This window comes from Streptomyces sp. NPDC050085 (genome assembly GCF_044460595.1).
GTDB lineage: Bacteria > Actinomycetota > Actinomycetes > Streptomycetales > Streptomycetaceae > Streptomyces.
In genome coordinates this window covers 173,479-229,644 of the sequence record NZ_JBITJZ010000008.1, presented here as the reverse complement: position 1 = coordinate 229,644, position 56,166 = coordinate 173,479, and the positions used below count along the sequence as shown (strand labels likewise).

The window sequence follows — 56,166 nt, the reverse complement described above, 5'->3', positions numbered from 1 at the left end:
GGCGCCCAGTGCTCCATGTCGGCGTGCGCGAAGTCGATGCGGCCGCCGCCGGCGGTGGGCCCGGCGTACTCCTCGGCCTTGGTGAGCATCTCCGGCGAATTGTCGTACCCCGTGATGTGCGCGGCGGGCCAGCGCTCGGCGAGCAGCGTCGTCACGTTGCCCGGGCCGCAGCCCTGGTCGGCGATGCGGGCACCCTCGCGGGGCAGGGCGGGGACGCGGGCGAGCAGTTCCACGTACGGGCGGCCGCGGTGGTCGGCGTGGCGGAGGTACTGCTGCGGGTCCCAGGTGGGAGAGGTCGTCGTCATGCCTCTCAGGGTCCCCTTCCATGTATCTCGATGTCAAGAGACTCGACATCAAGAGACTTCACATCGACACACCCCCTACACTGATCGCCATGGAGGACGAGGTCGACCGACTGGTCGCAGCGTGGCGCCGGGAGCGCCCCGACCTCGACGTGGAGCCCCTCGAGGTGCTCAGTCGGGTCAGCAGACTCGCGCGCCATCTCGACCGCGCCCGGCGTCTCGCGTTCTCCGAGCATCAGCTGGAGCCGTGGGAGTTCGACGTCCTGACGTCGCTGCGGCGTGCCGGTGCGCCCTACCAGCTCTCCCCCGGGCAGCTGCTCACCCAGACCCTGGTCACGTCCGGCACGATGACCAACCGCATCGACCGCCTCACGAAGAAGGGCCTGGTCGAGCGCCTCCCGGACCCCAGCGATCGCCGCGGTGTCCTTGTCCGCCTGACCGAGGAGGGCCGGGATCGTGCGGATCAGGCCCTGGCGGGTCTGCTCGCGCAGGAGCGGGCGATCCTGGCGGAGCTCTCCCGAGGGGACCGGGCCGAACTCGCCTCCCTGCTCCGACAGTTGACGGCGCCGTTCGACAACATCCCCGGCTGAGGCTGATCGCCGTAGGGGTTCTGCACGCGTCCGGCTGACGGCCGGTGGGGGCTGGTCGCGCAGTTCCCCGCACCCCTGAAATGCAGGCGCTGCGCGACCAGCCACGACGGCGCGGCAGTCGCACACGATCCGATCCCGGCAGGATCAGCTGGCGGCCTCGAGGTCCACAGGCCCGACGCCCGCCCGGCGCGCGAGCGCTACCGCAGCCAGGGTCGAGTGGACTCCCAGTTTCCCCAGCACGTTCTGCATGTGTGTCCGGACCGTGTGCGGCGACAGGAACAGGCGCTCGGCCACGGCCTTGCGGCCGAGCCCCGCGACCATGCACCGCAGCACCTCACGCTCACGCGGGGTCAGGGACTCCACGAGCCGCTCCGACTCCGTACGGTGCTTGCGTGCCGCGGTCAGCTCCCGCAGCACACCCGTGAGCAGCGCCGGAGGCAGATGCGTCTCGTCGCGCAGCACACCCCGGATGACGGTCAACAGGCGCGACAGGGAACAGTCCTTGGCGACCCAGCCGGACGCGCCGGCCTGCAGCGCGAGGGCCGCGCGGCGCGGATCGTCCCGCTCGGCGAGGACCACCGTACGGACCGCGGGCTGGCCCGAGCGGACGCCCGCGACCAGGGAGATCCCGTCGACGAGGCCGTCCTGGGAGGCCGTGTCGGGCACGACCGTCGGCGGGCGCATGCCGCCGAGCGATGCCGCGCCCAGGTCCGCGTCGACCAGCAGCACATCGAATCTGCGCCCCTCGGCGGCCGCCCGGTCGAGGCAGCGCAGGGCGGCGGGGCCGCTGCCCGCGGCCGACACGTCGACGTCCGGCTCGGCGGCGAGTGCCGCGGCGAGGGACTCGGCGAAGATGCGATGGTCGTCGACGACAAGTACGCGTATGCGAACCACTGAAAACCCCCACTGGTCGGAGGACGACCAACCCAGGTACGGCGCCCGGAGTATCAGGTCGCCGCAGCCCTCACGGCCGCCGCCGTGCCGGAACTGCTACCCCCACTCCGGGCGTCGTACCCGGCTGTCTCGCCCCCTGATCAACACCGGCCCCCACCGGTGCTGTCCTCAGAGTAGGGCCGACGGCCAGGAGGGGAAGGCAATTCACAGAACTGGTTGCTCGTTGACCGGCGGACGACTGTCCAGCGCGTTTATGGTGAGGCACATGTTTCGCATTGAGACAGAAGTCGACAAAGAGCGCCGCCTTCTGCTTCGGTCGCTGCTGAAGGACACCAACACGGCGGCGTCCCCGGCGCTGCGCGAGCTGCGCGGCACCCCCGGGGAGCGCGAAACTCCGCTGCAGGTCTGGGCGTTGGAGGCGGACGGCACGCTGGCCGCCGGCCTGGACGGGCACACGTGGGCGACCTGGCTGCACGTGAACCTGCTGTGGGTCGCCGACCGCCACCGCGGCGCGGGCCTCGGCTCCCGCCTCCTCGCGGAGGCGGAGCGCATCGCCGTCACGGACCGCGGCTGCGCCAACTCCCGCGTAGAGACGTGGGACTTCCAAGCCCCCGGCTTCTATCGGCAGCACGGCTACGACGTCGTCGCCGTCGTCCCCGACTACCCACCCGGGGTCAAGGAATTCACCCTCACCAAGCGGCTCGGCTGAGTCAGTTCTCGCGGCGGGCGCCTGCCGACGGGACCGCGGGGAAGACTCGCGGCGCCGTGTACCCGGCCTCCTCGAAGGCCGCGAGCACCGCCTTCGTGACCGCGTCCGCGTCGCCGGACTCCACGAGCACAATCGCCGAGCCGCCGAAGCCGCCGCCGGTCATCCGGGCACCGATCGCGCCCGACGCGTTGGCCGTGGCCACCACCAGGTCCAGCTCCGGGCAGGAGATCCGCAGGTCGTCGCGGAGCGAGAGGTGGCCCTCGGTGAGGACCGGGCCGATCGCACGGACCCGACCGGCGTCGAGGAGGTCGATGACCTGCTCCACGCGGTGGTCGTCGGTGACGATGTGACGGACGTAGCGGACCACCTTCTCGTCCGCGCCCGAGGCTTCCAACTTCCCGAGCGCGTCGGCCAGTTCGGCGTACGCGACATCGCGAAGGTGCGAGACGCCGAGGATGCGGGCGCCCTCTTCGCAGCCCGCGCGCCGCTCCGCGTACGCCCCGTCGCCCAGCTCGTGCTTGACGCGGGTGTCGACGACGAGGAGCTGCAGCCCCTGGGTGGCGAGGTCGAAGGGGACCTGACGGGTCGACAGGTCGCGGCAGTCCAGGTAGAGGGCGTGGCCCTCGGTGGCGCAGGCGGAGGCCATCTGGTCCATGACGCCGCACGGGACGCCGACGAAGACGTTCTCGGCGCGCTGTGCGAGGACCGCCAACTCCGGGTTCGACAGGCCGAGTTCGAACAGCTCGTTGAGCGCGGCCGCCGTGACGACCTCCAGGGCCGCCGAGGAGGACAGGCCCGCGCCCGTCGGGACCGTGGACGCCAGGTGGATGTCCGCGCCGGTGATCGCGTGGCCCGCGTCCCGCAGCGCCCAGACGACGCCCGCGGGGTACGCGGCCCAGCCGCCCTGCCCGTACTTGCTGAGCGGGGTCAGCTCGTCGACGCGCAGCTCGGCGACCGGGGCGTCGATGTCGGCGGAGTGCAGCCGCAGCACCCCGTCCGACCGCTTGGCCGCGGCCGCGACCGCGGTGTGCGGCAGCGCGAGCGGCATGACGAAGCCCTCGTTGAAGTCGGTGTACTCACCGATGAGGTTGACGCGGCCGGGGGCGGCCCACACTCCGGCGGGCTCGTACCCGTACAACTCACTGAACTGCGCGGCGACAGACATCAGTTGACAGCCCCTACTTCTCCTGGCGGGCCTGGGCGAAGCGCCAGGCGTCGGCGACGATTCCCGCGAGGTCCGCGCGGGACGGGTTCCAGCCGAGGCGCTCGCGCGCGGTGGCGGCGGAGGCCACGAGGACCGCCGGGTCGCCGCCGCGGCGCGGGGCGACGACCTCGGGGATCGGGTGCCCGGTGACCTGGCGGACGGTTTCGACGACCTCGCGGACGGAGAAGCCGTTGCCGTTGCCGAGGTTGCAGATCAGGTGCTCGGCCGGGCGGGCCGCGTCGACCGCCAGCAGGTGGGCCTCGGCGAGGTCGGCGACGTGAATGTAGTCGCGGATGCAGGTGCCGTCGGGCGTCGGGTAGTCGTCGCCGTAGACCGAGATGGCGTCGCGCTGGCCGGCCGCGACCTGGAGGACGAGCGGGATGAGGTGCGACTCGGGGTCGTGGCGCTCGCCGCAACTGCCGTACGCGCCCGCGACGTTGAAGTAGCGCAGCGAGACGGCGGCCAGGCCGTGCGCGTGCGCCTCACCGGTGATCATGTGGTCGACGGCGAGCTTCGAGGCGCCGTACGGAGACGTGGGCGCCGTCGGGTCGGTCTCGGTGATCGGGGTGCTGACCGGCTCGCCGTACGTGGCCGCGGTGGAGGAGAAGACGAGCTTCCTGACGCCCGCCGAGCGCATCGCGGCGAGCAGGGCCATCGTGCCGCCGACGTTGTTGTCCCAGTACTTCTCGGGCTTCACGACGGACTCGCCGACCTGCGAGAAGGCGGCGAAGTGCAGGACGGCGTCGTACGAGGAGTCGAGCCACTTGGCGGCGTCGCGGATGTCGCCCTCGACGAAGGTGGCGCCGGAGGGGACGCCCTCGCGGAAGCCGGTGGAGAGGTTGTCGAGGACGGTGACGTCGTGGCCGGCTTCCAGCAGGTGCTGCGCGACGACACTGCCGACGTAACCGGCACCGCCGGTCACCAGGTACTTACCCATTACTTGCTCGCTACCTCTCGCAGTCGCTCGGCCGCGGTCTCCGGCGGCACGTCGTTGATGAACACGCTCATGCCTGACTCGGAGCCCGCGAGGAACTTCAGCTTGCCGGACGTGCGGCGGATGGTGAAAAGCTCGAGGTGCAGCGCGAAGTCGTCCCGGTTGACGCCCTCGAACTCGTCCAGCGAGCCGAACGGGGCCTGGTGCCAGGCCGCGATGTACGGCGTCACCGGCTGGTCCGCACCGAAGATCCGGTCGAAGCGCCTCAAGAGTTCCAGATAAACCTTGGGGAACTCTGTGCGTGCCGCGTCGTCGAGCCCGAGCAGGTCCGGGACCTGGCGCTTGGGGTAGAGGTGCACCTCGTACGGCCAGTGCGCGGCGTACGGGACGAAGGCGACCCAGTGCTCACCCTCGAGGACGACGCGGCTGCCGTCCTCGATCTCCTGCTCCACCACGTCGGCGAAGAGGTTGCGGCCGCCGGTCTGCTCCTTGTGCTGCGCGAGCGAGCGGAGCATGAGGGCGGTGCGCGGGGTGGTGAAGGGGTAGCCGTAGATCTGGCCGTGCGGGTGGCCGAGGGTGACGCCGATCTCGGCGCCGCGGTTCTCGAAGCAGAAGACCTGCTCGACCGAGTCGAGGTGGGACAGCTCGGCGGTCCGGTCGGTCCAGGCCTCGAGCACGAGCCCGGCCTGCTCCTCGCTCAGATCGGCGAAGGACTTGTCGTGGTCGGAGGTGAAGCAGACCACCTCGCACCGCCCCGAATCCCCGGCGAGCGAGGGGAAGCGGTTCTCGAAGACGACCACGTCGTACGAGGAGTCGGGGATCTCGCTCAGCCGCTCCCCCTCGGACGGGCACAGGGGGCACTCGTCGGCCGGCGGGTGGTACGTCCGTCCCTGCCGGTGCGAGGCGATGGCCACCGAGTCCCCGAGCAGCGGGTCGCGGCGGACCTCGGAGGTGGTGACGGTGCGGTCGAGGGGGCGGTGGTCCACCGCGTCCCGCACGACGTCGTCGCGCGAGTCGTAGTAGATGAGCTCACGACCGTCGGCAAGCCGGGTCGACGTCTTCTTCACGTCCGATGCTCCTCATCGCACCAAGCCAAGCAACAACCAAACAGAACCGAACACAACAAAGCATAAGCCAACAGCAGCGTCAAGGGTTCGGGGTGTGCACCTTCCGCGGCTCGTGATCATTTCCCGACGAGGTCTCGATCACAATCAAACAAAGAACATCATGAGAACTGTTCACTTATTGAAGATGGAGGCGTAGGTTCCGGACTGTTTCAGTTCGCGCAACGAAGCGAGTACTCATGCAGTCCCCCACAATCACGCTGGCGGCAGGGCTTCGACTGCCCACCAACGGCCTCGACTACGCGATCCTCGCGATCTACTTCGTCGTCGTCCTCGGCATCGGCTTCATGGCCCGCCGCTCGGTGAAGACGAGCCTCGACTTCTTCCTGTCCGGGCGCTCGCTGCCCGCGTGGGTCACGGGTCTCGCGTTCGTCGCCGCCAACCTGGGCGCCACCGAGATCCTCGGCATGGCCGCGACCGGCGCGCAGTACGGCGTCGCCGTCGTCCACTGGTACTGGATCGGCGCCATCCCGGCCATGGTCTTCCTCGGCCTGGTCATGATGCCGTTCTACTACCGCTCGAAGGTGCGCTCGGTGCCGGAGTTCCTGCTCCAGCGCTTCGACAAGTCCGCACACCTGCTCAGCTCGATCCTGTTCGCCTTCGCGGCGATACTGATCGCGGGCGTGAACCTCTACGCCCTGTCGATCGTCGTCGAGGCGCTGCTCGGCTGGCCGCAGTGGGTGGCCATCGTGGTCGCGGGCGCCTTCGTCCTCGCGTACATCACGATCGGCGGCCTCTCCTCGGCCATCTACAACGAGGTCCTGCAGTTCTTCGTGATCCTCGCGGCCCTCATCCCGATCTGCATCATCGGCCTCAAGCGCGTCGGCGGCTGGGGCGGCATGACGGACTCCCTCAAGGCCCAGCACGGCGACAACTTCCTGTCGGCCTGGGGCGGCACCGGCATCGGTGACGCCAACCCGCTCGGCGCGAACTGGCTCACGATCATCCTCGGCCTCGGCTTCGTGCTCTCCTTCGGCTACTGGACGACGAACTTCGCGGAGGTCCAGCGCGCCCTGTCGGCCAAGAACCTCTCCGCCGCCCAGCGCACGCCGCTGATCGCCGCCTTCCCGAAGATCTTCATCGTGTTCCTGGTGATGATCCCGGGCATGGTCGCCGCGGTCCTGGTCCCGCAGATCGGCATGAAGGGGTCGGACCTCACGTACAACGACGCGATCCCGTACCTGATGCAGGAGTTGCTGCCGAACGGTGTCCTCGGCATCGCGGTGACCGGCCTGCTCGCCGCCTTCATGGCGGGCATGGCGGCGAACGTGTCGTCCTTCAACACCGTGTTCACGTACGACATCTGGGCCAAGTACGTGAAGACCGACAAGCCCGACGGCTACTACCTGAAGTTCGGCCGGGCGATCACGGCGATCGGCGTGGTCCTCTCGATCGGCACGGCGTTCATCGCCTCGTCGTTCTCGAACATCATGGGCTACCTGCAGACCCTGTTCTCCTTCTTCAACGTCCCGATGTTCGTCGTCTTCATCATCGGCATGTTCTGGAAGCGCGCGTCGATGAAGTCCGGCGTGTGGGGCCTGGTCGCGGGCACGTCCGCGGCGATGCTCAACTACTTCTGGATCTACAAGCAGGGCGTCATCGACATCCCGACCGACCAGGGCGCCAACTTCGTCTCGGCGATCGTCGGCTTCGTGGCCGGCGCGGTGGTCATGGTGGTCGTCACCCTCTTCACGGCACCCAAGCCGGAGGCGGAGCTGGCAGGGTTGGTGTACGGCACGACGGCCCCGGGCCTGGAGGAGCCGCCCGCCGAGGGCGACGACGCCTGGTACCGCAAGCCGGCGCTGCTCGGCTGGGGCGCCATCGTCCTCGCCGCGCTCTGCTACCTCCCCTACTCCCTCTGATCGGAGGTCACTTCCCTCATGTCTGAACTCCAGAACGAAGTCTCCGAGTTGGAGCGCAAGTCCGCCACGGCGGCCCGTCTCTTCGACATCCGGCGCATCATCGGCGGCCTGTTCGTGCTCTACGGCGTCATCGTGACGATCGCCGGGATCACGGCCTCCGACGCCGACCTGAAGAAGGCCGAGAACATCAACATCAACCTGTGGACGGGCCTCGGCATGCTCGCCCTCGGGCTGTTCTTCCTGGTCTGGCTGAAGCTGCGTCCGACGGCTCCGCCTACGCCGGACGAGTCGGAGTAGCCCGCAACTCCCCTGCTGGGGGCCGGAGTTCCCTGCCTGAGGGCATCGAACTCCGGCCCCTTTCCGTTTACCTCACCCGCGCCTGACGGTGACCCCGCCGAGCAGCCCCCAGGCGTCGATCCGCACGGTCGGGCCCCCGGGCTCGCTCGGCCCGCTGTCGTTCACGCCGCCGAGGCGGATGCCGTGCACCTCCACCCGCACGTCCGGACGGACCTTGAGGCTGACGCCGCCGATCAGACTCAGCTTGGTGATGCGGAGTTCGGCGCCGTCGGGGATGTCGATGTCGGTCAGGTCGACGTCGGCGCCGCCGATGAGCGACGCGGTGAGCGTGCGCTCGTGCAGCGTCTCGCCCTTGAGCCGGTGACCACCGATCAGGCTCACCTTGACGTCGGTCTTCTGCGGCTGGGTCCCACCCGTTTTCGTCATGGCAGGAAGGTAAGGGCGGAGGGGTTCGTTCCCCCAGTGACAGGCGGACGTCACTCTTGAATGACAGGTGTCACGCCCTACGCCTCCGGAGGGACCGGGGCGTCCTGGCGATCTGCGGGCATCACCTCGACGGGGCCGTGCTCTACAAGGACGACGCAGGAAACGGGCACCTCGCCCGCTGGACCGCCGGCCATCGTCTCTCTCCCGGCCTTGTCACCTGGCCGCTGAGCACCACCGCCGTCGGCTGGACGGCCGACAAGCCCGTACCGGCGCTGCGTCCCCACACGCGCTACGGCCTGGGCGGCGGGACCAAGGACAACTCGTGGTCCTCGAGCAACGTCACCTTCACCCTCGCCGACACCGAGCGGCTCACCCCCGGGCAGGTCGCCTACGACAAGGTCACGGACAGCGGTGAAGAGAGCCTCACCACCGTGTCCGTGACCGAGTTCGAGAAGGCCGCCTGCGACGACTAGGGCCGGTCAGCTCAGGCTGGTGAAGCCCTTCATCCCGGTGCTGGCCAGCTTCTTGCGGACGTAGAAGCCGCCCTTGTGGTTGGCGTTGTAGACGTAGAGCGCCCCCGCCGGCGTACGGCCGACGATGTCCTGGCGGCCGTCACGGTCGAAGTCGCCGCTGCCGACGATCGCGTTGTACGTGTTCCAACCGCCGCCAATCTTGGTGCGTGCGGAGAAGGCGCCCTTGCCGTTGCCGCGGTACAGCCAGAGCACGCCGGCCTTGTCCCGCGCGACCAGGTCGGGGATGCCGTCGCCCGACACATCGCCCCGGCCCGCCAGGGCGGTGTAGATCTGCCAGCCGCCGCCGATCTTGGTGCGGGCGGCGAAAGCGCCCTTGCCGGTGCCGCGGTACAGCCAGAGCAGTCCGTACTTGTCCCGGCCGAGCAGATCGGGCAGGCCGTCGCCGGTGATGTCGCGGACCGCGACGATCCGGTTGTAGGTGTTCCAGCCGCCGCCGATGCGGGACCGGTAGTAGAAGTCGGGCCCCGTGTCGCTGGCCGGTACCCGGTAGAGGGTGCCGTCGGACTTGCGGGCCAGCAGATCGCCGAAGCCGTCCCCGTTCAGGTCACCGGCCTGCACCACGAAGTTGTAGCCCCGCACGTCGAAGGAGCCGGCGTCGTCGGCCGCGCAACCGACGTGGGAGGTCGAGTCGAGCTCACACTTGTCGACCAGGTCGTTCGACTGCCGCCCGAGGAAACTGCCCGTGTCGTCGTACCGGATGTCGGTGTCCGTGGTCCAGTCGCCGATCAGGGCACGGTACGAGGAGACGCGCGTGTAGAGGCGTACGCCGGAGTGCACACAGCCGGTGGGCCGGGTCGCCGAGAAGCCGATGAGCTTGCCGCCCGCGACGAGCGCGCCGCCCGAGTCCCCCAGGCACTGGTCGGCGTCGGCGACCGGAGGCGCTCCGGGCGCGGGCGCGGTGCACAGCGTGCCCGTCGGCAGCGGGGCGCCGAGCAGCGCGGCACAGTCCGCCGACGACTTGATCACGACCTGCTCGCTGTGCCGGTAGCGCTGGTCCACCCCAAGACCGGTCCAGGAGGAGAAGACCGCCTTGGCCCCGGTGGCGTACAGGGCGCTGTCCGAGGAGGAGGCGAGCACCGGCTTGCCGGAGTTGTTCGGGGTGCGCCGGTTGGTCACCGCGAGCGCGCCCCGGCGGGTGGTCGCGTCGTAGGACGGGTGGATGCGATAGGTGGGGAAGTTCGTGCCGCCGTCCCGCCTGCCGCCGCTGTCGTACGTCCACTCGAAGTCCGGCTCGTTCATACCGGTGAAACAGGCGGGCGTGGCAAGGGTCTTCGTCTTGGACAGCACGATCCCGGTGCACACGCGGACCGCTCCGGTGCCCTCGTCCTCGTAGTAGAGCGGGATCACCCAGGACGGGACGGACACCGCGGCCTGCGCCTCGGGGGCGCTGCCGAGCGCGCCGTTCGACAGGCCGGTGAAGACGATCGCGGAGGCGAGGACCGCCGCCAGGCGACGCGCGAGGCGTGCCGAACGAATGGTGTGCCGCATCAGAACATCCCCTTGTACGCCTGCCAGCCGGTGGCCAGCTTCACTCGGGCCCCGAAGCCGCCCTTGCCGTTGCCGTCGTTGCGGTAGAGCTCGCCGTAGCTGTTGCGCACGACGATGTCGGGGCGGCCGTCGCCGGAGAGGTCCCCGACGCCGACGAGCGCGTTGTACGCGCGCCCCCAGTCCTTGAACACCTGTTGGCGCGCCGCGAACGTGCCGTTGCCCAGGCCGTCGTAGCGCCACAGGCCGCCGTTGCGGTCGTGGCCGATGAGGTCCGCCTTGCCGTCGCCGGTGATGTCCCCGACGCCGGTGATCCGGCCGTACGTCTTCCAGTCGGTGCCGATCCTGACGCGGGCGGCGAGCTTGCCGGCGGACGTGCCGGCGTAGAAGTACATGTCGCCGGTGGTGGTCTGGCGGGCCACCAGGTCGGCCCGGCCGTCGCCGTTCAGGTCGCCGGGCGAGGTCAGCACGTCGTACTGGCTCCAGCCGCTGCCGATGACGGCATGGCTGCTGCCCGGCTGGTAGGCGCCGCCGCACTTGCCGGTGTAGCGGCGCAGTTCGCCGTTCGGCATCCGGGCCAGGAGTTCGGCGCAGCGGTCGCTGCCGGTGTCGCCGAACGGGACGGCGAGCGTGCCGGCCGGCCAGCCACCGCCGGAGGTCTTGTAGGCGAAGCCGCCGGTGCCGTTGGCGATGTGGGTGGTCAGCGTGCCGCTGGAGTTGAGGGTGACCAGGTCGCCGTGCGCGCTGCCGCCCTGGTCGTGGAAGCCCTGCTGGGCGCCGTCCACCCCGAGGTCGTCGCTCGTCGTGTACGTGCCACTGCCGTCGGCGGCCGTCGCGGTGAGGGTCCAGTGGTGCGTGCCGCTGCTGACCCACTGCCCGGCGTCCGTCTTGCCGTCCCACTCGACGACGGGCTCGGTGCCGGGGCGCTCGCTCCTGATCGTACGAACCGTGCGGCCGGCCGCGTCCTTCACCGTGAAGGCCCAGTCCGCGGGCTTGCTCAGCTGCCACGTGCTGGACCACACCTGGCTGCCGGTCGTGGACTTGACGTCGAAGGAGTCCTCGGCGAGATCGGAGTCGATCTTGAAGAGACCCTGTGCGGGGACCCCGCTCTGCACCACGTGGATCGCCTTGTCCTGGCCGACGTACGCGATGTCGCCGCCGAACTTGTCGACGCTCCAGGTCAGCCGCCGCTGGTCCGCGGTGTTCCCGGCCGGCAGGTCCGCGATCTCGCGGGGAGCCGCGGCCGTGTTGGTGTGGAAGTCGGTGAGCAGCAGCTTGCCCGCGGTGCGGTCGTGCCGGACGAGATAGCCGTCGCCGACCAGGGCGGGTCCTGACGGCACGGTGAACTTCTTCTTCGTCGTCCGGTCGTAGACACCCGCGGCGCCGGTGGGCCCGCAGTTCCAGTACACCCAGCGCCCCACGACCTGAAGCTCCTTGACGGAGCAGGGTGCGCCGACCGAGACGGTCTCGACGACCTGCTTCTTCTTCAGGTCGATCGCGCTGACGGAGCCCGCGGCCGAGTTGGCCGTCCACAGCCTGGCGCCCCAGACCGAGGCGGCGGTGATGGGCCGGGTCATGCGCAGGTCCGTGTACCGGTAGGGCGAGGAGTAGTCGACGTACTGCTTGCCGGTCGAGGTCGCGTTGTAGACGTAGAAGTTGCCGGTGGCGTCGACGAAGCGGCCGCCCTTGACGCTGGGCTCCTCGTTCCAGTGAAGGGCGGAAGGGCCGATCCGGATCTCCGCCCGCTCGGCGCCGGTGCTGCTGACGAAGAAGCTCAGCATGTGGCCGTTGCCGGTGTTGCGCATCGGTACGCAGGTGCCTGCGTCGCAGGGCACGTACTCCAGATGGGAACCGTCCGCGAACGGATCGGCGTAGCCGTACCCGACCCGCTCGCTCGCGCTCGTACCGTCCGCCGAGACGGCGCGGGAGACGACGAACCGGTCGCCGTTGGCCCCGCGCTCCACGGTGTGCAGCGTGCCACCGGCGAAGTCGATGCCCCAGACGCCGCTGGTCGCGATGGGGGTCGGCGTGTCCGCCGCCGCCCCTGACGCGGTGAGTCCCGTGAAACTGACGGATGTTGCGGCGGCCAGGACGACGGACATGCGGATCCGCCGGACCGCCCGAGAGCGCATGCGCGCATGCCGGGCCAAGAGGTTCCCTCCCCGAAAACACTGAGATCAGTGAGCACACTGAGAACACTGAGAACGCATCGAGGTCCGGGCCGAGCCCCCCTGGCCACACCCACCTCGCATACGGAGGCCGGATCGTAACAGGCGGGACTTATGTGAGGGAAGAGAAACGAAGAGCGGGCCTACTTGTGAAGATGCCCTCAGGCGGCCGCCCCGAGTTCGCACCAGACCAGCTTGCCCCGGTCTCCGCTGTCGGCCAGCGGATGCCAGCCCCAGCCGTCGGCGCATGCCCGTACGAGGTCGAGGCCGCGACCCGCCTCCGCGTCGGGCGGGGCGAGGAACGGTGGGGTCGGTGGTCGCGGGTCGCCGTCCCAGACGCCGATCCGCAGGACCCCGTCGGTCCAGCGCAGGCGCATCGCCGCCGGGCCCTTGGTGTGGCGTACGGCGTTGGAGACCAGTTCCGTGGCCAACAGTTCGCCCACGTCGGTCAGTTGGGGCTGGCCGTGGAGGGTGAGGATCAGGCGCAGGGTGTGGCGGCTCACCGTGACCGCGCGCGGGTCGTTGGGGATGTACAGCGTGTATTCCCAGGGGGCAGCTGCTTTGAGTTGCGGCATGCGTGAACTCCGTTGGGTCAGCGGGGAGTTGGGCGGTGGCTGTGTCGCCGATGTCATGGCGTGACGGGGCGGTGCGCTTCCGGCCCTGGTGTCGCTGGGCGTTCGCTTCGTCACCGACGGTAGGGCTAAAATTAATGACGGCGCAAGTCGTACGCGTAACCTGACACCCGAACGAGGCGCTCCGCCATGGGTGTTGAAGCGAGGAGTGGTTGATGCCGCCGAGGAAACAGGTCACCGCACGACAGGCTCGCTTGGGCGCCGAGCTGCGCAGGATGCGAGACGCGGCGGGCCTCAAAGCCACCGAAGCGGCAACGCTGATCGGCGCGAGTTCAGCGCAGATGAGCCAGATCGAATTCGGGATCGCCGGCGTCAGCGAAGAGCGGGTGCGCCTGATGGCCGCGCACTACGCCTGTACGGACGAGGCATGGATCGACGGCCTGGTGGCCATGGCGAAGGACCGGACTCGCGGCTGGTGGGAGGCGTACCGAGGGCTGCTGCCCGCCTCGTTCCTCGACCTGTCCGAGCTGGAGTACCACTCCGCCTACCGTTGGGACGTCGACTTCCTGCACGTTCCGGGTCTGCTCCAGACGGAAGGCTACGCGCGGGCGATTCTCGGCTACCGGATCCCCGAACTCCCGGGCCAGGAACTGGATTTGCGGGTCCAGCACCGGCTGGCACGGCGGGTCGTACTGGAGGGCGACAGGCCGACTCCGTACGAGGCCGTGATCCACGAGGCGGCCCTGCGTATCCGCGTCGGCGACCGCTCCGACGCACGGGCCCAGCTCCATCACATCCTGGAATCGACGGAGAGCGGCCGAGCGACCGTGCGCGTCATCCCGTTCGACCTGGACGGTTTCGCCGGAGCGGACAGCGTCATGATGTACGCGGGTGGCCCGGTGCCCAAGCTGGACACGGTCGTGCGCGACGCCCCCCAGGGCAGCGGCTTCATCGATTCCGAGGCTCAACTCGGCGCCTTTCGAACGCGCTTCCATAGGATGGTCGCAGCAGCGCTGGAACCCAGCGCCTCGCGCGAATTCATCCATAGGCTGGCGAAGGAACTGTGAGGCCCACCATGACCCCCGAAGCCGACTGGCAGAAGTCGTCCTTCTCCGGCAGCGGTGACGGCAACAACTGCGTAGAACTGGCCCTCGCCCCGGACAACCACATCCGCCTCCGCGAAAGCGACGACCCCACCACCGAACTCGCCACCGGCGCCGCCCCGTTGGCCCACCTGATCCGCACCCTCAAGGGCTGACCGCGCCCGTCGAGGGCGGCACGCACGACGTCCCGCCCCGCAGCAGCGGGACGGGACGTCGTGAACGAAGAGCGCCGGGCAGGCCTTGCACCTGCATTTCCCCGCAGGAAGCGGGGCGTCTTTCCTTGGACCACCAACGCGTGCCTGCCCACTGCCAGTTGGAGTGGGCGGTGCTTGATCAACTATAGCGGGTGGCGCGGGCCGGTGCACGTCGGGCCGGGAACAGGGACGAGGGCTGCAGGATCTGGCAGCCGAATTCGTCGGCCATGGCGGAGACCAGGGTGTCCGGCACCGAGGACTCCCCCTTCAGGCCGAGGCCCGACGTCGTGACGTGGCCGCTCCGGGCGGAGAAGACGGCGTAGTTGTGGCGCCGGGCGCTGTGGTCGCGCAGCGAGAGCCAGCGCACTCCGGCCATGTCCTCCTTGACCGCCCAGGACGCGAACGCCCGGGACAGGGGGTAGCCCTCGGCCGTCTCGTGGATCAGGCGGGCGTCCACGCCCAGGGCACCGAACACCGCGTTCCTGGTCAGGTCCACCAGGGTCTTGCCGTCGTCCGTGACGGTCAGTTCCGCGAGGGCCCGCTTGTCGACCTCGGCCTGCGGGATGCCGATGCCCGCCACCCGCAGGAACACCTCGATGAACGCCCCCTCGTCGGTCGAGGCCGCGTAGCAGGTGCCCCGGCCCTCGTCGAGGTCGAAGCGGCAGACCTGGCGGCTGCCGTCGCAGAACCACAGGCTCTGTGCGCGACGCCGGAAGATGCGGAACAGGCGGCTGCCGCGGGCCAGTTGGAACGTCACGCTCTCCTCGATCATGACACCAGCCCCGTTACCGTCGCCCGCGCGGAGCCCAGCAGTTCCTCCACGGTGACCTCCGTCAGCACTGTCCTCGGTTCACGGTTGTCCAACTCCGGCTGCCGGGTCGCGGCCCACAGCAGCACGAGCTCCGGCGAGAAGTCCTGGCCAAGGCCGGTGCGGAAGACCTCCAGGACCCGTACGAGCTTGTCGTCGAGGCCGTCCTGCGGGCGCCGGTTGGCGAACTGCCACAGCGGCAGGAACACCTCGTACTTGCCGGACAGGCCCACCAGGCGGCCGCTCTCGACGCCCCGCACCACGTCCTCCCGCGACCGGTCGAGGCCGCTCGCCGCGGTGTCCGCGTCCGCGCACTCGCCGAGCGCCAGATGCCAGGACACGTTGCTCAGGGCGAGCGCCGCCGCGTCGGCGCCGATCACGTGGACCGCCTCCTCGTCCAACTCCCCATCGGATGAGCCGAGTTGACCGTTGTGGCGCCAGCGCCGCTCCAGTTCTTCGCGGAACGCTTCGGTCAGGCTCTCGACCGGGGCCGGTGTCCGCCTCGGCGGGCCGCCGGCCGGAAGCCGCGCCGGGCGGGGCCGCGGCACCGACCTCCGACCACCGCCCGGGCCGCCCGAACCTCCCGAGCCGTCGGCGCGTACCCCGACCTGCTCCCACGCCTTGCGCACCGCCTCCAGTTCGTCGCCGTCGCCGTAACGGCTGCGGGCGCTGGACAACGTCAGCCCGGCGAAGTCGTAGAAGAGGGCACGGCTCCCGAGGCGGCCGCCGGTCAGCGCGTCGAACCAGACCTGTCCCGCCCGCTCCCAGGCGAAGCCGCCGAGGGCCGAGGCGAAGAGGTAGAAGGCGTGGTTGAGGATGCCGGAGTTGATGTGCACGCCGCCGTTGTCACGGCTGGTGCGGACGTAGTCGTCCATGGTCGCGGGCTGCGGGTCCCTGCCGAGCCGGTCGTCGTCGTAGGCCGTGCCGGGGGCCTTGAGGGAGCGCAGGCTATGACCCGTCACCTGCGGCCGCAGCAGCCCCGCGCCGATCAGCCAGTCCGCCTCGTCCGCCGTCTGGCCGAGCGCGTACTGCTTGACGAGGGAGCCGAAGACGTCCGCGAGCGACTCGTGGATCGCGCCGGGCTGGCCGAAGTAGGAGAGTCCGGCGGTGAACTGGACGATGCCGTGGGCCAGTTCGTGCCCGATGACGTCGAGGGGGACGGTGAAGTCGCCGAAGATCTCGCCGTCCCCGTCCCCGAAGAGCAGCCGCTCGCCGTTCCAAAAGGCGTTGCTGTAGCCCTCGTTGACATGGACCGTGGCCTCCAGCGGCAGGCCCGCGCCGTCGAGGGAGTCCCAGCCGTACACCCCGTGGATCAGGTCGAAGGTGGCGCCGAGCCCCGCGTAGGCGCGGTTGGCGGCGGCGTCCCTGCCGGGGGCGCCGCCCTCCGTGCGCACCACCGCCGCGTTCTCCCCTGGACCGCGCCCGGCGTCACGGACCGTGCGATACGGGACCCCCGGGTCGCCCGCGGGCCGCGCGTCGCCGACGTGCGCTTCGGTCTCCGAGATCAACTGCCGCCTCGCCCGCTGGAAGGCATCGGTCTCCAGGGCGCGCCAGGCGGGCCCGGACACGGCGGGATCCTCGCTGCGGGCCAGTACCTCAAGCACGTGCGGCCCCACGACGGAACAGAAGACCGGCGGTTGCTCGTCCGGGTGCCCGTCCGGCTGCTCGTCCGATGGTCCGTCCACGACGCCTCCCTCGCCCGGGCTCATCGCCCGCCGCTCACTCCCAGGTCCATCCGCATCTGCTCCCGCATCCCGCGCAGCGCCGCCCAGTGCGCCTCCACCCGCTCGCGCGCGGTCTCCAGGGATTCGCCGGGTTCGGGGCGCCCCTCCTCCAGGCGTCTGACCATGCCGTACGTGTCACCGAGTTCGTTGTTGACGGCTCCGGCGAGAGCGAGCACCGGCTCGGGCACGATCAACTGGGCTTCCGCATAGCGGTCCCGGTGCACGGTGCGGGCCTGCTCCAGTTGCTGCGCCGCCTCGGTGAGCGGCTCGCCGCGCCGCATCGCGTGCACCATGTCGACGAGCGACGCCAGGTACTGGCGTGACGCCATGTTCAGGGACACGTAGACGCCGCGCCGCAGGTTCCAACTGGTCTGTTCCCGCTGGAGTTTCAGGTCGGCGGCGTGCCGCCGCTCCGCGGCGTCGAGGTCCCGTCGCTTCGCCCGGTCGGCCGCCCCCTGGGTCAGCAGCGCGGACAGCAGCGTGCCGACGACACCGATCACGCCGACCACCAGGGCCACCGTCGTCGCGCTCATCGCGCCTCCCCCCGCCACCTCCTGGGCGCCCAGAACCCGGGACAGTCGCATGGTGACACCGCACCGCCCCGCCGCACAGGGGCTATTCGTCCCCTTCCGGGGCGGGTGAGGGCGTGGGCAGTGGTCCTGCCCGGTCGAGCAGGCCCGTGCGCGCGGCGAGCGCCGCCGCTTCGAGGCGCGAGCCCACCCCCAGTTTCATCAACACCCGCTGCACGTGCGTACGGGCGGTGCTCGGCGCTATGCCCATCCCCGCCGCGATCAGCCGCGTGTCCTCCCCGTCGGCGACCCGGACCAGGACCTCGATCTCGCGTGGCGTCAGCATCTGGAGCAGGCGCTGGCCCTCGTCGTCGGGCTGGGCCGCGGGGTTGAGCAGTTCGCTGAACGCGCCCTGCAGCAGCGCCGGAGCCACCGCCGCCTCGCCCGCCCGCGCCTTCATCAGGGCCCGCTCGACTCCTTCGATGCGCTCGTCATGACGTACGTATCCGGAGGCGCCGGCCGCGAAGGCCGCCGCGATGCCGCGCGGGGACGGGACCGGGCCGAGGACCACGACCGCCACCTGGGGCCGCTCGCGCTTGATGCGGACCACCGGATCGAACGTGCCCGGTTCGGCCGGGGTCGCCGTGCCGATGAGACAGACCTCGGGCGCCCGGGAGATGACCAGTTCGGCGGCGCCCGCGGCGGGCGCGGCCGCGGCGAGCACCCGGTGCCCGCGCAGTTTCAGGGCCGAGGCGAGTGCCTCGGCGAGCAATCGGTGGTCGTCGACCACCATGAGCCGCACACCCATTGAGCCAACCCCCCAGTTCGCCCCGGGAGTCGCAGTGGTCTCCCGGGCCCCCCATGGACAGACGAGCCCCCCGACCCTCCGTCCTCCTTCATCCCCCGGAAGCTACACGCTTGTTCGACGTTGCGCGCCCCCTACCGGTGAGAAGCGGCCCTGAATGCTGAAATCCCCGCCTTTCAGGCGTGATGGGCGGTACAAGAGCGCATACGACGACGGCCCCGCTCCCTCGTGGAGGGAGCGGGGCCGCGGCAAGTCACGTACGGGTACGGCTACTTCGAGACGAAGCCGATCGCCGTGTAGTCCTTCTCGTCCGCCGAGTACGGCTTGCTGATCAGTTCCTTGCCGAGGTAGAGGCGGCCGCCCGAGTAGCGGATCTCGGAGCTCGAACTGCCGGGCACCATGCTGCTGATGGCGTTCTTGACGGTCTCCGTCGCCGGGGTCTCCAGGAGCGTCGTCTGCTTCATCGACTTGCCGTCGACGGTGACGATCTGGCTGCCCTTGTCGTACGGGCCGTCCTTGTAGGCCAGGATGTTCCCGCCGTCCATGCGGAGCGGGAAGATCTCGTACTCCCCGCCGTCCACGCGGTCGCTGGTCGACTTCCCGGTCTTCAGGTCGTACGAGACGAGCTCGTTGGTCATGCCGATGTCGCCGCCCGCGTCGTGCTGGCGGGTCGCGAGGTAGACGCGGCCGTTGCCGACGACGACCTTCGAGCAGCCCTCGGTCATGCCGACCTCGCAGTCGAAGTCGTACTTCTCGTCGTCGATGGAGATCTTCGTGACGAGCTTGCCGGAGGCGTCGAGGGAGAAGATGTCGGTGATGGTGCCCGCGGCGTTGTCACCGGTGCCGACGCCGAAGACGACCGGGTTGGTGGACAGCACCTTGGCGTTGTCGAGGCCGGTGGCGAGCTTGTACGACCACTTCGGGCTGCCGGTCTTCGGGTCCAGGAGCTGGACCTCGTACTTCTCGTTGTCGTAGTCGCCGCACTTGCGGACCGCGACCAGCTGCTCGCCGCCGCTGTAGCCGACGTCCTCGCAGGTGCCCTGCTGCGGCTTCCACAGGATGTTGCCCGCCAGGTCGAACGCGGCGCCGCCGCGCAGACCGCCGCCGACAGCGAGGGTGTCGCCGGTGAAGGAGAGCTCCTCGAAGGTCAGTGCCGAGGCGCCGGTGCCGACGGACTTCGTCCACTTCTTCTGGCCGGTGTTCACGTCGAAGAGCGTGATCTGGCTGCACGTCTGGTGGTCGCCGCCCTTGGGGCGCTTGGCGTCCTCGGAGACGACGGCGGCCAGGCCGTCCTTGGTGACGTCGGTGGACGAGCCACAGGTCTCGCCGGGCAGCGGCAGCGTCCACTTCTTCGCGCCGGTCGCCGGGTCGTAGCCGACGATCTCGTTGACGCCCGCCTTGGCGTACACCGTGTCGGTCAGCCAGGAGCCCTTGACGCTGTCGACCGTGTCCTTGGCGACCTGCGGCGCGGGCAGCTGGAAGGCGATGCTCGCCGCCGTGTTGGCGGGCACCTTCTCCTGGCCGGCGCCGCCGAAGCCGGTGCCGTCCTTGCCCTTGCCGCCGCCGGTGTCGCCGCCCTTGTCCTTGCCGTCGGCGGTGTTCTTCTTGTCGCCCTTGCCGTCGTCGGACGAACCGGCGTACCAGATGCCGCCGCCGACGATCAGGGCGATCACCACGACGGCCGCGGTGACGATCCACACGACGGGCGAGACGCCCTTCTTGCCACCGCCGTCACCGCTGCCGCCGCCGGTCGCGGCCAGCGGCGTGGTGGGCGGCTGCGGGTAGCCGTACTGCTGCTGCCCGTACTGCTGCTGCCCGTACGCCTGCTGCTGGCCGAACTGCGGCTGCCCGTAAGGCTGTTGGCCGTACGCAGGGGTGGGCGGCTGCTGCGGCTGCGGGGCCGGGTAGCCGTACCCCGGCGGGGTCGCCGGGGCCTGCGGGGGCGCGACCGGCGGGGCGGCCGGGGCGGGCGGAGTGGGGGCGCCGAAGCCGCCGGGCGGGGGCGTCGTGGGCGCACCGAAACCGCCGGCGGGCGGGGCGGGCGGAGCTGCCGGGGGCTGAGGGGCCTCGGGCTGCTTCTGGAACGCGTCCTGCGGCGGCTCGTTCGGCGGCTGCTGCGGCGGCTGGGGCGGCTGGGTCATGACGTGGGTACCTCGGGGTGCCTGGGGACGGGGAAGGGAAGAAGGGCGGGCCGGGTGAACTCGGCGCGCACGGACGTCAGTTGCCGTACGCCAGCATCAGCTTCTGCTGGCCCTTGGCGCTGCCGGAGAGCGAGGTGGCGGACAGGTAGAACCGCCCGTCGGCCCAGGCGACGTCCTTCGAGTAGAAGCCGCCCTCGACCGCGGCGGGACCCGCCGGGTTCTGCAGCAGCGTCTTCGGCGTGTGCGCGCCGGTGACCGGGATGGACAGGACGCGTCCCGGAGTGTCTCCGTACGACGCGGCCTCCATGTACGTGACGACGGCGCCGCCCTCGGCCTTCATCGGCAGCAGCGCCTGGTCCGCGGGCGACTTGACGCGCCAGCGCTCCTTGCCGCTGGTCAGGCTGATCGCCACGACCTCGTTCTGGCCGCCGGTCTTGCCCTTGGTCGGCATGTAGAGCGTGGAGGCGTCGGCGACGGCGCCCTGGCAGCCGTCCAGGTTCCGCGACAGGAACGAGAAGGACGCGCCGCAGTTGGTGTCGAGTCCGTCGACGCGCAGGCTCAGCGCGGAGTTGCTGTTGGCCTTGTACGAGGAGATGTCGTACACCTTCTTGTCGTCGTTCTGCGCGTAGACGACGAGCGGGCTGACGGAGTAGACGTTGGTGATCTGCCAGTCCTTGGGGTACTTCTTCGTCCACAGGGCCTTGCCGGTGTCCGGGTTCAACTGGCGCAGTTCCTCGTGGGCGTTGTTGCCGCCCGCGCCGCAGGACGCCACCGACAGGAGCTTGTCCTTGTTGCCGGTGTACGCCTTGGGGAAGCAGTCGTCGCCGTACTCCTCGACGACGAACTTCTTCTTCTGGCCGGTCGTGGCGTCCAGGGCGAGGCCCGACATGGAGCGGCCGACGATCAGGGTGTCGCTGCCGACGTAGGACAGGGAGATGCCGGTGCCGGTGCCGTCGAAGAAGTCGTCCTTGTTCTCCCGCTCGGGGATCTTCGCCGTCCAGCCCTTCTTGCCGGTGGCGAGGTCGATCTCCTGCACCTGGTTGCAGTTGGCGCGCGAGCTGGTGCCGCTCATGTAGGCGACGACGATCTTGCCGCTGTCGGACGCCTTCTTCGTGACGGAGCAGATCTTCTGCGGCAGCGTGATCGCGGGCCAACTGACCTTGCCGTCCGCCACGTTGTACCCGAGGACCTCCTTGTACGCGGCCTTCACCGCGACCTTGTCGGTGATCCACATGCCGGGGGCGTCGGCGCCGTCGCTGGAGACCTTGGGGGCCGTCTTGTACCAGAGGACCTTGGCCTCGCCGTTCGCGCGGCCCTTGTTCAGGTCGTCCTCGCCCGCGTGCCCGTCGCCCTGGCCGTCGCCCGGATTGACCGGGGTCGAGGCGGAGGCGGACACCTTGGGGTCCTTGTTCTTGTCTGCGGTGTCCTTCTTGCCGTCGCCGTCGTCGCCGCCGGTCACGGCGAACACGACACCGCCCGCGACGAGCAGCAGGGCGAGGGCGCCGCCGGCGATCGCCCAGGTCCTGCCCTTGATGCCGCCGCCACCGCCACCACCGGGGGGCGGCGTCTGAGGTGCTTGCGGGGGCATGCCGTAGGGCGGCTGCTGCTGCGTCTGTCCGTAGGGGCCCGGCTGCTGGGCGTACGGGCCCGGCTGCTGGGGGTAGCCGTAAGGGCCGGGCTGCTGGGGAGCCTGCCCGTAGGGGCCGGGCTGCTGCGCGTACGGGCCGGGCTGCTGCTGGGGGTAGCCGTAGCCGGGCTGCGGCGCGGCGGCGGGCGGCGGTGCCGTCTGCGGTGCCTGGCCCTGCGGCGCCTGGCCCTGTGGGGCCGGATCCTGTGGTGCTCCGAAGCCGCCGGACGGCGGCTGGTTGGGCGGCTGAGTCATCAGCGCTCCCCCCTCTTTCATGCTGATGTACAGGCACCCGGCAGCCTGGGTGATTTCCGGACGCTCATCGGTCGGTCACGGGGTGCGCTCAGGCCGCCCCCAGCGGCCCTTTCTATCACTCGGTGCACTAGCACAGCGGGCCGGTCCTTCCCCTGTGCCCAAGGGAGGACCGGCCCGTGATGCGTCCGTTACGCGCCTACACGAGGCCTTCACGCACCGCGCTACGCGTCATCGGCGAGTTCCAGCCAGCGCATCTCCAACTCCTCGCGCTCGGCGATCAGTTCCCGCAGCTCCGCGTCGAGCTTGGCCACCTTCTCGAAGTCCGTGGCGTTGTCCGCGATCTGGGTGTGCAGCTTGGCCTCCTTCTGGGAGACCTTGTCCAACTGCCGCTCGATCTTCTGCAGTTCCTTCTTCGCGGCGCGGGTGTCCGCGGCGGACGGTCCGGACTTGACCTCGGCCGCCGCCTGTACGGGTGCCGGGGCGGCGGCCTCGATCATCCGCTCGCGGCGCTCCAGGTACTCCTCGATGCCGCGCGGCAGCATCCGCAGGGTCGCGTCGCCGAGCAGCGCGAACGTGTTGTCCGTGGTCCGCTCGATGAAGAACCGGTCGTGGGAGATGACGATCATCGATCCCGGCCAGCCGTCGAGCAGGTCCTCGAGCTGGGTGAGGGTCTCGATGTCGAGGTCGTTCGTCGGCTCGTCGAGGAAGAGGACGTTCGGCTCGTCCATCAGCAGGCGAAGCAGCTGGAGCCGCCGCCGCTCACCACCGGACAGGTCGCCGACGGGCGTCCACTGCTTCTCCTTCGAGAACCCGAACTGCTCGCACAGCTGGCCCGCGGTCATCTCGCGACCCTTGCCGAGGTCGACGCGGTCGCGGATCTGCTGGACGGCCTCCAACACCCGCAGGGACGCGGGCAGTTCGGTCACGTCCTGCGAGAGGTACGCGAGCCGCACGGTCTTGCCGACGACGACCCGGCCGGCGACGGGCTGGATGTCGCCCTGGCTGGTGGCGGCATCCGCGAGGGCGCGCAGCAGGGACGTCTTGCCCGCGCCGTTGACCCCGACCAGGCCGATGCGGTCGCCGGGGCCGAGCTGCCAGGTCAGGTGCTTGAGCAGCACCTTGGGACCGGCCTGGACGGTCACGTCCTCGAGGTCGAAGACGGTCTTGCCGAGCCGGGCGTTCGCGAACTTCATCAGCTCGCTCTTGTCACGCGGCTCGGGCACGTCGGCGATCAGCTCGTTGGCTGCCTCGATGCGGTAGCGCGGCTTGGACGTACGGGCGGGGGCACCGCGCCGCAGCCAGGCCAGCTCCTTGCGCATCAGGTTCTGCCGCTTGGCCTCCTCGGTCGCGGCGATGCGCTCGCGCTCGGCGCGCGCGAACACGTAGTCCGAGTAGCCGCCCTCGTACTCGTACACGTCACCGCGCTGCACGTCCCACATCCGCGTACAGACCTGGTCGAGGAACCAGCGGTCGTGGGTGACGCAGACGAGCGCGGAGCGGCGGGCCTGGAGGTGCCGGGCGAGCCAGGCGATGCCCTCGACGTCGAGGTGGTTCGTCGGCTCGTCGAGGACCAGCAGGTCCGGGTCGTCGATGAGCAGCTTGGCGAGGGCGATGCGGCGCCGCTCGCCACCGGACAGCGGCCCGATGACGGTGTCGAGGCCCTGCGGGAAGCCCGGCAGGTCGAGGCCGCCGAACAGGCCGGTCAGCACGTCGCGGATCTTGGCGTTGCCCGCCCACTCGTGATCGGCGAGATCACCGATGACCTCGTGCCGGACGGTCGCCTCGGGGTCGAGGGAGTCGTGCTGCGTCAGCACGCCGAGCCGCAGCCCGCCGCTGTGCGTGACGCGCCCGCTGTCGGCCTCCTCCAGCTTGGCGAGCATCCGGATCAGGGTCGTCTTCCCGTCCCCGTTGCGCCCCACGACGCCGATCCGGTCGCCTTCCTGCACGCCGAGGGAGACGCCGTCGAGCAGGGCACGGGTGCCGTACACCTTCGAGACGTTCTCGACGTTGACCAGATTGACTGCCATTTCGCTCCGCTCCGGGGGGTGGGCCGCGGGGGTGGGCCCGACTTTCAAGCGTAGTCGGGGTCGGGGGTGGGCTTCGCGCCGCGGGGGCGAGCACCGGCGCCGGGCGCCCGCCGGCGGGACTCCCGAGCCGCTTACCGGGCGCGACGGTCAACGCCGGCCGACCGGAATCCCCCCGATCTGCTCCAGCGCATCCCAGTCGCCGGGACGCCCCAGATCGTCGATCCCGGACTCGGCACCGCAGCACGGGCAGCGAACCTCCGCCGGGACCCCGTCGCGCCAGAAGACGCGCCCCTTGAAGCCGCGTTCCGCCCGGTCAACAGGGAGGGGGCAGGAGCGGGTTCCTCCACCCGGGAGGGACGTTCTGCAGTTGCCGCACGAGGTCCCGGCCGGCGGGCCGGGACCGGGCGGACCGCCATCCGGCGCTCAGCCCTTCGCCTCCCGCCCCGCGCCAGTACCGCCACCTCACGCGGACGAGCAAGACGGCCTCCCGTACCCAGCGCCGGCGGCGGCAGCGGATGGCCCCGGAGAGCCATCGCCGCGTGGACCGACAGGAGCGCGGCCGTGCTCAGCGGGAGTGCCGCACGGCCCAGGTGGCGGCGACGGGGGCCGCGAGGGCGTCCAGTGGTGTTCATGGACGCAGCGTCCCGCGCGACCCGGGCCCCGCGGCAGCGGCCACGTACTCACGTCACCGCTGAGTACTACCGAGTACTGCCCAGCTCGAGATCGACCGCCCCCCGCAACAGCTCCCGCACCCGCTCCAGCGGAGCGGACCCGCTGAGCCACCGTTCGCTCAGGCCCTCGACCAGGGCGGTCAGCCGCTCCGCCGCGGCCTGCGCGTCCACCCCGGGCGCGGCCCGGCGGATCAGCCCGGCGGCGTCCTGCGTCCAGGCCCCGCTCGCCGCGGCCAGCTGTTCGCGCAGGTCGGGGTCGAAGACGGCCGTGGCCCGCAGTTCGCCCCAGGCCGCGCTGGTCTCCCGTACCTCCGGGTCGTCCCGCAGCTCGAGGAGCAGCATCTCGGTGAGCCGGGTGCGCGGGTCCGCGGAGGTCTCCAGGGCCGCGTCGGTGTAGCGGACGGCCCGCTGGTTGATGAACCCCAGAGTGGCGCGCAGCAGGCCGCCGCGGTCCTTGAAGTGGTAGTAGATCAGCGCGGTCGAGACGCCGGCCTCGGCGGCGACCTCCTCGACGCGCAGTCCGCGTACGCCGCGGTGGGCGATCAGGCGGGCGGCGGCCTGGAGTATCCGGGTCTGCCGGGCGGGCCGGTCGGGCACTGCGCGCTCCTGAAGCTCCTGGGGATCGGCCGGTGGCCGGGTTCCATGATGCCTTACGCTCGAAACTGACCGAATTTTCAGTCAGGGAGTCGGAGAGCCAGGGAGTCAGGCGATCACCATGGGCGGCATGTCACGGCGGCGGACCCTGCGGGCGGCGCTCGCGACCGGCCTCGGCGGGGCGCTCACCGCCTGTGCGGGCAAGGACGGCCCGCGCACGGACAGCCCGGGCAGGGGCGCTCTGCGCATGCCCGACGAGGCCCACCCGCACGAACTGACCTACATGTCGTGGCCGACGCGGAGGATCTGGGGCGCGGACACGGCCGGGGTGCACAGCGACATCGCGGGGATCGCGCGGGCGATCGCCGCGTTCGAGCCGGTGGCGCTGCTGGCGAACGAGCAGGACGCCGAGGCCGCCCGCAAGGCGTGCGGCTCCGGGGTGGAGGTCGTGCCGATCCCGGTCGACGACCTGTGGATGCGCGACACCGGGCCGAACTTCGTGCTCGGCGGCGACGGGGGCATCGCCGGGGTCGACCTGAACTTCAACGGCTGGGGCCGCAAGCAGGCCCACGGCCGCGACGGCAGGGTCGCGCGGGAGATCCTCGCCGACGAGAAGATCGAGCGGATCCAGGCCCCGGTCACCGGCGAGGGCGGCTCGATCGAGGTCGACGGCCGGGGCACGCTCATGGCGACCGAGAGTTCGCTGGTCAACGGCAATCGCAACCCCGGCAAGTCCCGGGACGACATCGAGCGGGCACTGAAGGAGTTGTACGGCGTCACCACCGTCATCTGGGTGGACGGCGTCCGCGGGCACGACATCACGGACTTCCACATCGACGCCCTGGCCCGGTTCTCCGAACCCGGGGTCGTGGTCATGAGCACCCCGGACGCCGAGGCCCCGCAGGACGTGTGGACCCGCGCCCACGACCAGGCCCGCGGCGTCCTCGACCGGGCAACGGACGCCCGGGGCAAGGGACTTGAGATCGTCGAGCTGCCCGAGCCGGTCGACATCGGCCGCCGCGGGGACGGTTTCCTCGCGAGCTACGTCAACTACTACGTGGTCAACGGCGGGGTCGTCCTGCCCCGCTTCGGCGACCGCAGGGCGGACCGGGACGCCGCGTCGATCGTGCGCGAGCTGTATCCCGGCCGGGAGGTGGTGCAGGTCTCCGTCGACACCCTCGGGGAGGGCGGGGGCGGCATCCACTGTTCGACCCAGCAGTTGCCCAAGTCGGCCTGACCCGGGTCCCGTTCAGCGCGCTCAGATAAGAGTCGCTCCCGGCGCGGGCGACGACGCGACCCGGGCCGTGCGGCACGTGCCCGACGCGATCAGCGCCTGCGCCACCCGCCGCGCACCCGCCTCGTCCGCCGCGAGGAACGCCGTCGTCGGCCCGGACCCGGACACGAGCGCGGCGAGCGCACCGGCCGAAGTCCCCGCGTCGAGCGTGGACTTGAGGGACGGGAAGAGGGAGAGGGCCGCGGGCTGCAGGTCGTTCGTGACGGTGGCCGCGAGCGCGTGCACGTCACCGGTGCGCAGCGCGTCGAGCAGCGCGGGCGAGGCGACGGGCTCCGGCGGCGCGTCCGGGCTCAGCCGGTCGAACTCCCCGTACACGGCCGGGGTGGAGAGCCCGCCGTCCGCGACGGCGAACACCCACCAGAACTCCCCGCCCACGTCCAGGAGTTGGAGCTTCTCGCCGCGCCCGGTGCCGAGCGCGGCGCCGCCGACCAGGCTGAACGGCACGTCGCTGCCCAACTCGGCGCAGATGTCGAGGAGTTCGGCCCGGGAGGCGCCCGTACCCCACAGCGCGTCGCAGGCGACCAGCGCGCCCGCCGCGTCCGCGGAGCCGCCCGCCATGCCGCCCGCGACGGGGATGTCCTTGGCGATGTGGATACGGACCTTCGGCTCGCCCAGGCCGTGCCGCTCGGCCAGGGCGATCGCCGCCCGCGCCGCCAGGTTCGTACGGTCCAGGGGAACTTCGGGAACGAGGGCGCCGCCCGGGCCCGTGCACGTGAGGGAGAGCGAGTCCGCGGGGGACACGGTCACCTCGTCGTACAGGCCGACGGCGAGGAAGACGTTGGCCAGGTCGTGGAAGCCGTCGGGGCGGGCGCCGCCCACCGCGAGCTGCACGTTGACCTTGGCGGGGACGCGTACGGTCACCGGGGCCGGAGAGGTCACGCCTTCGCCTCCGCGATCCGGGCGAACTCGTGCACCGTCAGCGCCTCACCGCGCGCCTGCGGCGAGACCCCGGCCGCGACCAGGGCGGCCTCCGCGGCCGCCGCGGACCCGGCCCAGCCGGCGAGCGCCGCGCGCAGCGTCTTGCGGCGCTGGGCGAACGCGGCGTCGACGACCGCGAAGACCTCTTCCTTCGTCGCGGTCGTGTCGATCGGCTCGCTGCGGCGGACCAGGGAGACGAGGCCGCTGTCGACGTTCGGCGCGGGCCAGAACACGTTGCGCCCGATGGATCCTGCGCGCTTGACCTCGGCGTACCAGTTCGCCTTCACGGACGGCACGCCGTACACGCGGGAGCCGGGGCCCGCGGCGAGCCGGTCGGCGACCTCCGCCTGGACCATGACGAGGGTGCGCTCGACGGTCGGGAAGGTGTCGAGCATGTGGAGCAGGACGGGGACCGCCACGTTGTACGGGAGGTTCGCGACGAGGGCGGTCGGTGCAGGGCCCGGGAGCTCCCTCACCTGCATCGCGTCGATGTTGACGAGGTCGAACGCGTCCTTCTTCGCGGGGACGCGGGCGGCGATCGTGGCGGGCAGCGCGGCGGCGAGCACGTCGTCGATCTCCACGGCCGTCACGTGCCGGGCCACCTCGAGCAGCGCGAGGGTGAGCGAGCCGAGGCCCGGGCCGACCTCGACGACCACGTCGTCCGCGGTGACCTCCGCGGTGCGCACGATGCGGCGGACCGTGTTGGCGTCGATGACGAAGTTCTGGCCGCGCTGCTTGGTGGGGCGCACGCCGAGGACGGCGGCCAGTTCACGGATGTCTGCGGCGCCGAGGAGGGGGCCCTGGGGGTCAGTGGTGCTCACCGTTCAAGGGTACGGGGCGCCCGCACCCCCCAGTCACCCGTGCAGCCGCGGCCCGCAGTGCGGCCACGGGCTGGCGCCGCGGCGTACGTACAGCTTCTTCGCCCGGTAGGTCTGCTCGGAGGCGGACGCGTCCTGGGGGCGGCCCGAGCCGCCGAGGCTCTGCCAGGTCTGGGTGTCGAACTGGTAGAGGCCGCCGTAGGTGCCGGTGGCGTCCGTCGCGCCCGGACGGCCGCCCGACTCGCAGGAGGCGAGCGAGGACCAGTTCAGGGAGTCGGCCCCGGCCACGGACGTGGGCAGCGCCTTCGTGCCGACGCGGACCAGCTGCGTGCGCGGCTCGCGCACGACCTCCGCCTTCACGCGGCGCGGCTTCTGCTTGACCCCGTTGACCGTGCGCAGCTCGTACGTGACGCGCTTCGTGCCGGGCTCCCCGGCGCGCGTGACGACCTCGGTGCCCCGGAAGAGGTCCGGGTCCTGGGTGCGTTCGGTCGCGTACGGGATCGGCTCCTCGCGGACCTCCTTGGTGCCCGTCACGCGCATCACCGTGATCGTCTGCCCGTCGCGCGGGAAGCCGTCGAGCGGCACGGACGTGGTGTCCTGGCCGCGCAGCGAGATGCCGGCCTCGTCGACGGCCTCGCGCACGGTCGCCGCGTTCGTGCGGATGGTGCGGCGCCGCCCGTCGGCCATGATCGTGACGCTGCGCTCGGTGCGGACGTCGAGGTCGAGGCCGTGCCGCTCGATGCGCTGGGAGCGGGACGTGGACACGTACGCGCCCTCGGCCCGCACGCCGAGCTGGCGCAGCGCCCCTTCGACGGTGGGGGCGGTCGTCCACACCTGGCGGCGCCGGCCGTCGAGGGTGAGCTGGACGGGCCGGCCGTAGCGGACGGCGACCTCGTCGCCGCTGGCCAGGGCCGCGTGCCGGCCGGGCGCCACGAGGTCGTGCTCGCCGATGTCGACGCCCTCGTCGGCGAGGAGTTCGGTGACGTCGTCGGCGAAGGTGTGCAGGGTGCGCTCCTTGCCGTCGACGGTGAGCTGGATCGCCTTGTCGTTGGCGACGAACGCGGAGGTGCCGCCCGCGAGGAACGCGACGACGAGCGCCTGCGGCAGCAGCCTGCGCAGCGCCTCGGGCCGCCCCTCGGACTTCTTGCGCCGTGCGGCACGGCGGGCGGCGGCCCGGCCGCCGGGTGCGGCGGGCGCCGAGTGGCGGGCCGCGGAGGCCGGGGACTGGCGCGGCAGCCGGGGCTCGGTGGGGGCCGCAGCCTGCCGCTCGTAGGCGTTCCCGTACGCGTTCGGGTTCTCGTTCTCGTACGCGGTCTCGTACGCGTTCTCGTAGGCGGGCCGGTAGGTGTCGTACGCGGCGGCCGTGCCCTGCGGGTACGGCTCGTACGGCGCGTCGGTCTCGTACGGCTGCTGCGGCCGGTACGTCTCCTCGTACGTCTCGTACGGCGAACTGCTCACGACGACGCTCCAGGCGCTCCAGGGGTCCGGCCCCCGGGCGGGGGTGGATCGGGCGAGCAGAACCTAGCGGAGCGGCCGTCACTCTCCCAAGCAACGCGACTACTCAGTGTCGCGACTCTGCCCGAAGGTGAGCGGGTCCGGGCGAGGCCGGTCGTTATCGGTCAGTAACCAAAAGCGCGGGCGGTGTTGGCGGAGACCGACGTCGCGAGGGCTTCCTCGGTGACGCCCTTGACCGCGGCCATGGCCCGCAGCGTGACCGGAATGAGATACGGGGCGTTAGGCCGACCGCGGTACGGGGCGGGCGTCAGGAAGGGCGCGTCGGTCTCGACGAGGACCAGTTCCTGCGGGGCGACGGCCAGCGCGTCGCGCAGCGGCTGCGCGTTCTTGAACGTCATGTTGCCCGCGAACGACATGAAGTAGCCGCTCCGTGCGCAGACTTGAGCCATCTCGGCGTCGCCGGAGTAGCAGTGGAAGACGGTGCGCTCGGGGGCGCCCTCCTCCTTCAGGACGCGTAGCACATCGTCGTGGGCGTCGCGGTCGTGGATGACCAGCGCCTTGCCGTGCCGCTTGGCGATCTCGATGTGCGCGCGGAAGGACTTCTCCTGGGCGGCCTTGCCCTCGGGCCCGGTGCGGAAGTAGTCGAGGCCGGTCTCGCCGACGCCCTTGACCTGCGGCAGAGCGGCGAGCCGGTCGATCTCGGCGAGGGCCTCGTCGAGCCCGGCGTCACCGAGGGCCTGCCTGGCGCCCTGCCTCGACCAGCCGTCCGGGTCGCCGTGCACGATGCGCGGCGCCTCGTTCGGGTGCAGGGCGACGGTCGCGTGGACGCTCGCGTGCTGCTCGGCGACCGCGGCCGCCCACTGCGAGCCCTTGATGTCGCAGCCCACCTGCACCACGGTCGTCACGCCCACCGACGCCGCCTTGGCGAGGCCCTCCTCGACGGTGCCCGCCTGCATGTCCAGGTGGGTGTGCGAGTCGGCGACCTCCACCGCGAGGGGCGCGGGCAGCGGCGGCGGGGTGACGTCCTTCTTGTCCTTGGAACGCTCGGGGCTCATGACCCCGATCCTACGAAGCCGCTACGGAAGCGCGCTCACGCCTCCTTCTTGTGGTGGCTGAAGGGGTGCAGCAGGTCGGACAGGTGCCAGTGGTGGCGCTCCCGCTGCTCGGGCACCTCCGCCGCTCCGTCGCCCGTCACCGGGGCCGGCCGGCGGGTGTGGAAGGCGGCGAGCGCCGAGGAGACCGACGAGACCTGACCCGCGCGCATGATCCGTACGACGTGACCGCCGCAGTTCAGGCAGGTGGGCCGGGTCAGCGGCGACGGCACGTGCTCGCCGTCCGCCACGTACATCACGAACTCCGCGCCGTCGCCGTCGACGTGGTGCTCTATCTCGTACGACTGCTCCCAGCCGTGCCCGCATCGCATACAGGCGAACGCGTAGGCCTCGTGGGCAATGGATATCGCCGCGCTGCGCTGGGGGACGGGGTGTGATTCAGCCGTATCGGCGCCGGTGGCCGCAGGGGCCGTCCTGGAGACCGCGAACTCGCTCATGCCAGCTCCTCTTGTCCGCTGGACAAGCGCTGCCCGGGGGCAGCGTGGGGACGGGTGCGTCCCCTTCAACCAGTGGACGCCTCCGCCGGGCGGAGCGCAAAAGACCTGTCGACTATTGGAGTCGATTTGGCATTTCCCTGTCGAAATGGCCGCGGCACCCGGTCTTCGCTTTGCTTTTCGGGTGGGTCCTTTACGCGCCTATGGGGCGGTCCGATCCGCATTCTTTGCCGCGACCACAGCATCGAAGACGTCCCTCTTGGGTAGGCCGACTTCAGCGGCGACGGCGGCGATCGCCTCCTTGCGCCGCTCCCCCGCCTCCTCCCTCACGCGCACCCTGCGCACCAGCTCGTCGGGGGTGAGGTCGTCGGCCGACTTCGCCGGGGCGCCCTCCACGACGACGGTGATCTCCCCGCGCACGCCCTCGGCGGCCCACGCGGCGAGCTCCTTGAGGGGGCCGCGCTTCACTTCCTCGTACGTCTTGGTCAGCTCGCGGCAGACGGCGGCCCTGCGGTCCTGGCCGAACGCCTCGACCATCGCCGCGAGGGTGTCGTCGAGCCGGTGCGGAGCCTCGAAGTAGACGAGGGTGCGCCGCTCGTCCGCGACGTCCTTGAGCCGGGTCAGCCGCTCGCCCGCCTTGCGCGGCAGGAACCCCTCGAAGCAGAACCGGTCGACGGGCAGCCCCGACAGCGCGAGCGCGGTGAGCACGGCGGACGGGCCCGGCACCGCGGTGACCCGGATGTCCCGCTCGACGGCGGCCGCGACGAGCCGGTACCCGGGGTCGGACACCGACGGCATCCCCGCGTCGGTCACGAGCAGCACGCGCGCGCCGCCCGCGAGGGCCTCGACGAGCTCGGGCGTACGGGCCGCCTCGTTGCCCTCGAAGTACGACACGACGCGCCCGCCGACCTGCACGCCGAGCGCCTGCGCGAGCCGCTTCATGCGCCGGGTGTCCTCGGCGGCGACGACATCGGCGACGGCCAGCTCCTGGGCGAGCCGCGGCGGCGCGTCGGAGATGGCGCCGATGGGGGTGCCGGCCAGCACCAGCGTTCCGGGCGCGTCGGCGGAGTCGGGGGATTTCGCGGTTCCTGTCACGGATCCATCCTCGCAGGGCGGGGGCCGACCGAGTCGGCCAGGCCGGATCAGGGAGCGGCGTCTGGTGCGGTGCATCGCAAGGCGGAGGAGGGCGCCAACGCGGAGCGTTGGTAACCGACGACAACGCGGCGAGGCGCCGTGCCAGACGCCGCGAGCCCGGCCTGGCCGACTCGGTCGGGCCCGCACACGGGACTCGCACAGCACGGTTCCCTACGATGGCGCGGTGACCCATACCGCGTCGTCGTCCCAGCCGACCCCGACCCCGACCAGCGCTTCGCCCGAGCAGGACCCCGCCACGGCGCGGCAGTCTCGGCAGTCATCGGCATGGCTGCGCGGCCTGCGCCGGTTCGGGTACCGGCCGCCGCAGGACGCGGGCGAGGACGTGGGCACCCGGCTCGTGCCGCGCTACCCCGCGCCGAGCGGCCGCCTCTGGGCGTCGTTCGGGCTGAGCCGGTTCACGGCGGCGGGCGCGGACCGGATCGTCGGCTGGGCGGCACCGCTGCTCGTCACGCTCGTCGCCGGGCTGCTGCGCTTCTGGAATCTCGGCAGTCCGAAGGCCGTGATATTCGACGAGACGTATTACGCCAAGGACGCGTGGGCGATCATCCACCGCGGTTTCGAGGTGAATTGGGCCAAGAACGCCAATGACCTGATCCTGCAGAAGAACGGCGACGTCCCGATTCCGCACGACGCTTCGTACGTCGTGCATCCACCGGTCGGCAAGTACGTCATCGGGGTCGGCGAGTGGCTGTTCGGGTTCAACCCGTTCGGCTGGCGGTTCATGACGGCGCTGCTCGGCACCCTCTGTGTCCTCATGGTCTGCCGCATCGGGCGCCGCCTGTTCCGCTCGACGTTCCTCGGCTGTCTGGCCGGTGTGCTGCTGATGGTGGACGGGCTTGCCTTCGTCATGAGCCGGACGGCGCTGCTCGACTCGGTGCTCGTCTTCTTCGTCGTCGCCGCGTTCGGCTGCCTGGTCGTGGACCGCGACAGGACCCGCGAACGCCTCGCGGCGGCGCTGCCGGTCGACGAACACGGCCTGGTCCGCCCCGACGCGCACATCGCGGAGACACTGCGCCTCGGGTGGCGCCCCTGGCGCCTCCTGGCGGGCCTCTGCCTGGGTCTCGCGGCGGGCACGAAGTGGAACGGCTTCATCTACCTGGCCGCGTTCGCGCTCATGTCGGTCCTGTGGGACGTCGGTTCGCGCCGCATGGCCGGAGCCCGCCGCCCGTACGTCACGACCCTCAAGCGGGACGTGTTCCCGGCGTTCGTCTCCACCGTCCCCGTCGCGGTCGCCACGTACGTGCTGTCCTGGCTGGGCTGGATCCTCTCCCCCACCGACGGCACCGGCGGCTACTTCCGCAACTGGGCGGCGACCGCGGGCAAGGGCGGCAGCTTCACGTGGCTGCCGGACTGGCTGCGCAGCCTGTGGCACTACGAGCACGAGGTCTGGGTCTTCAACACCAACCTCAGCTCCCCGCACACCTACCAGTCCAACCCCTGGAGCTGGATCGTCGACGGCCGCCCGGTCTCGTACTTCTACGAGTCCCCGTCGGCCGGCAGTCAGGGCTGCCCCGCCGACGCCACCGACAAGTGCGCCCGCGAGGTCCTCGCGCTCGGCACGCCGCTGCTGTGGTGGGCGGCCGGTTTCGCGATCCTGTACGTCCTGTGGCGCTGGTTCTTCAAGCGCGACTGGCGGGCGGGCGCGATCGCCTGCGCCATCGCGGCGGGCTATCTGCCCTGGTTCAACTACCAGGAGCGGACGATCTTCTACTTCTACGCGGTCGTCTTCGCCCCGTTCCTGTGCCTGGCGCTCGCGATGACACTGGGCGCGATCATCGGCCGCCCCGGCTCGACCGAACGCCGCCGAGTGATCGGCACGGCCTCGGCCGGTGTCCTCGTCCTCCTGATCGCCTGGAACTTCATCTACTTCTGGCCGATCTACACGGGCACCGCGATCCCGATGGACTCGTGGCGGTCGCGGATGTGGCTGGACACGTGGGTCTAGGCCGGCGGCCCTTCGGCAGCGGCGCGCGAGTGAACGAACTCCGTTCAGGGACCTGACCAACGGCCCGTGACAGGGCCGTTTTCGGCCGCATTTGTGATCTCTCTTCGGACACTCTTCGGACACCTTCGGACACCATCTGGAAAACACCCCGCTCTCGCGGCACCCGGCATGCCTAGAGTCCCTTCCGTCAACCTGGGGAGGGGGCGCGCATGCGCAAGGGGGTCAAGGTCGCCATCGTCGGCGGGGTGTTCACCGTCATGGTGGGCGGCGCCGGGTACGGGGCCTACAACATCGTCAGCGCGGTCAGCGGGGACGGCGGCTCGTCGTCGGCCGGGGCGCAGGCCCGTCGGACCGGGCCGCCGACCGCGGACGAGGTCAAGGAGACGTCGCAGAAGTTCCTCGCGGCGTGGGCCAAGGGCGACGCCGCGAGCGCGGCCTCGTACACGAACTTCGCGGAGAACGCGGGCCCCGCCCTCACCGGCTGGCGCGACGACGCGCACGTCACGCACACCGTCCTGACGGCGGGCACCCCGACGGGCACGAAGGTCCCGTTCAAGGTCAGGGCCACCGTCCGGTTCGGGGAGGACTCCAGGACGATGGCGTACGACTCGTCGCTGACGATCGTGCGCGGCGAGACCACCGGGCGGGCCCTGGTGCGCTGGCAGCCGTCCGTGCTGCACCCCGGCATGCAGGACGGCGACACCCTCGTCACGGGCTCCTCCGCGGCCCCGCCCATCGAGGCCCTCGACCGCACCGGCGGCGTGCTCACCGCGAAGAAGTACCCCTCGCTCGGCCCGGTCCTCGACCAACTGCGCAGCCGCTACGGGGATTCGGCGGGCGGTTCGCCGGGCGTCGAGACGTACATCAAGCACCAGGGCACCGACGGGACCGAGACCAGCAAGACGCTGCTCACGCTCGCCAAGGGCAAGCCGGGCACGCTGCAGACCACGATCAGCGCGAGCGCCCAGGCCGCCGCCGAGCGGGCGGTGACCAAGTTCCCCAAGGCGGCCGTGGTCTCCGTACAGCCGTCCACCGGCGCCGTCCTCGCGGTCGCCAACCACGGTTACGGCGACTGGAACGCGGCGTTCGAGGCCAAGTTGGCCCCCGGCTCCACGATGAAGATCGTCACCGCGGCCGCACTGATCGACAACGGTGTCACCACGATGAGCGGCCCGGCGCCCTGCCCGCCCTCGGCCGTCGCCCTCAGCCAGACCTTCCACAACCTCGCCGGGATGCAGCCCAACGAGGGCGCCTCGCTGTCCAACAGCTTCCAGCGGTCCTGCAACACCGCCTTCATCAAGCTCTCCGACGACCTCAAGCCGGAAAGGTTCGCCGCCGAGGCGCAGAACCGGTTCGGGCTCGGCAAGGACTGGAAGACCGGGATCACCTCGTTCGACGGTTCCGTGCCGGTCAACGGGAACTCGGACGACCCGGCCGGGATGATCGGCCAGGGCAAGGTCACGATGAACCCGCTGAACATGGCGTCGGTGACGGCGACCGCGATCACCGGTACGTTCCGCCAGCCGATCCTCGTCTCCCCCGAGCTCGGCGACCGCCAACTGGCCACCGCACAGGGCCTGCCGTCCTCGACCGCGGCCCAGCTGAGGCAGATGCTGCGGCTGACCGCGACCTCCGCGATCGGCACCGCCACGCACGCCATGTCGGGGCTCGCCGGGGACTACGGGGCCAAGACCGGTTCCGCGGAGATCGACGGGCAGGCCGTGTCCAACTCCTGGTTCACCGGATTCCGGGGTGACGCGACCGCTGCGGCGATGGTGGAGGGCGGGGGGCACGGAGGTGACGCCGCCGGGCCGATCGTCCACTCTGTGTTGCAGAGTGCGCCATAAGGGGCGCAGCGAAACCGCGGACGCCTCTGTGGCGTTCTGTAGTACAGCGAGTGCGGCCTTTCTGACCGTCGTTGAAATTCCGGAGGCACCATGGGCACCAGAGGCAAGCGAAGGGCCCCGGCGCGCCGGAACACCAACGCCCTGTTGATCGGCGCGGCCGCGACCGTCGCCGTGGTGGGCGCCGGTGTCGGCGCTTACGCCCTGATGGACAGCGGCACCGGATCCTCCGCGTCGGCGGACGAGAAGCCCAAGGTCAGGACCGGGCCCCCGTCGGCGGCCGAAGTGCGCACCGCTGCCCACGGGTTCCTCACCGCCTGGCAGAGCGGTGACGCGGCGAAGGCGGCCGCGTACACGGACGATGCGAGTGCCGCGCAGGCCGCGTTGACCTCGCTCACCAAGGACGCGCACCTGACCGGCGTGAAGGTCACCCCGGGAACCCCCGGCACGGCGACGGGCGCCAGAGTTCCCTTCCACGTCGCCTCCACGGTCGCGTACAAGGGCAAGAGCAAGCCGTTCGCCTACGACTCCTCGCTCACCGCCGTGCGCCGCAAGAGCGACGGCAAGGTGCTGGTCGGGTGGCAACCCTCCACGCTGCACCCGGAGTTGAAGGCCGGGGACAAGCTCGTCACCGGGGAGGCGGGCGATCCGCCGGTCAAGGCGCTCGACCGGGCCGGTGGTGAGATCACCGCGAAGAAGTACCCCTCGCTGGGCACGGTCATCGACGGGCTGCGCGAGAAGTACGGCAAGAAGGCGGGCGGCACGGCAGGCGTCGAACTGCGCATCGTGCGCAAGGCCCCGAAGAAGGGCGCCGAGAAGAACGCGCTGCCGGACAAGACCCTGGTCACCCTCTCCGAGGGCACCCCGGGCACCGTGAAGACCACCATCAGCCCGTCCGTGCAGGCCGCCGCCGAGAGCCAGGTCGCCTCGCGCGAGCGGGCCTCGGTCGTGGTCGTGCGGCCCTCGACGGGCGAGATCCTGGCCGTGGCCAACTCGAGCCCGGGCTTCAACGCCGCGTTCCAGGGTTCGCTCGCCCCCGGTTCCACGATGAAGGTCATCACCTCCTCCCTGCTCCTGGAGAAGGGCCTCGCGGGGGTGGACAAGGAGCACCCGTGCCCGAAGTACTTCACGTACGGGCACTGGAAGTTCCAGAACGACGACAAGTTCGAGATCAAGCACGGCACGTTCAAGGCGAGCTTCGCCGCGTCCTGCAACACCGCCTTCATCAGCCAGGCCCCGAAGCTGGAGAACGACTCGCTGACCAAGCAGGCGCAGCAGGTCTTCGGGCTGGGACTGAACAACTGGGCGATCGGTGTGCCGAGCTTCGACGGCGCGGTGCCCGTGCAGTCTCAGGCGCAGATGGCGGCGTCGCTGATCGGACAGGGCGGGGTCAGGATGAACCCGCTGAACATGGCGTCGGTCGCGGCGACCGTGAAGTCGGGCACCTTCCACCAGCCGTACCTCGTCTCGCCGGACGTCGACCACCGGACGCTCGCGACGGCGTCCCGCACACTGTCCGCCCGAACCCTCGCGGATCTGCGGGAGTTGATGCACTACACGGCGGTCGCGGGTACGGCGGTGAAGCCGATGGCGGGCCTCGGCTCCGACATGGGCGCGAAGACGGGATCGGCGGAGGTCGACGGGCAGAAGGAGCCCAACGGCTGGTTCACGGCGTGGCGCGGTGACCTGGCGTCGGCGGCCGTGGTGCAGCAGGGCGGGCACGGCGGCGACTCGGCGGGCCCGATCGTCCGGCAGATGCTCCTGACCGGGGGCTGACCGACCGCCGATCGACGGCCGATCAACTGCCGATCGACGGCTGAGCGGGGACCGACCGGGGACCGACCGGCATCCGATACCCGGTCGCATGGGCGGTACACGGACTACTACCGTGCCGCCCATGACTGATGCCGCACATGCCGCACATCCCCGCTTCGCCGAGGCCGTGACCGCGATGGGTCTGGCCGAACTGCTGCCGCGCGTCCGCACCTTCCCGGAGGGCGCCCGTACCGCGCAGGAGGCGGCGGACGCGATCGGCTGCGCGCTCAGTCAGATCTGCAAGTCGCTGATCTTCGCCGCCGACGGGGTGCCGGTGCTGGTCCTGATGGACGGGGCGTCGCGGGTCGACGTGGAGCGCGTACGGCAGGAGCTGGACGCCGAGAAGGTGACGCGCGCCAAGGCGGCCGTGGTGCGGGAGTTCACCGGGTACGCGATCGGCGGCATCCCGCCCTTCGGGCACCTGAACCGGACCCGGGTCCTCGCCGACCGCTCGCTGCTCGCCCACGCCGAGGTGTGGGCGGCGGCCGGCACCCCGCACGCCGTCTTCCCGATGGAGCCCAAGGAACTGGCCGCGCACGCGGGCGCCGCGCTCGTCGACGTACGGGACGTCGCGTGACCCCGATCGTCGCCGCGGCGGTCCTGCTCGCCGCGGTCACGCACGCCTCCTGGAACGCGCTCGCGCACCACATCACCGACAAGCTCGTCGGCTTCACGCTGATCTCGGGCGGCGGCACCCTGATCGGTCTGGTCATGGCCGTCTTCGCGCCCGTCCCGGCGGCGGGCGCGTGGCCGTACCTGATCGCGTCGGCGCTCATCCACATCGCGTACTACGTGCTGTTGATGACGTCGTTCAAGCTGGGCGACTTCGGGCAGGCCTATCCGATCGCGCGCGGCACGGCGCCGCTGGTGGTGACCGTGCTCGCGGCGGTGTTCGCGGGCGAGGTGCCGGGCGGCTGGCAGGCGGCGGGCGTCGCGGTGTCGTGCGCGGGCCTGACCGGGCTCGCCGTGTGGGGCATACGCGGCTCGGGCCGCGGGCCCGACTGGCGGGCGCTGGGCGCGGCGCTCGCGACCGGGGTGACCATCGCCTCGTACACGGTGGTGGACGGTCTCGGCGTGCGGGCGTCCGGCTCGGCGATGGGCTACATCGCCTGGCTGATGGTCCTCGAGGGAATCGTAGTGCCGGTGTTCGCGGCGTACCGCTGGCGCGGCGAACTGGTCGCAAAACTCCGCCCGTTCGCCCTGCGCGGCCTGCTCGGCGCGGCCCTGTCCGTGGCCGCGTACGGACTCGTCCTGTGGGCGCAGACGCGGGCGGACCTGGCACCGATCTCGGCGCTGCGCGAGTCGTCGATCATCGTGGGAGCGGCGATCGGCGCGGTGTTCTTCAAGGAACGCTTCGGGCTGCCGCGGATCGTGGCGGCGGGCGTGATGGTGGCCGGAATCGGGCTGATGCTGCACGCGGGGTGAGGGACCCCGACGGGCGGTCGCCCCTCAACTCCCTTGACCCCAAGTTTGGTTGAGGTCCTACGTTCGTGCGTGCCGGGCCGGACCTCACCGGCCCGGAGATCGCACGCCGAGGGAGACCGTCATGCAGTACTCGCACAGCGACGCCGAGTTGATCCAGCAGCCCGTCGGGTACTGGACCTGGGCGGCCTACGACGCGATCGTCACCCGCACCCGCGGCGCACTGGCCGGGCTCGGCCTCACCCAGCCGCAGTGGTGGATCCTCGCCCAGGTCGCCCGCGCCGAGTCCCCGAAGACGCGCGCCGAGGTGATCGGGACGCTGCGCGGCTACCTGAACGCGGGCGAGGGGACCATCGGGGAGGACATCGACACGCTCGCCGCCCACGGGCGCCTCGTCGAGGACGGGCAGGGCCTGCTGAGCCTCACGGACGACGGCCGGGCCCTGTTCGACAAGGCCGCGGCCCTGCAGGACGAGCTGTGGAGCGAGCGGCACGCGGGGATCTCGGACGAGGAGTACCTGGCCACGCTCAAGGTGCTGCAGCGTTTCATCCACAACACGGGCGGCAGGGCCTGGCACCACTGAGCGGCTAGGGCCTGTCTCTCAGATCCCTCCGTCCGCCCGGAGGGCGGGCCCTGCGGCGTCTGGTGCGTGCTCTCGGCTTGCCGGGGGCCGACCCTCGTACTGGATGTACTTGGGTCTGCGCCCGGTGAGGCGAGAGTGCGTGCCAGGCGTCGCGGGGCAGGAGGGATCTGAGAGACAGGCCCTAGGCGGCCACCCGCACCGCTTCCCGTACGGACTTCACCAGCGCCTGGGCGCGTGGATCGGCGGTGACTCCCTTCTGCATGCCGTTCGTGACGTACCCGAACGCGATGCCGCTCTCCGGGTCCGCGAAGCCGAGTGCGCCACCGCGGCCGGGGTGGCCGAAGGAGCCGGGGCCGAGGAGCGGGGACGCGACGCCGTGCAGCATGTAGCCGAGGCCGAAGCGGGAGGGGACGACGAGGACGCGGTCGGGGCCCGACGAGGCTTCCGCGCGGGCGAGTCGGAGGGTGTCGGCCGTGAACAGGCGCTGCCCGCCGTCGAGTTCACCGATGAGCGAGGCGTAGAAGCGGGCGAGTCCCTCGGCCGTGCCGATGCCGTTCGAGCCGGGGAGTTCGGCGGCGCGGTAGCCCGGGTCGTTCTCGTCCGGCGCCGGGCTGATCGTGTCGAAGGCCCGCCGGGTCAGCGACGCGGGGTTCGTGTACGCCTCGACGAGCGCCGGCTTGGGCCGGGAGCGCGGGCCGCCGGGCACGGCCGGGGGTTCGACGGGTCCGACGCGTCCGGCCCGGTGGGCCTGGTCGGCGGGCAGCCCGATCCACGCGTCGGCACCGAGCGGCCCGGCGATCTCCTCGGCGACGTACGCGCCGATCGACCGCCCGGTGACCCGGCGCACGAGCTCGCCGGTCAGCCAGCTGTAGGTCTGTGCGTGATAGCCGTGGTCGGTGCCCGGGGTCCACACCGGCGGCTGCGCGGCGACGGCCGCGGCGGCCAGGTCCTGGTCGGCGGCCTGCGCCGGGGTCAGCCGCCGGTCGAGCGCGGGCACCCCGGCGCGGTGCGCGAGCACGTCCCTGACCAGGACGCCCTCCTTGCCGTGCGCCTTGAACCCGGGCCAGTACGCCCCGACCGGCGCGGCCAGGTCGAGCTGCCCGCGCTGGTGCAGCAGGAGCAGCGCGGCGGCGGCGAGCCCCTTCGTGGCGGACCGCAGGATCTGCGCGGTGCCCGGCTGCCAGGGCTCGGTCCCGTCGACGTCGCGCGTGCCCGCGTACAGGTCGACGACCTTGTGCCCGTCCTGGTGGACGACGACGGCGGCGCCGCGCTCGCCCCGGGCCGCGAGGTTCTCGGCGAAGGCGGTGCGGACGCCTTCGAATCCGGGGGCGGTCGTGCCGTTCACTGCGGTATCCACGGTGGGTGTAACCGGCAACGATGCCGATTGATTCCACCGGGCCCCGTCAGGCCCCCCAGGCCCGGAGCTTCGCCGGATTGCGCACCGCCCAGATGTGCGTGAGGCGGCCGCCGGTGACGTCGAACGCCGCGACCGTCACGGTGACCCCGGCGTGCTGGGCGACCAGACCCGGCCTGCCGTTGACCGTCCGCTCCAGGAGGGTCAGGCCCGGGGCCTTCTCGGCGAAGTGGACCAGGTACTGGGCGATGCGCTCGGCGCCCTCGACCGGGCGGAGCGCGGCGCCCACCAGACCGCCGCCGTCGGCGGACATCGCCGCGTCCGGGTCGAGGAGACCGACGAGGGCCTTGATGTCCTTGGCCTGCCACGCCTGCTTGAAGTCCCGTACCAGGGCGGCCTGTTCGCCCCTCGGGGCCACCGGGGCCCGGGCGGCACGTACCCGCCGACGGGCCGAGGTCGCCAGCTGCCGGCAGGCCGCGGGCGTACGGCCGACGATCCCGGCGATCTCCGCGAAGGGGTAGCGGAAGACGTCGTGCAGGACGAACGCCACGCGCTCCGCCGGTGTCATCGACTCCAGGACGACGAGGAAGGCCATGTGCACCGACTCGTCGAGGGCGACCGCGTCGGCGGGGTCGGCGGGGTCGGCGGGTTCGCTCGTCCCCGGCCACTGCGCGCGGTCGGGCAGCGGCTCCGGGATCCACTCGCCGACGTAGGCCTCGCGCCGGACGCGTGCCGAGCCGAGCACGTCGAGGCAGATGCGGCCCGCCACCGTCGTCAGCCAGGCGCCGGGCGACTCGATGGCCTCCCGCTGCCGCGGCGACAGCGCGTACCAGCGGGCGTACGTCTCCTGTACGGCGTCCTCGGCCTCGGTGAGCGAACCGAGCAGCCGGTAGCCGAGGTTGATCAAGTGGCGTCGCTGGGACAGCGGTTCGCTCATCTCGCCTCCGTCCTCCCTCCCCGCCTCACATTTCGCGGGCCTGCGTCGTCAGGTGATCAGGACCCTACTGATCACCGCCGCGAGGCAGAAGAGAGGACCGCATCATGGCCACGCAGACGACCGCCGGAGCAGGGGAACCGACCGTGGGAGCCGCCCGCAGACCCACGTTCGTACAGATCGCGCTCGCCCTGCAGACCCTGACCATCTTCCTCCAGGCGGTCTCCGCCGGACTGCTCCTGTCCACGTCGTACGGCGAGACGCTGCACAGTGCCGGGGCGCGCGTGATGTACGCGGCGTCGATGCTGTACGTGCTCGCCGCGGTCCTCGCGTGGCGCCCCGGCGGTGGATCGCCGCGCCCCATCGCCTACGCGTCCGGCTTCCTCGTCCTCGCCTCGGCGCAGGTGGTCCTCGGCGTCACGCACCGGCCCGCGCTCCATGTCCCGCTGGGCGTCCTGATGTTCGGCCTGAGCGTGCTCGACCTCGGCCGGGTCTGCGTCAGCCGCCTCGGATCCAGCGGATCTCGCCGTCCTCGATGACCTCGGTGGGCGCGAGCCCGGCGCCGCGGGCCACGGCGGCGGAAGCGTGGTGGTCCGGGTGGATGTGCGCGATGACGGACGGCACCTGTCGCGCGTCCAGCCAGTCGACGAGGCCCCGGGCCGCCTCGCCCGCGATTCCCCTGCCCTGCCAGGGAGTTCCGACCACCCAGGCGATCTCGGCGGCGGCCGCGGTGACGGTCGCCTGCACCGTGCCGGTCAGGCAGTCGTCGGCGCGCAGCCGGATCACCCAGTTCAGCCAGGTGACGGACGGGTCGGGGGAACCCGCGGCGAGGCGCTCGTAGCGGGCGTGCAGGGCCTCGGGGGTGTGCGGGGTGCCGCCGATGAAGGTGTGCAGGGCCGGGTCGCCGAGGACCGCGGCCATCTCCGCCGCGTGCTCGACGCGCAGCGGGACCAGTTCGAGGCGGGCGGTCCCGATCGCCCGCGGCTCCAAGCTGCTCAAGCTCGACTCGCCTTCCCCGCAACGGACTTGGGGTCGAACCCGAAGGGCAGCTCAAGCCGGTGGGCCCGCATCAGGTCCTCGTCCGCGAGCAGTTCGCCGGTCGCGCCGTCCGCCGCGATGGCGCCCTCGCTGAGGATCACCGACCGCGGGCAGAGTTCGAGCGCGTACGGCAGGTCGTGCGTGACCATCAGGACCGTCACGTCCAACGAGCGCAGGATGTCGGCGAGTTCGCGGCGCGAGGCCGGGTCGAGGTTCGAGGACGGCTCGTCGAGGACGAGGATCTCCGGCTCCATCGCGAGCACCGTGGCGACGGCCACGCGCCGCCGCTGGCCGAACGACAGGTGGTGCGGGGGCCGGTCCGCGTACTGCTCCATGCCGACCAGCGAGAGCGCCTTGCGGACCCGGGCCTCGAGCTCGGGGCCCTTCAGTCCGGCGGCGGCCGGGCCGAAGGCGACGTCCTCGCGGACCGTCGGCATGAACAGCTGGTCGTCGGGGTCCTGGAAGACGATGCCGACCTTGCGGCGGATCTCGGCCATGTTGCGCTTGTCGACGGGGAGCCCGGCGACGGTCACGGAGCCCGCGCCGCCGGTCAGGATGCCGTTCAGGTGCAGGACCAGGGTCGTCTTGCCCGCGCCGTTCGGACCGAGCAGCGCGACGCGCTCGCCCTTGCCGATCGTCAGGTCGACGCCGAAGAGGGCCTGGTGCCCGTCGGGGTAGGCGAAGGCGAGCCCGGACACGTCCAGCGAAGCGGGCACGGCGGCCTCTGCTGACACAGCGGGCACAGCACTCTCGGCAGACATGGCACTCTCAGCAGTCACAACATCCATCCCAACAGACACACCACGAGCGCGGCACTCGGCAGTGCCAGCGCGTACGACCACTGTGCCCTGGACGCCGTCACCTCGTCGATCACGGGCATCGAGCCCGCGTAACCGCGGCTGACCATCGCCAGGTGGACCCGCTCACCGCGCTCGTAGGAGCGGATGAAGAGGGCCCCGGCGGACTTGGCGAGAACGCCCCAGTGCCGTACGCCCTTCGCCTCGAAGCCGCGCGACTCCCGCGCGATCTTCATGCGCCGCATCTCGTCCGTGATCACGTCCCCGTAGCGGATCATGAAGGACGCGATCTGCACGAGCAGCGGGGGCAGTTTGAGCCGCTGCAGCCCGAGGAGCAGCTCCCGCAGCTCCGTCGTGGAGGCGAGCAGCACCGAGGCGGCGACGCCGAGGGTGCCCTTGGCCAGCACGTTCCACGCACCCCACAGGCCGCTCTCGCTCAGCGACATCCCGAGGACCTGCACCCGCTCGCCCTCCGCCACGAACGGCATGAGCACCGCGAACGCGACGAACGGCACCTCGATGAGCAGCCGCTTCAGCAGAAATCCGGCGGGCACCCGCGCCGCGTACGCCACGCAGCCGAGCAGCACCGCGTACAGCGCGAACGCCCACATCGCCTCGCGCGGCGTCGAGACCACGACCACGACGAAGCAGAAGACGGCGGCGAGCTTGGTGTGCGGCGGCAGGCCGTGCACGGGCGAGTGCCCGTGCCGGTAGAGGCGGTGCGCGTGTCCCGCTCCCACGTCAGGCCACCGTCTCCTCGGCGCGGACCTCGGTCGACGCCACGTCGCTCGTACGCCGCCTGCGCAGCGCCCAGAAGATCCCGGATCCGGCGACGACGGTCACGCCCACGCCGATGATCCCGGCGAGGCCGCCGGACAGCCGGGCGTCGCTGACGTCCTTGACGCCGTAGTCGGCGAGCGGGGAGTCGGCGGAGGCGTGCTCCTTGGTCTTGCTGTCGATGCCCTTGTCGTGGGCGACCTTCTCCAGGCCGTCGGGGCTGGCCGAGGCGTAGAAGGAGACGAAGCCGGCGAGCACGAAGGACGTGACCAGGCCGGTGATCCAGATCTTGCGGTGCGAGCGGGCCGCCACGGGCACGGTCACGGGGGCGGCGGCGGGCGCGTCGATCAACTCGCCGCCGACCTTGAGCTTGAGCTTCTGCTGGAGCCCGCGGGCCCCGTACACGAGGTCGGGGCGGACAGCCACGACGGCGCCGACGGTGAGCGCGGTGATCACGGCCTCGCCGATGCCGATCAGGACGTGCACGCCGATCATCGCGGTGGCGACCTTGCCGATGGAGACGTCCGTCGTCCCCCCGATGGCGTAGATCAGGGTGAAGACGACGGCGGCCGCCGGGACGGAGAGCACGGCCGCGACGAAGGACGCGACGGTGATCGAGCGGCGCTTGCGGGGCAGCACCTTCACCAGGCCGCGGAAGACGAGGTAGGAGACGACGGTCGTGGTGATCGCCATGTCCGTGATGTTCACGCCGAGGGCGGTCAGGCCGCCGTCCGCGAACAGCACTCCCTGCATCAGCAGCACCACGGACACGCACAGGACGCCCGTATAGGGGCCTACGAGTATCGCGGCGAGCGCGCCTCCCAGGAGGTGGCCGCTGGTGCCCGCCGCGACGGGGAAGTTGAGCATCTGCACGGCGAAGATGAACGCCGCGACGAGCCCGGCCAGCGGTGCGGTGCGCTCGTCCAGTTCTCGGCGTGCGCCGCGCAGGCTGACGGCGACGGCACCCGCGGCGACGACACCGGCGGCCGCCGACACGGGGGCGTTGATGAATCCGTCGGGGACATGCATGGCAGGAATCTCCGGCGCTCGGGCTGCTGCTAACCGGGCTGGTTAACCGTTCGATGATAGTGCTTTGTTGCGAACGGCTTGCAAGAGCGCCTCAGTACCAATTGGCCGCAGCCGAGCCTGGTCCGTACACGCGGACATATGGGACATTGGATGACATGAGCGCTGCTGAGCAGTTCGTCGAGCAGTACGCCCGCGCCCGCGTCGTGACCGACTCCCCCGACGCCGCCCGGGCCGTGCCCGTCGTGCTGCGCTACGACGGCCGGGTCCGCGTCACCCTCCCCGACAGCAGCGAGTGGATCTTCCCTCGCGACCTCCTTGAGCGCGGTCTGCGCTCCCCGGTCACCGGCGGCGACGTCCAGATCTGGCCGTGCGGCCGGGTGCAGGCGGTCATCGAGTTCCACACGCGGGACGGGGTGACGGTCATGCAGTTCGACGTGAAGGCGCTGATCCGCTTCCTGCGTCGTACGTACACGGCCGTCACCCCGGCGACGGTCACACCCTGAGCACGCTCAGAGCCTGATCAGGCTTTGACGAGCTCCCGGTCCTCGTCGGGGCGCTCGTCGGGCGCGTGCTTGGCGAGGCCCTCGCCCTCCACGTCCACGTTGGGCAGCGCGCGGTCCAGCCACTTCGGCAGCCACCAGGCCTTCTTGCCGAGCAGCGCGAGCACCGCGGGCACGATCGTCATGCGGACGACGAACGCGTCGAAGAGCACGGCGATCGCGAGCCCGAAGCCGATCATCTTCACCATCTGCTCGCTGGAGCCGATGAACCCGGCGAACACCGCGATCATGATGATCGCCGCGGCCGTGACGACGCGCGCCCCGTGGTTGAACCCGGTGACGATGGCCTGCGCGGGCCGCTCTCCATGGACGTACGCCTCCCGCATCCGCGTCACGAGGAACACCTCGTAGTCCATCGCGAGACCGAAGACCACGCCCACCATGAAGATCGGCATCATCGACATGACCGGGCCGGTCTGCTCGACGCCGAAGAGCGAGCCGAGCCAGCCCCACTGGTAGACGGCGACGACGGCGCCGAGCGCGGCGAGCACCGAGAGCAGGAAGCCGAGCGCGGCCTTCAGCGGCACCAGGACGGAGCGGAAGACGACCATCAGGAGCAGGAACGCGAGGCCGACGACGAGGGCGAGATAGGGCACGAGCGCGTCGTTGAGCTTCTGCGAGACGTCGATGTTCATGGCGGTGGAGCCGGTGACGGAGAGCTCAGCGCCGGTGTCCGCCTTGATGTCCTTGCCCTCGTCGCGGATGGCGTGGACGACGTCCTCGGTCTCGACAGAGGACGGCTTGTACTTCGAGACGACGCTGATGATCGCGGTGTCGCCGGCCTTGTTGAACGTGGCCGGGGTGACCGCGGCCACGCCCGCCGTGTCCTTGATCGACGAGACGACCTTGTCGACGGCGGCCTTCGGGTCGTCCGCGCCCTTGGCGTCGACGACGGTCATCAGCGGCCCGTTGAAGCCGGGCCCGAACCCGTCCGAGAGCAGGTCGTAGGCCTTGCGCTGCGTGGTGTCGGTGGGCTGCACGCCGTCGTCGGGCAGGCCGAGCTCCAGCGAGGCGACCGGGACGGCCATCGCGCCGAGGCCGATGACGCCGGTGACGAGGACGGCGACCGGGCGGCGCAGCACGAAGCGGGCCCAGCGGGTGCCCATGTTCACCTTGGGCTCGACGGGCTCGGCGTCCTGCCGTACGTCCTTCTCGGCCTCCTGCGCCTTACGGGCCTTGCGGCCGTGGACGCGCTTGCCCGCGTAGCCGAGCAGCGCCGGGATGAGGGTCAGCGCGATGAGCACGGCGATGGCGACGGTGCCGGCCGCGGCGACGCCCATCTTGGTCAGCATCGGGATGTTCACGACGGCGAGGCCGACGAGCGCGATGACGACGGTGAGCCCGGCGAAGACGACGGCGGACCCGGCGGTGCCGACGGCCCGTCCCGCGGCCTCTTCCCGCTCCCTGCCCTCGGCCAGTTCGGCGCGGTAGCGGGAGACGATGAACAGCGCGTAGTCGATGCCGACCGCGAGGCCGATCATCATCGCGAGGGTGGAGGTGGTGGTGCCGAGGTCGAGCGCGTTGGCGAGCGCCGTGATCGACGAGACGCCGATGCCGACGCCGATCAGCGCGGTCAGCAGCGGAAGCCCGGCCGCGAGCAGCGAGCCGAAGGTGATGACCAGGACGACGGCCGCGACCGCGATGCCGATGACCTCGGTGGCGCCGGTCTCCGGCATGGCCTGCAGCGCGTCACCGCCGACCTCGACGGTCAGCCCGGACTCCTTGGCGTGGTCGATGACCTTCTGCAGCGCGTCCCGGTCGTCGTCGGTCAGCTCCATGGAGGAGACCTTGTACGAGGCCGAGCTGTAGGCGATCGTGCCGTCCTTGCTGATCGTCTTGGCGACGAACGGGTCGGCGACCGAGGCGACCTGCTTCGAGCTGGACTTGATGGCGGCGACGGTGTCCTGGATGTCCGCCTTGTTGGCGGCGTCGCCGAGCTTCTCACCGGCCGGCGCCTTGAAGACGACGCGGGCGGTGGCACCGTCGGCGGCCGAGCCGGGGAAGCGCTGGTCGAGGAGGTCGAAGGCCTTCTGGGCCTCCGTCCCCGGAATCGAGAACGAACTGGAGGCGGCGGTCGGCGCGGAGGCCGCGCCCACGCCCGCGAGCGTCAGCAGCGCCACCCATATCAGGGCGACGAAGTGCCGTCGGCGGAAGGCGAGTTTGCCGAGTTTGTAGAGGAACGTGGCCACGAAGGCGTACTCCCGGTCAAGTCGTGGGGTCCGGCAGGGCAGGGGGAATCAGCCCGACGACGAGAGCGGTGCGCGTCAGGTGAACTGGGGTGGTGCTGAAGGGAGTTGGGGGCGTTGAAGAAGGTCAGGCGCTGAGGGCGGGGAGGACCACAGCGTCGATGTACGACGTGAGATAGGCCTGGGTCGGCGGCTGCTCGTCGATCAGCGTGCGGGTGGCGAAGGCGCCGACCAGCATGTGGATCACGTAGTCGCGCGCGGGGTTCTCGGCCCGGATCTCGCCTCTGTCCACCGCCCGCCGCAACATCCGGTCGAGGCCGGACATCTCGGGTTCGACGATCCACTCCTTGAAGGCGGCGAGCAGATCGGCGTTGGCGTGCACGGCCACCATCAGGCCGCGCATCAGCGCGCTGTTCTGCTCCATGTGACAGTCGTCCTCGCGGCTGGCCATCGCATGCAGATCGCCGCGCAGCGTCCCGGTGTCGATCTCGTCGAACTGCGGCTTCTGGCTCCGCAGCGCCTTCACGACCAGCTCGGCCTTGCCGCCCCACTGGCGGTAGAGCGTCGCCTTGCTGGCCCGGGTGCGGGCGGCCACGGCGTCCATCGTCAGGGCGTCGTACCCGACCTCACGGAGCAGTTCGAGCACGGCGCCGTACAGCTCGGCCTCGCGCTCGGGCGTGATCCGGCTGCGTCGGGCAGTCGCTTCGGCGACCATGACCTCACCTGACCTCTCCGTGTCGTACGCCACGAACATACCCTCCCGCTTAGCGAAACGAAACCGTTTCGTACGTGGGGTGCGCCACAGTCCCCGGTTGCCGCGGGCCCCGCCGCGGAAAAGCATGAGTAGGTGACCGAGGACGCGAAGACCCAGGCCTATCTGAGATTCCCGCACCTGAACGGCGAGCGACTGTGTTTCGCCGCGGAGGACGATCTGTGGATCGCCCCGCTCGACGGCTCGGCCCGGGCCTGGCGGGTCACCGTGGACCGTACGAAGGTCAGCCACCCCCGGTTCTCCCCCGACGGGCAGCACATCGCGTACACGACGTGGCGCAGCCTCGACCCGGAGATCCACCTGGCCCCGGTCGACGGCGGAGCCGCCCGCAGGCTCACGTACTGGGGCAGCGTCGACACCCAGGTCAGGGGCTGGACACCCCCTGACAAGGACGGGAGGTCCGACATCCTCGCCGTCGCCTCGCACGGCGAGCCGTTCTCCTACTTCACCTTCGCCTACAGCGTCCCCACCGACGGCTCCCCCGGCGGCAAGCTGCCCTGGGGCCCGGTCTCCGACATCCAGGTCGCCGACATCGACGGCGAGCGCCAGACCCTGCTCCTGACCGGTACGCCGCCGCACGAACCGGCCGCCTGGAAGCGCTACCGGGGCGGCGCGCAGGGCAGGCTCTGGGTGCACGGGCAGCGCGTCCTCGCCGACCTCGACGGGCATCTGGACGCCCCGATGTTCGTCGGCGGCCGCATCGCCTTCCTCTCCGACCACGAGGGCATCGGCAACGTGTACTCGTGCCTGCCCGACGGCTCCGGCCTGACCCGGCACACCGACCACGACGCGTTCTACGCCCGGCACGCCTCGTCCGACGGGACCCGCGTCGTCTACCAGTGCGCGGGCGACCTGTGGATCCTCGACTCGCTCGCCCCCGACGCCGCACCGCGCAAGCTCGACGTCCGGCTCGGCGGCCCCCGTGCGGGGCGGCGCAGCTACCAGGTGCCGGCCGCCAACCACGTCGACGCCCTGTCCGTGGACGACACCGGGCGGGCCAGCGCGGTCGTCGTGCGCGGCAGCCTGTACTGGCTGACCCACCGCGACGGCCCGGCCCGCACCATCACGGACACCCCGGGCGTGCGCGTGCGGCTCCCCGAGATGCTGGGCTCCGGCGGGCAGGTCGCGTACGTCACCGACACCGAGGGCGACGACGCCGTCGAGATCGCCTATCTGCCGCGGGCCAGCGGCGAGCGGGAGCCGCGCCGACTCGCCTCCGGAGACCTGGGCCGCGTACAGGAGTTGGTGTCGGACCCGGACGGGGAGCGGCTCGCCATCGCGTCGAACGACGGGCGCCTGCTCCTCATCACTGTGCCTGATAAAGCGGCTGCCGCCGCGGGGACCGAGGAGTCCAACGGGGAGGTCACCGAGCTGATCCGGTCCACCAACGGGCCCGTGCGCGACCTGGCCTTCTCCCCCGACGGGGCCTGGCTGACCTGGTCGCACCCCGGGATCGGGCGCTCCCTGCGCCAGATCAAGATGGCCCGCATCAAGGACCGCACGATCGTCGACGTCACCAACGGCCGCTTCGAGGACGAGAACCCGGTCTTCACCCGCGACGGCCGCTACCTCGCCTTCCTGTCCTGGCGCGGCTTCGACCCGGTCTACGACGTGCACACCGGCGACCTCTCCTTCCCGCTGGGCTGCCGCCCCTACCTCGTACCGCTGTCGTCGGCGACCCCGTCCCCGTTCGCGCTGTCGCCGGACGGGCGCACGGCGGCGGGGGGCCTCGACCCCGTCGAGGACTCGGGCGGCGACGGGACCCCGACCGTCGAGATCGAGGGCCTCGCCAACCGTGTCGTGCCCTTCCCGGTCGCGGCCTCCAAGTACTCCGCGCTGTGCCCCGTCTCCGGCGGCGGTCTGGTCTGGCTGCGGTGGCCGATCTCGGGCGCGCTCGGCGAGACGTTCGCCAACCCGGCCGACACCTCGTCCCAGCCGACCCTCGAGCACTTCAACCTCTCCAAGGGCAAGAAGACCCAACTAGTCGACCACATGGACTGGTTCGCGGTCAGCGGCGACGGCACGCGGCTCGTCGTCGGCGACGAGGGCGAACTGCGCGCCGTGCCGTCCACCGAGGCCGGCGACAACGACTCGACGATCTGGATCGACCTGCGCCGCATCCTGCACGAGGTCGACCCGGAGGCCGAGTGGCGCGGCGCCTTCGACGAGGCGGGCCGGATCATCCGCGCCTACTTCTGGGAACCGAAGATGTGCGGCATCGACTGGTCGGGGATCCTCGACCAGTACCGGCCGCTGGTCGAACGGGTCGCGTCCCCCGACGAGTTCGCGGACCTGCTGCGGGAGGTCCTCGGTGAGCTCGGCACGTCGCACGCGTACGTCTCCGCGGCCCGCCGCAACGAGGGCCCTCCGCACTACCAGCGCGCACAAGGCCTGCTCGGCGCCAACTTCGTCTGCCGAGAAGGCAGTTGGATGATCGCCCGGATCCTGCCCGGCGACTCCTCCGACTCCAAGGCCCGCTCCCCGCTGGCCGGCACGGGCATCCGCGAGGGCGCGATCCTCACGCACGTGGACGGCCGCCCGGTCGACCCGCTCACGGGCCCGTTCCCGCTGCTCGCGGGCGCGGGCGGCACGACGGTCGAGCTCACCTTCACCCCCGCCGAGGGCGAGGGCCGCGCCCGCCGGGTCGCGGTGGTCCCCCTCATCGACGAACGCCCGCTGCGCTACCAGGACTGGGTGGCCAAACGCCGTGCCGTCGTACGGGAGTTGAGCCACGGCAAGTGCGGCTACCTCCACATCCCCGACATGGGCGGCTCCGGCTGGGCCCAGTTCAACCGGGACCTGCGCATGGAGGTCTCCCGGCCCGCCCTCATCGTCGACGTGCGCGGCAACGCGGGCGGCCACATCAGCGAGCTCGTCATCGAGAAGCTGACCCGGAAGATCATCGGCTGGGACCTCACGCGGAACGCCCAGGCGGTGTCGTACGCGTCAAACGCCCCGCGCGGACCGGTCGTTGCCCTGGCCGACGAGGCCACCTCGTCCGACGGCGACATGATCACGGCGGCCTTCAAGCTGCTCGCACTCGGCCCGGTCGTCGGCCAGCGCACCTGGGGCGGCGTCGTCGGCATGACCGGGCGCCACACCCTCGGCGACGGCACGGTGATCACGGTGCCGATGAACGCGGCGTGGTTCCCCGAGTACGGCTGGTCCATCGAGAACCGGGGCGTCGACCCCGACATCGAGGTCCTGCGCACCCCGCTCGACTGGGCGGAGGGCCGCCACGCCCAGCTCGACGACGCGGTCCACCTGGCCCTTGACCTCCTCAAGGAACAGGGCGCGAAGAACCCCCCGGACTACTCGGACGTCCCGGACCGCCGCCGGCCCAAGCTGCCGCCTCGCTAGTCACCCACGCCGAGGGTGCGCTCGGCCCGCACCAGCCAACTCCCGTACCAGGAAGCGACGTCGAGGCCGGTCGGCACGATCCCGTCCCGTCCGGTCACGCCAGTAGGACAGAAATCGGCCCCCGCCCGGCGTCCCGGGCGGGGGCCAACTAGTCCTGAACGACGGACGTTTCAGGAACAGGTGCCAGAACAGGCGTCAGGAGTCGTAGTCCTGGTTGAACTTGTCCTGCGCCTGCTGCGCACGGTCCGAGACCTCGTCCTGGGCCTGCGAGGCGCGCTCGCTCGCCTCGTCCTTGGCGCCGCCGAGGGCGTCCTTGGCCTTGTTGGAGAGCTCTTCGCCCTTGTCCTTGAACTGGTCCATGATGCCCATGCTGTTCACTCCCGTGGTGGGTGAGGGGATTGGGCCTCGACCAGACTGACACGGCAGGACATTCCGCGCATTTCGATCATTAACGGACTGTGTGCGACGGGCAAAAGCCCAGGTCAGAAGCCCCCGCCAGACGCTCCGGCCAGGAGCCCAGGTCAGCGCCCCCGCACTGATTCGTCGGCGGCGCCGCCCGCCCCCACGAGCCCGCGCGACACCGTGCCGAGCCGCGGCTCGAAGCGGCGCATCTCGCGCTGCCCCACCGCCCCGATCACCGCCGGCAGGTATCCGCGTACGCCCTGCATCCCGCGCAGCCACCACTGTGCGTACACCTGCGACGACCGCCGCTCGATGCCCGCCACGATCCGGTCCACGGCCGGACCCAGCGGATACGTCTTGTTCGACGGCCACGGCAGCCGCTGACGCAGCTCGCGCATCACGTCGTCCTGGTCGGCGCCGCGCACCATGTCCGTGTCGGTCCAGGACAGGTAGCCGACGCCGACGCGTACGCCCTTGTAGCCGACCTCGGCCCGCAGGCTGTGCGCGTACGCCTCCACGCCCGACTTCGACGCGCAGTACGCGGTCATCATCGGCGCGGGCGTGATCGCGGCGAGCGAGGCGATCTGCAGCAAGTAGCCGCGCGACTCCATGAGTACGGGCAGGAAGGCCCGCGCGGTCACCGCGGAGCCGATGAGGTTGACCTCGATGACGCGCCGCCAGGCGACGGGGTCGGAGTCCACGAAGGGCCCGCCGGCGGCGACCCCCGCGTTCGCGACGACGATGTCGACCTTCCCGAACCGCTCCTTGACCTCCTCGGCGACCCGCGCCATCGCCTCGTGGTCGGTGACGTCCGCGTGCCACCAGTCGGCGTCGGAGTGCAGCCGCCCCGCGACCTGCTTCAACTCGTCCGGCTCCAGGCCGACGAGCGCGATCTTCGCGCCGCGCGCCGACAGCTTGCGGGCGAGCAGCTCACCGACACCGCGCGCCGCGCCCGTGACGACCGCGACCTGTCCCTCCAGGCTGACCCTGCTCATACGGCTTCCGCCCCCTCGCTGGTTGCATCCGACACGTTCACATCGACGTACTGCTGCGCCAGTTCACGGATCACCCCGGTGACGGCGTCCGGCGCCTCGACGGGCGTCATGTGGCCCATGCCCGCCAGCTCGGTCAGGCCCACGCACTGCGGCAACGCGGCGGCGATCCGCCGGGCGTGCACGATCGGCGTCATCCGGTCGACGGTACCGCCGAGCACGGCCACCGGCATCGTCAACTGCCTTACGCCCTCGTCCAGTTGGAGCGATTCGAGCACCTTCGACCAGCCGTACCGCACCCCGCGCGGACACGCGTGCACGATCCGCGCACACGCCTCGACCTTGTCCGCCGTCGAACCCGGCCCCATGGTCGCGAACCGGAGGACCCGCTTCGCGACCGGTGTGACGGGCCCGAGCGGCGCCTTCGAGCCGAGCACCGACCGGGTCAGCCGCGTCCGCAGCCCGCTCGCGGGCAGCACCGGCACCACGGCCGACTCGGCGACGAGCCGCGAACTGCCCGTGCTGCACAGCAGCACGGCGGCCGCGTGCTCACGGAACTCCTCCCGGCCCGCCGCGGCCATCATCGTCATCCCGCCCATGGAGTGCCCGGCGAGCACCGCCCGCTCCCCGGGCGCCAGCGTCGCGGCGAGCACGGCCACCAGGTCGTCCGCCAACATCTCGTGCGTGTAAGGGAGTTGGGCAGCCGCCGGGGACCGCCCGTGCCCGCGCTGGTCGTACACGATCACCCGGTGGTCGCGCGCGAGGGCCCGCACCTGCGCGGCCCAGAACGCGGTCGAACACGTCCACCCGTGCGCGAGCACGACCGCGGGCGCAGCACTGTTGTCGGCGGGCCCGTGCACCTCGGCGTGCAGCCGCGCCCCGTCGGCCGACTCCACGACCAGTTCGCGCCCGGCGACGGGCGGCGCGTACGGCCCGGTCCTCATGTGCGTCAGCCGGCTCATGCGGCGCTCGCCTCCGCCTTCTTCTTGCGGCCACGGGACTTCGGCGCGGCGGCCGCCGCCGGGCGGAGCACCTGGTACTCCCCCACGTCGACATGGCGCGTGGCCTGCCGGAACTCGGTCGTCGTGCCGGGCCACACGGTCGTGTTGACCCCGTTCTCGTCGAGGTACCAGCTGTTGCAGCCACCGGTGTTCCACACGGTGCGCTTCATCCGGTCCTGCACCCGGTTGTTCCACCCGGCGACGGCGGTGTCCCGCGGATCGAGGGCGACGCGGCCGCCCAGGACGTCCAACTGCCGCATGTAGTCGGCCAGGTAGTTCAGCTGGGACTCGATCATCAGGATCATGGACGAGTTACCGAGACCCGTGTTCGGCCCGATGATGGTCATGAAGTTCGGGAACCCGGTGGCCGTGGCCCCGCGCAGCGCCGCCATCCCGCCCTTCCAGCTCTCGGCGAGCGAGACCCCGTCGGCGCCGATGACGCGCTGCGCGATCGGCATGTCGGTGACGTGGAACCCGGTGCCGAAGACGATCGCGTCCACCTCGGCCTCGCTGCCGTCGGCGGCCACGAGGGTGTTGCCGCGGATCTCGCTCAGCCCGGACGCCACGACGTCGACGTTCGGCTGGGCGAGCGCCGGATAGTACGCGTTGGA

Annotated in this window: 51 protein-coding genes and 1 pseudogene (2 of these 52 cut by a window edge); 17 read left to right on the top strand and 35 right to left on the bottom strand. The window is 71.2% G+C overall.

The genetic code is table 11. From position 1 onward, the window contains the following. Nucleotides 1–305, bottom strand: partial view of a trans-aconitate 2-methyltransferase gene (locus tag ACIBUY_RS28640; protein WP_399154164.1) — the beginning only. It extends 511 nt beyond the left edge of the window; the window shows 305 of its 816 coding nt (coding positions 1–305); it begins with the start codon at nt 303–305; the stop codon falls past the left edge of the window. Between the two features lie 89 nt (nt 306–394). On the opposite strand from ACIBUY_RS28640, the gene ACIBUY_RS28635 reads away from it, so the two are divergent. Further along, nucleotides 395–892 carry a MarR family transcriptional regulator gene (locus ACIBUY_RS28635; protein WP_365566188.1) on the top strand — a complete coding sequence of 166 codons (498 nt, stop codon included), beginning with the start codon at nt 395–397 and terminating at the stop codon, nt 890–892. Nucleotides 893–1,036: 144 nt separating this feature from the next. On the opposite strand, the gene ACIBUY_RS28630 is transcribed toward ACIBUY_RS28635, so the two are convergent. Continuing rightward, a complete protein-coding gene (locus ACIBUY_RS28630; protein WP_365566187.1) occupies nt 1,037–1,786 on the bottom strand; it encodes a response regulator transcription factor in 750 nt (249 codons plus the stop codon). A 265-nt stretch (nt 1,787–2,051) separates the two neighbouring features. Here ACIBUY_RS28630 and ACIBUY_RS28625 point away from each other — a divergent pair, with 265 nt between their 5' ends. Next, complete coding sequence (locus tag ACIBUY_RS28625; protein ID WP_399154163.1) at nt 2,052–2,495, top strand: GNAT family N-acetyltransferase; 444 nt, start codon at nt 2,052–2,054, stop codon at nt 2,493–2,495. Nucleotide 2,496: 1 nt separating this feature from the next. Here the strand turns inward: ACIBUY_RS28625 and galK are convergent, their stop codons facing one another. Genes galK through galT form a run of 3 tightly spaced genes read right to left on the bottom strand, consistent with a single transcriptional unit; the run spans nt 2,497 to nt 5,700 of the window. Then, a complete protein-coding gene (gene galK / locus ACIBUY_RS28620; RefSeq protein WP_399154162.1) occupies nt 2,497–3,660 on the bottom strand; it encodes a galactokinase in 1,164 nt (387 codons plus the stop codon). 13 nt (nt 3,661–3,673) lie between these two features. Beyond that, the gene (gene galE / locus ACIBUY_RS28615) at nt 3,674–4,636 is read right to left on the bottom strand and encodes a UDP-glucose 4-epimerase GalE (RefSeq protein ID WP_365566183.1); all 963 of its coding nucleotides are present in this window, start codon (nt 4,634–4,636) and stop codon (nt 3,674–3,676) included. After that, on the bottom strand, nt 4,636–5,700 hold the full coding sequence (gene galT / locus ACIBUY_RS28610; RefSeq protein ID WP_399154161.1) for a galactose-1-phosphate uridylyltransferase: 1,065 nt from the start codon (nt 5,698–5,700) through the stop codon (nt 4,636–4,638). The genes galE and galT overlap by 1 nt, the downstream gene beginning before the upstream one ends. 236 nt (nt 5,701–5,936) lie before the next feature. On the opposite strand from galT, the gene ACIBUY_RS28605 reads away from it, so the two are divergent. Beyond that, nucleotides 5,937–7,619 carry a sodium:solute symporter family protein gene (locus tag ACIBUY_RS28605; protein ID WP_365566180.1) on the top strand — a complete coding sequence of 561 codons (1,683 nt, stop codon included), beginning with the start codon at nt 5,937–5,939 and terminating at the stop codon, nt 7,617–7,619. A gap of 18 nt (nt 7,620–7,637) precedes the next feature. Then, on the top strand, nt 7,638–7,916 hold the full coding sequence (locus ACIBUY_RS28600) for a hypothetical protein (protein WP_164301448.1): 279 nt from the start codon (nt 7,638–7,640) through the stop codon (nt 7,914–7,916). 72 nt (nt 7,917–7,988) lie between these two features. Here the strand turns inward: ACIBUY_RS28600 and ACIBUY_RS28595 are convergent, their stop codons facing one another. Further along, a complete protein-coding gene (locus tag ACIBUY_RS28595) occupies nt 7,989–8,342 on the bottom strand; it encodes a hypothetical protein (protein ID WP_365566178.1) in 354 nt (117 codons plus the stop codon). Nucleotides 8,343–8,479: 137 nt separating this feature from the next. On the opposite strand from ACIBUY_RS28595, the gene ACIBUY_RS28590 reads away from it, so the two are divergent. Further along, nucleotides 8,480–8,815, top strand: coding sequence for a hypothetical protein (locus ACIBUY_RS28590; protein WP_399154160.1), 336 nt, complete (start codon nt 8,480–8,482; stop codon nt 8,813–8,815). A 6-nt stretch (nt 8,816–8,821) separates the two neighbouring features. Here ACIBUY_RS28590 and ACIBUY_RS28585 read toward each other — a convergent pair whose 3' ends face one another. From ACIBUY_RS28585 to ACIBUY_RS28575, 3 genes are all read right to left on the bottom strand, one after another. Beyond that, nucleotides 8,822–10,363, bottom strand: a complete 1,542-nt coding sequence (locus ACIBUY_RS28585; RefSeq protein WP_399154159.1) for an FG-GAP-like repeat-containing protein — start codon at nt 10,361–10,363, stop codon at nt 8,822–8,824. Beyond that, on the bottom strand, nt 10,363–12,492 hold the full coding sequence (locus ACIBUY_RS28580) for an FG-GAP-like repeat-containing protein (RefSeq protein ID WP_399154158.1): 2,130 nt from the start codon (nt 12,490–12,492) through the stop codon (nt 10,363–10,365). The genes ACIBUY_RS28585 and ACIBUY_RS28580 overlap by 1 nt, the downstream gene beginning before the upstream one ends. 197 nt (nt 12,493–12,689) lie before the next feature. Beyond that, entirely contained in the window at nt 12,690–13,103 is a 414-nt protein-coding gene (locus ACIBUY_RS28575; protein WP_399154157.1) for an ATP-binding protein, read from the bottom strand. A 212-nt stretch (nt 13,104–13,315) separates the two neighbouring features. On the opposite strand from ACIBUY_RS28575, the gene ACIBUY_RS28570 reads away from it, so the two are divergent. Further along, entirely contained in the window at nt 13,316–14,167 is an 852-nt protein-coding gene (locus ACIBUY_RS28570) for a helix-turn-helix transcriptional regulator (RefSeq protein ID WP_365566169.1), read from the top strand. 8 nt (nt 14,168–14,175) lie between these two features. Continuing rightward, nucleotides 14,176–14,358 carry a DUF397 domain-containing protein gene (locus ACIBUY_RS28565; protein WP_365566167.1) on the top strand — a complete coding sequence of 61 codons (183 nt, stop codon included), beginning with the start codon at nt 14,176–14,178 and terminating at the stop codon, nt 14,356–14,358. Nucleotides 14,359–14,536: 178 nt separating this feature from the next. Here the strand turns inward: ACIBUY_RS28565 and ACIBUY_RS28560 are convergent, their stop codons facing one another. From ACIBUY_RS28560 to ACIBUY_RS28525, 8 genes and pseudogenes are all read right to left on the bottom strand, one after another. Beyond that, nucleotides 14,537–15,169: an RES family NAD+ phosphorylase gene (locus tag ACIBUY_RS28560; protein WP_365566166.1), complete on the bottom strand. Its 633-nt coding sequence runs from the start codon at nt 15,167–15,169 to the stop codon at nt 14,537–14,539. 632 nt (nt 15,170–15,801) lie between these two features. Beyond that, nucleotides 15,802–16,914, bottom strand: a pseudogene (locus tag ACIBUY_RS28555) (M4 family metallopeptidase); the annotation flags it as partial. Beyond that, nucleotides 16,911–17,462: a hypothetical protein gene (locus ACIBUY_RS28550; RefSeq protein ID WP_365566164.1), complete on the bottom strand. Its 552-nt coding sequence runs from the start codon at nt 17,460–17,462 to the stop codon at nt 16,911–16,913. The pseudogene ACIBUY_RS28555 and the gene ACIBUY_RS28550, both read right to left, overlap by 4 nt. A gap of 82 nt (nt 17,463–17,544) precedes the next feature. After that, nucleotides 17,545–18,246 carry a LuxR C-terminal-related transcriptional regulator gene (locus ACIBUY_RS28545; RefSeq protein ID WP_365566162.1) on the bottom strand — a complete coding sequence of 234 codons (702 nt, stop codon included), beginning with the start codon at nt 18,244–18,246 and terminating at the stop codon, nt 17,545–17,547. Nucleotides 18,247–18,512: 266 nt separating this feature from the next. Continuing rightward, entirely contained in the window at nt 18,513–20,384 is a 1,872-nt protein-coding gene (locus tag ACIBUY_RS28540) for a PQQ-binding-like beta-propeller repeat protein (protein WP_399154156.1), read from the bottom strand. Nucleotides 20,385–20,460: 76 nt separating this feature from the next. Then, nucleotides 20,461–22,266, bottom strand: a complete 1,806-nt coding sequence (locus tag ACIBUY_RS28535) for a PQQ-binding-like beta-propeller repeat protein (protein WP_399154155.1) — start codon at nt 22,264–22,266, stop codon at nt 20,461–20,463. 221 nt (nt 22,267–22,487) lie between these two features. Further along, a complete protein-coding gene (locus ACIBUY_RS28530) occupies nt 22,488–24,293 on the bottom strand; it encodes an ABC-F family ATP-binding cassette domain-containing protein (RefSeq protein ID WP_365566158.1) in 1,806 nt (601 codons plus the stop codon). A gap of 698 nt (nt 24,294–24,991) precedes the next feature. Beyond that, nucleotides 24,992–25,561, bottom strand: a complete 570-nt coding sequence (locus ACIBUY_RS28525) for a TetR/AcrR family transcriptional regulator (RefSeq protein ID WP_365566157.1) — start codon at nt 25,559–25,561, stop codon at nt 24,992–24,994. A gap of 127 nt (nt 25,562–25,688) precedes the next feature. Between ACIBUY_RS28525 and ACIBUY_RS28520 the strand changes: the two genes are divergently transcribed. Continuing rightward, complete coding sequence (locus ACIBUY_RS28520) at nt 25,689–26,795, top strand: agmatine deiminase family protein (RefSeq protein WP_399154154.1); 1,107 nt, start codon at nt 25,689–25,691, stop codon at nt 26,793–26,795. Nucleotides 26,796–26,816: 21 nt separating this feature from the next. On the opposite strand, the gene ACIBUY_RS28515 is transcribed toward ACIBUY_RS28520, so the two are convergent. From ACIBUY_RS28515 to rsmI, 6 genes are all read right to left on the bottom strand, one after another. Continuing rightward, the gene (locus tag ACIBUY_RS28515; protein ID WP_399154153.1) at nt 26,817–27,731 is read right to left on the bottom strand and encodes a 4-(cytidine 5'-diphospho)-2-C-methyl-D-erythritol kinase; all 915 of its coding nucleotides are present in this window, start codon (nt 27,729–27,731) and stop codon (nt 26,817–26,819) included. Then, nucleotides 27,728–28,591, bottom strand: a complete 864-nt coding sequence (gene rsmA / locus ACIBUY_RS28510) for a 16S rRNA (adenine(1518)-N(6)/adenine(1519)-N(6))-dimethyltransferase RsmA (protein ID WP_399154152.1) — start codon at nt 28,589–28,591, stop codon at nt 27,728–27,730. Before rsmA ends, ACIBUY_RS28515 begins: the two co-directional genes overlap by 4 nt. A gap of 33 nt (nt 28,592–28,624) precedes the next feature. Then, nucleotides 28,625–30,046: a ubiquitin-like domain-containing protein gene (locus tag ACIBUY_RS28505; RefSeq protein WP_365566149.1), complete on the bottom strand. Its 1,422-nt coding sequence runs from the start codon at nt 30,044–30,046 to the stop codon at nt 28,625–28,627. A 161-nt stretch (nt 30,047–30,207) separates the two neighbouring features. Next, nucleotides 30,208–31,098 carry a TatD family hydrolase gene (locus ACIBUY_RS28500; protein ID WP_365566148.1) on the bottom strand — a complete coding sequence of 297 codons (891 nt, stop codon included), beginning with the start codon at nt 31,096–31,098 and terminating at the stop codon, nt 30,208–30,210. Between the two features lie 35 nt (nt 31,099–31,133). After that, the gene (locus ACIBUY_RS28495; RefSeq protein WP_365566147.1) at nt 31,134–31,592 is read right to left on the bottom strand and encodes a hypothetical protein; all 459 of its coding nucleotides are present in this window, start codon (nt 31,590–31,592) and stop codon (nt 31,134–31,136) included. Nucleotides 31,593–31,790: 198 nt separating this feature from the next. Further along, nucleotides 31,791–32,684 (bottom strand): 16S rRNA (cytidine(1402)-2'-O)-methyltransferase, encoded by an 894-nt coding sequence (gene rsmI / locus ACIBUY_RS28490; RefSeq protein ID WP_365566146.1) that lies wholly within the window; start codon nt 32,682–32,684, stop codon nt 31,791–31,793. A 223-nt stretch (nt 32,685–32,907) separates the two neighbouring features. Between rsmI and ACIBUY_RS28485 the strand changes: the two genes are divergently transcribed. From ACIBUY_RS28485 to ACIBUY_RS28460, 6 genes are all read left to right on the top strand, one after another. After that, a complete protein-coding gene (locus tag ACIBUY_RS28485; RefSeq protein ID WP_399154151.1) occupies nt 32,908–34,689 on the top strand; it encodes a dolichyl-phosphate-mannose--protein mannosyltransferase in 1,782 nt (593 codons plus the stop codon). Nucleotides 34,690–34,898: 209 nt separating this feature from the next. After that, nucleotides 34,899–36,536 carry a penicillin-binding transpeptidase domain-containing protein gene (locus ACIBUY_RS28480; protein WP_365566145.1) on the top strand — a complete coding sequence of 546 codons (1,638 nt, stop codon included), beginning with the start codon at nt 34,899–34,901 and terminating at the stop codon, nt 36,534–36,536. Between the two features lie 90 nt (nt 36,537–36,626). Then, the gene (locus ACIBUY_RS28475) at nt 36,627–38,309 is read left to right on the top strand and encodes a penicillin-binding transpeptidase domain-containing protein (RefSeq protein WP_365566143.1); all 1,683 of its coding nucleotides are present in this window, start codon (nt 36,627–36,629) and stop codon (nt 38,307–38,309) included. Between the two features lie 121 nt (nt 38,310–38,430). Further along, nucleotides 38,431–38,925: a YbaK/EbsC family protein gene (locus ACIBUY_RS28470; protein WP_399154150.1), complete on the top strand. Its 495-nt coding sequence runs from the start codon at nt 38,431–38,433 to the stop codon at nt 38,923–38,925. Continuing rightward, on the top strand, nt 38,922–39,773 hold the full coding sequence (locus ACIBUY_RS28465; protein WP_365566141.1) for a DMT family transporter: 852 nt from the start codon (nt 38,922–38,924) through the stop codon (nt 39,771–39,773). Before ACIBUY_RS28470 ends, ACIBUY_RS28465 begins: the two co-directional genes overlap by 4 nt. A gap of 121 nt (nt 39,774–39,894) precedes the next feature. Further along, a complete protein-coding gene (locus tag ACIBUY_RS28460; RefSeq protein WP_365566139.1) occupies nt 39,895–40,353 on the top strand; it encodes a MarR family transcriptional regulator in 459 nt (152 codons plus the stop codon). Nucleotides 40,354–40,534: 181 nt separating this feature from the next. Here the strand turns inward: ACIBUY_RS28460 and ACIBUY_RS28455 are convergent, their stop codons facing one another. Both ACIBUY_RS28455 and sigJ read right to left on the bottom strand, forming a co-directional pair. After that, nucleotides 40,535–41,698 (bottom strand): serine hydrolase domain-containing protein, encoded by a 1,164-nt coding sequence (locus tag ACIBUY_RS28455; RefSeq protein WP_399154149.1) that lies wholly within the window; start codon nt 41,696–41,698, stop codon nt 40,535–40,537. 58 nt (nt 41,699–41,756) lie between these two features. After that, a complete protein-coding gene (sigJ, locus tag ACIBUY_RS28450) occupies nt 41,757–42,644 on the bottom strand; it encodes an RNA polymerase sigma factor SigJ (RefSeq protein WP_399154148.1) in 888 nt (295 codons plus the stop codon). Nucleotides 42,645–42,748: 104 nt separating this feature from the next. Here sigJ and ACIBUY_RS28445 point away from each other — a divergent pair, with 104 nt between their 5' ends. After that, entirely contained in the window at nt 42,749–43,180 is a 432-nt protein-coding gene (locus tag ACIBUY_RS28445; RefSeq protein ID WP_365566135.1) for a hypothetical protein, read from the top strand. On the opposite strand, the gene ACIBUY_RS28440 is transcribed toward ACIBUY_RS28445, so the two are convergent. The 4 genes from ACIBUY_RS28440 to ACIBUY_RS28425 are packed head-to-tail and all read right to left on the bottom strand — an operon-like array spanning nt 43,140 to nt 46,282. Next, a complete protein-coding gene (locus ACIBUY_RS28440; RefSeq protein WP_365566134.1) occupies nt 43,140–43,640 on the bottom strand; it encodes a GNAT family N-acetyltransferase in 501 nt (166 codons plus the stop codon). The two genes, ACIBUY_RS28445 and ACIBUY_RS28440, sit on opposite strands and share 41 nt — an antisense overlap. After that, nucleotides 43,637–44,440, bottom strand: coding sequence for an energy-coupling factor ABC transporter ATP-binding protein (locus ACIBUY_RS28435; protein WP_399154147.1), 804 nt, complete (start codon nt 44,438–44,440; stop codon nt 43,637–43,639). Before ACIBUY_RS28435 ends, ACIBUY_RS28440 begins: the two co-directional genes overlap by 4 nt. Before the next feature lie 14 nt (nt 44,441–44,454). Then, nucleotides 44,455–45,216, bottom strand: coding sequence for a cobalt ECF transporter T component CbiQ (gene cbiQ / locus ACIBUY_RS28430; protein ID WP_365566131.1), 762 nt, complete (start codon nt 45,214–45,216; stop codon nt 44,455–44,457). Between the two features lies 1 nt (nt 45,217). Further along, nucleotides 45,218–46,282, bottom strand: coding sequence for an energy-coupling factor ABC transporter permease (locus ACIBUY_RS28425; protein WP_399154146.1), 1,065 nt, complete (start codon nt 46,280–46,282; stop codon nt 45,218–45,220). 155 nt (nt 46,283–46,437) lie between these two features. On the opposite strand from ACIBUY_RS28425, the gene ACIBUY_RS28420 reads away from it, so the two are divergent. Beyond that, nucleotides 46,438–46,785: an SsgA family sporulation/cell division regulator gene (locus ACIBUY_RS28420; protein ID WP_365566129.1), complete on the top strand. Its 348-nt coding sequence runs from the start codon at nt 46,438–46,440 to the stop codon at nt 46,783–46,785. 17 nt (nt 46,786–46,802) lie between these two features. Here ACIBUY_RS28420 and ACIBUY_RS28415 read toward each other — a convergent pair whose 3' ends face one another. Further along, complete coding sequence (locus tag ACIBUY_RS28415) at nt 46,803–49,031, bottom strand: MMPL family transporter (RefSeq protein WP_399154145.1); 2,229 nt, start codon at nt 49,029–49,031, stop codon at nt 46,803–46,805. 124 nt (nt 49,032–49,155) lie between these two features. Then, the gene (locus ACIBUY_RS28410; RefSeq protein WP_365576653.1) at nt 49,156–49,743 is read right to left on the bottom strand and encodes a TetR/AcrR family transcriptional regulator; all 588 of its coding nucleotides are present in this window, start codon (nt 49,741–49,743) and stop codon (nt 49,156–49,158) included. A gap of 132 nt (nt 49,744–49,875) precedes the next feature. Between ACIBUY_RS28410 and ACIBUY_RS28405 the strand changes: the two genes are divergently transcribed. After that, nucleotides 49,876–53,160, top strand: coding sequence for a S41 family peptidase (locus ACIBUY_RS28405; RefSeq protein ID WP_399154144.1), 3,285 nt, complete (start codon nt 49,876–49,878; stop codon nt 53,158–53,160). Nucleotides 53,161–53,355: 195 nt separating this feature from the next. Here the strand turns inward: ACIBUY_RS28405 and ACIBUY_RS28400 are convergent, their stop codons facing one another. The 4 genes from ACIBUY_RS28400 to ACIBUY_RS28385 form a co-directional block, all read right to left on the bottom strand. Next, nucleotides 53,356–53,529: a hypothetical protein gene (locus ACIBUY_RS28400; protein ID WP_399154143.1), complete on the bottom strand. Its 174-nt coding sequence runs from the start codon at nt 53,527–53,529 to the stop codon at nt 53,356–53,358. Nucleotides 53,530–53,681: 152 nt separating this feature from the next. Then, nucleotides 53,682–54,557 carry an SDR family oxidoreductase gene (locus ACIBUY_RS28395; protein ID WP_365576659.1) on the bottom strand — a complete coding sequence of 292 codons (876 nt, stop codon included), beginning with the start codon at nt 54,555–54,557 and terminating at the stop codon, nt 53,682–53,684. Then, nucleotides 54,554–55,516 (bottom strand): alpha/beta fold hydrolase, encoded by a 963-nt coding sequence (locus ACIBUY_RS28390; RefSeq protein WP_399154142.1) that lies wholly within the window; start codon nt 55,514–55,516, stop codon nt 54,554–54,556. Before ACIBUY_RS28390 ends, ACIBUY_RS28395 begins: the two co-directional genes overlap by 4 nt. Continuing rightward, nucleotides 55,513–56,166: the 3' portion of a flavin-containing monooxygenase gene (locus tag ACIBUY_RS28385; protein WP_399154141.1), read on the bottom strand. It continues 879 nt past the right edge of the window; 654 of the gene's 1,533 nt are visible here — the last part of the coding sequence; the start codon falls outside the window, past its right edge; its stop codon occupies nt 55,513–55,515. Before ACIBUY_RS28385 ends, ACIBUY_RS28390 begins: the two co-directional genes overlap by 4 nt.

Coding starts and splice junctions, on each gene's coding strand:
- ACIBUY_RS28635 (WP_365566188.1), top strand. CDS start 395: ATGGAGGACGAGGTCGACCGACTGGTCGCAGCGTGGCGCCGGGAGCGC.
- ACIBUY_RS28475 (WP_365566143.1), top strand. CDS start 36,627: ATGGGCACCAGAGGCAAGCGAAGGGCCCCGGCGCGCCGGAACACCAAC.
- ACIBUY_RS28400 (WP_399154143.1), bottom strand. CDS start 53,529: ATGGGCATCATGGACCAGTTCAAGGACAAGGGCGAAGAGCTCTCCAAC.
- ACIBUY_RS28560 (WP_365566166.1), bottom strand. CDS start 15,169: ATGATCGAGGAGAGCGTGACGTTCCAACTGGCCCGCGGCAGCCGCCTG.
- ACIBUY_RS28530 (WP_365566158.1), bottom strand. CDS start 24,293: ATGGCAGTCAATCTGGTCAACGTCGAGAACGTCTCGAAGGTGTACGGC.
- galE (WP_365566183.1), bottom strand. CDS start 4,636: ATGGGTAAGTACCTGGTGACCGGCGGTGCCGGTTACGTCGGCAGTGTC.
- ACIBUY_RS28445 (WP_365566135.1), top strand. CDS start 42,749: ATGGCCACGCAGACGACCGCCGGAGCAGGGGAACCGACCGTGGGAGCC.
- ACIBUY_RS28480 (WP_365566145.1), top strand. CDS start 34,899: ATGCGCAAGGGGGTCAAGGTCGCCATCGTCGGCGGGGTGTTCACCGTC.
- ACIBUY_RS28535 (WP_399154155.1), bottom strand. CDS start 22,266: ATGACTCAGCCGCCCAACCAGCCGCCGTCCGGCGGCTTCGGAGCACCA.
- sigJ (WP_399154148.1), bottom strand. CDS start 42,644: ATGAGCGAACCGCTGTCCCAGCGACGCCACTTGATCAACCTCGGCTAC.
- ACIBUY_RS28410 (WP_365576653.1), bottom strand. CDS start 49,743: ATGGTCGCCGAAGCGACTGCCCGACGCAGCCGGATCACGCCCGAGCGC.
- ACIBUY_RS28565 (WP_365566167.1), top strand. CDS start 14,176: ATGACCCCCGAAGCCGACTGGCAGAAGTCGTCCTTCTCCGGCAGCGGT.
- ACIBUY_RS28390 (WP_399154142.1), bottom strand. CDS start 55,516: ATGAGCCGGCTGACGCACATGAGGACCGGGCCGTACGCGCCGCCCGTC.
- ACIBUY_RS28570 (WP_365566169.1), top strand. CDS start 13,316: ATGCCGCCGAGGAAACAGGTCACCGCACGACAGGCTCGCTTGGGCGCC.
- ACIBUY_RS28495 (WP_365566147.1), bottom strand. CDS start 31,592: ATGAGCGAGTTCGCGGTCTCCAGGACGGCCCCTGCGGCCACCGGCGCC.
- ACIBUY_RS28585 (WP_399154159.1), bottom strand. CDS start 10,363: ATGCGGCACACCATTCGTTCGGCACGCCTCGCGCGTCGCCTGGCGGCG.
- ACIBUY_RS28575 (WP_399154157.1), bottom strand. CDS start 13,103: ATGCCGCAACTCAAAGCAGCTGCCCCCTGGGAATACACGCTGTACATC.
- ACIBUY_RS28425 (WP_399154146.1), bottom strand. CDS start 46,282: ATGCATGTCCCCGACGGATTCATCAACGCCCCCGTGTCGGCGGCCGCC.
- ACIBUY_RS28600 (WP_164301448.1), top strand. CDS start 7,638: ATGTCTGAACTCCAGAACGAAGTCTCCGAGTTGGAGCGCAAGTCCGCC.
- ACIBUY_RS28580 (WP_399154158.1), bottom strand. CDS start 12,492: ATGCGCTCTCGGGCGGTCCGGCGGATCCGCATGTCCGTCGTCCTGGCC.
- ACIBUY_RS28435 (WP_399154147.1), bottom strand. CDS start 44,440: ATGTCTGCCGAGAGTGCTGTGCCCGCTGTGTCAGCAGAGGCCGCCGTG.
- galK (WP_399154162.1), bottom strand. CDS start 3,660: ATGTCTGTCGCCGCGCAGTTCAGTGAGTTGTACGGGTACGAGCCCGCC.
- ACIBUY_RS28520 (WP_399154154.1), top strand. CDS start 25,689: ATGTCACGGCGGCGGACCCTGCGGGCGGCGCTCGCGACCGGCCTCGGC.
- ACIBUY_RS28545 (WP_365566162.1), bottom strand. CDS start 18,246: ATGGGTGTGCGGCTCATGGTGGTCGACGACCACCGATTGCTCGCCGAG.
- ACIBUY_RS28550 (WP_365566164.1), bottom strand. CDS start 17,462: ATGAGCGCGACGACGGTGGCCCTGGTGGTCGGCGTGATCGGTGTCGTC.
- ACIBUY_RS28420 (WP_365566129.1), top strand. CDS start 46,438: ATGAGCGCTGCTGAGCAGTTCGTCGAGCAGTACGCCCGCGCCCGCGTC.
- ACIBUY_RS28500 (WP_365566148.1), bottom strand. CDS start 31,098: ATGAGCCCCGAGCGTTCCAAGGACAAGAAGGACGTCACCCCGCCGCCG.
- ACIBUY_RS28625 (WP_399154163.1), top strand. CDS start 2,052: ATGTTTCGCATTGAGACAGAAGTCGACAAAGAGCGCCGCCTTCTGCTT.
- ACIBUY_RS28605 (WP_365566180.1), top strand. CDS start 5,937: ATGCAGTCCCCCACAATCACGCTGGCGGCAGGGCTTCGACTGCCCACC.
- ACIBUY_RS28395 (WP_365576659.1), bottom strand. CDS start 54,557: ATGAGCAGGGTCAGCCTGGAGGGACAGGTCGCGGTCGTCACGGGCGCG.
- ACIBUY_RS28460 (WP_365566139.1), top strand. CDS start 39,895: ATGCAGTACTCGCACAGCGACGCCGAGTTGATCCAGCAGCCCGTCGGG.
- ACIBUY_RS28470 (WP_399154150.1), top strand. CDS start 38,431: ATGACTGATGCCGCACATGCCGCACATCCCCGCTTCGCCGAGGCCGTG.
- ACIBUY_RS28540 (WP_399154156.1), bottom strand. CDS start 20,384: ATGACCCAGCCGCCCCAGCCGCCGCAGCAGCCGCCGAACGAGCCGCCG.
- ACIBUY_RS28595 (WP_365566178.1), bottom strand. CDS start 8,342: ATGACGAAAACGGGTGGGACCCAGCCGCAGAAGACCGACGTCAAGGTG.